This is a genomic window from Butyrivibrio sp. AE2005 (assembly GCF_000686965.1).
In the GTDB taxonomy this organism is placed as follows: domain Bacteria; phylum Bacillota; class Clostridia; order Lachnospirales; family Lachnospiraceae; genus Butyrivibrio; species Butyrivibrio hungatei_A.
The window spans coordinates 115,344-173,014 of the sequence record NZ_JMMD01000006.1; the positions used below are offsets into that span (position 1 = coordinate 115,344).

54 protein-coding genes, 1 tRNA gene and 1 riboswitch (2 of these 56 cut by a window edge) are annotated in these 57,671 nt (G+C 39.0%); of the genes, 30 read left to right on the plus strand and 25 right to left on the minus strand.

Features of this window, described 5'->3' with window-relative positions:
- Positions 1-2,160 carry the 5' portion of a clostripain-related cysteine peptidase gene (locus DL92_RS0107225; protein ID WP_026667301.1) on the minus strand. Its footprint begins 285 nt before the window's first position, so 2,160 of the gene's 2,445 nt are visible here — the first part of the coding sequence; it begins with the start codon at positions 2,158-2,160; the stop codon falls past the left edge of the window.
- Positions 2,161-2,220: 60 nt separating this feature from the next.
- Positions 2,221-2,565 (minus strand): phenylpyruvate tautomerase MIF-related protein, encoded by a 345-nt coding sequence (locus DL92_RS0107230; RefSeq protein ID WP_026513415.1) that lies wholly within the window; start codon positions 2,563-2,565, stop codon positions 2,221-2,223.
- Between the two features lie 253 nt (positions 2,566-2,818).
- Here DL92_RS0107230 and DL92_RS18575 point away from each other — a divergent pair, with 253 nt between their 5' ends.
- Complete coding sequence (locus tag DL92_RS18575) at positions 2,819-3,361, plus strand: DUF8052 family protein (RefSeq protein ID WP_051625256.1); 543 nt, start codon at positions 2,819-2,821, stop codon at positions 3,359-3,361.
- Complete coding sequence (locus DL92_RS0107240; protein WP_026656317.1) at positions 3,358-5,103, plus strand: carbon starvation CstA family protein; 1,746 nt, start codon at positions 3,358-3,360, stop codon at positions 5,101-5,103. Before DL92_RS18575 ends, DL92_RS0107240 begins: the two co-directional genes overlap by 4 nt.
- A gap of 190 nt (positions 5,104-5,293) precedes the next feature.
- On the opposite strand, the gene DL92_RS0107245 is transcribed toward DL92_RS0107240, so the two are convergent.
- From DL92_RS0107245 to rpmH, 18 genes are all read right to left on the minus strand, one after another.
- On the minus strand, positions 5,294-5,914 hold the full coding sequence (locus DL92_RS0107245; RefSeq protein ID WP_034468646.1) for an HAD family hydrolase: 621 nt from the start codon (positions 5,912-5,914) through the stop codon (positions 5,294-5,296).
- 30 nt (positions 5,915-5,944) lie between these two features.
- Complete coding sequence (locus DL92_RS0107250; protein ID WP_026667303.1) at positions 5,945-6,919, minus strand: acyltransferase family protein; 975 nt, start codon at positions 6,917-6,919, stop codon at positions 5,945-5,947.
- 58 nt (positions 6,920-6,977) lie between these two features.
- Positions 6,978-7,454, minus strand: coding sequence for an NUDIX hydrolase (locus DL92_RS0107255; RefSeq protein WP_026667304.1), 477 nt, complete (start codon positions 7,452-7,454; stop codon positions 6,978-6,980).
- Between the two features lie 97 nt (positions 7,455-7,551).
- A tRNA-Arg gene (locus DL92_RS0107260) sits at positions 7,552-7,625 on the minus strand.
- 132 nt (positions 7,626-7,757) lie between these two features.
- The gene (deoD, locus tag DL92_RS0107265) at positions 7,758-8,465 is read right to left on the minus strand and encodes a purine-nucleoside phosphorylase (RefSeq protein WP_026667305.1); all 708 of its coding nucleotides are present in this window, start codon (positions 8,463-8,465) and stop codon (positions 7,758-7,760) included.
- A gap of 20 nt (positions 8,466-8,485) precedes the next feature.
- On the minus strand, positions 8,486-9,376 hold the full coding sequence (locus tag DL92_RS0107270) for a DUF3881 family protein (RefSeq protein ID WP_026513423.1): 891 nt from the start codon (positions 9,374-9,376) through the stop codon (positions 8,486-8,488).
- A 29-nt stretch (positions 9,377-9,405) separates the two neighbouring features.
- A complete protein-coding gene (gene serS, locus DL92_RS0107275; RefSeq protein WP_026667306.1) occupies positions 9,406-10,695 on the minus strand; it encodes a serine--tRNA ligase in 1,290 nt (429 codons plus the stop codon).
- Positions 10,696-10,731: 36 nt separating this feature from the next.
- Complete coding sequence (locus DL92_RS0107280; RefSeq protein ID WP_026656309.1) at positions 10,732-11,253, minus strand: DUF4446 family protein; 522 nt, start codon at positions 11,251-11,253, stop codon at positions 10,732-10,734.
- A gap of 16 nt (positions 11,254-11,269) precedes the next feature.
- Entirely contained in the window at positions 11,270-12,175 is a 906-nt protein-coding gene (locus DL92_RS0107285) for a ParB/RepB/Spo0J family partition protein (RefSeq protein ID WP_026667307.1), read from the minus strand.
- An 18-nt stretch (positions 12,176-12,193) separates the two neighbouring features.
- Positions 12,194-12,970, minus strand: a complete 777-nt coding sequence (locus tag DL92_RS0107290) for a ParA family protein (RefSeq protein ID WP_026667308.1) — start codon at positions 12,968-12,970, stop codon at positions 12,194-12,196.
- 276 nt (positions 12,971-13,246) lie between these two features.
- On the minus strand, positions 13,247-13,984 hold the full coding sequence (rsmG, locus tag DL92_RS0107295) for a 16S rRNA (guanine(527)-N(7))-methyltransferase RsmG (RefSeq protein WP_026667309.1): 738 nt from the start codon (positions 13,982-13,984) through the stop codon (positions 13,247-13,249).
- Entirely contained in the window at positions 13,974-15,902 is a 1,929-nt protein-coding gene (gene mnmG, locus DL92_RS0107300) for a tRNA uridine-5-carboxymethylaminomethyl(34) synthesis enzyme MnmG (RefSeq protein WP_026667310.1), read from the minus strand. Before mnmG ends, rsmG begins: the two co-directional genes overlap by 11 nt.
- Before the next feature lie 3 nt (positions 15,903-15,905).
- Positions 15,906-17,321: a tRNA uridine-5-carboxymethylaminomethyl(34) synthesis GTPase MnmE gene (mnmE, locus tag DL92_RS0107305; RefSeq protein WP_026656303.1), complete on the minus strand. Its 1,416-nt coding sequence runs from the start codon at positions 17,319-17,321 to the stop codon at positions 15,906-15,908.
- 86 nt (positions 17,322-17,407) lie between these two features.
- The gene (gene jag / locus DL92_RS0107310) at positions 17,408-18,175 is read right to left on the minus strand and encodes an RNA-binding cell elongation regulator Jag/EloR (RefSeq protein ID WP_026667311.1); all 768 of its coding nucleotides are present in this window, start codon (positions 18,173-18,175) and stop codon (positions 17,408-17,410) included.
- Positions 18,176-18,213: 38 nt separating this feature from the next.
- A complete protein-coding gene (locus tag DL92_RS0107315; RefSeq protein ID WP_026667312.1) occupies positions 18,214-19,521 on the minus strand; it encodes a YidC/Oxa1 family membrane protein insertase in 1,308 nt (435 codons plus the stop codon).
- A 17-nt stretch (positions 19,522-19,538) separates the two neighbouring features.
- Positions 19,539-19,748 (minus strand): membrane protein insertion efficiency factor YidD, encoded by a 210-nt coding sequence (gene yidD, locus DL92_RS0107320; protein WP_026656300.1) that lies wholly within the window; start codon positions 19,746-19,748, stop codon positions 19,539-19,541.
- Positions 19,745-20,095, minus strand: coding sequence for a ribonuclease P protein component (gene rnpA, locus DL92_RS0107325; protein WP_026656299.1), 351 nt, complete (start codon positions 20,093-20,095; stop codon positions 19,745-19,747). Before rnpA ends, yidD begins: the two co-directional genes overlap by 4 nt.
- 60 nt (positions 20,096-20,155) lie before the next feature.
- Positions 20,156-20,290, minus strand: a complete 135-nt coding sequence (gene rpmH / locus DL92_RS0107330) for a 50S ribosomal protein L34 (protein ID WP_013282343.1) — start codon at positions 20,288-20,290, stop codon at positions 20,156-20,158.
- 528 nt (positions 20,291-20,818) lie between these two features.
- Here rpmH and dnaA point away from each other — a divergent pair.
- The 9 genes from dnaA (at position 20,819) to DL92_RS0107375 (ending at position 32,728) form a co-directional block, all read left to right on the plus strand.
- Positions 20,819-22,219: a chromosomal replication initiator protein DnaA gene (gene dnaA / locus DL92_RS0107335; RefSeq protein WP_026656298.1), complete on the plus strand. Its 1,401-nt coding sequence runs from the start codon at positions 20,819-20,821 to the stop codon at positions 22,217-22,219.
- A gap of 308 nt (positions 22,220-22,527) precedes the next feature.
- Positions 22,528-23,637, plus strand: coding sequence for a DNA polymerase III subunit beta (gene dnaN, locus DL92_RS0107340; protein WP_026656296.1), 1,110 nt, complete (start codon positions 22,528-22,530; stop codon positions 23,635-23,637).
- Between the two features lie 25 nt (positions 23,638-23,662).
- Positions 23,663-23,878 (plus strand): RNA-binding S4 domain-containing protein, encoded by a 216-nt coding sequence (locus DL92_RS0107345; protein ID WP_026656295.1) that lies wholly within the window; start codon positions 23,663-23,665, stop codon positions 23,876-23,878.
- Positions 23,875-24,978, plus strand: a complete 1,104-nt coding sequence (gene recF, locus DL92_RS0107350; protein ID WP_026656294.1) for a DNA replication/repair protein RecF — start codon at positions 23,875-23,877, stop codon at positions 24,976-24,978. Before DL92_RS0107345 ends, recF begins: the two co-directional genes overlap by 4 nt.
- Positions 24,979-24,993: 15 nt before the next feature.
- Entirely contained in the window at positions 24,994-26,931 is a 1,938-nt protein-coding gene (gyrB, locus tag DL92_RS0107355) for a DNA topoisomerase (ATP-hydrolyzing) subunit B (RefSeq protein ID WP_026656293.1), read from the plus strand.
- Between the two features lie 21 nt (positions 26,932-26,952).
- Positions 26,953-29,514, plus strand: a complete 2,562-nt coding sequence (gyrA, locus tag DL92_RS0107360; RefSeq protein ID WP_026667313.1) for a DNA gyrase subunit A — start codon at positions 26,953-26,955, stop codon at positions 29,512-29,514.
- Between the two features lie 24 nt (positions 29,515-29,538).
- Positions 29,539-30,993: a GGDEF domain-containing protein gene (locus DL92_RS0107365; RefSeq protein ID WP_026667314.1), complete on the plus strand. Its 1,455-nt coding sequence runs from the start codon at positions 29,539-29,541 to the stop codon at positions 30,991-30,993.
- A gap of 1 nt (position 30,994) precedes the next feature.
- Positions 30,995-31,756, plus strand: coding sequence for an exodeoxyribonuclease III (locus tag DL92_RS0107370; RefSeq protein ID WP_034462119.1), 762 nt, complete (start codon positions 30,995-30,997; stop codon positions 31,754-31,756).
- Between the two features lie 12 nt (positions 31,757-31,768).
- Complete coding sequence (locus DL92_RS0107375) at positions 31,769-32,728, plus strand: AEC family transporter (RefSeq protein WP_026667315.1); 960 nt, start codon at positions 31,769-31,771, stop codon at positions 32,726-32,728.
- 16 nt (positions 32,729-32,744) lie between these two features.
- Here the strand turns inward: DL92_RS0107375 and DL92_RS18580 are convergent, their stop codons facing one another.
- The gene (locus tag DL92_RS18580; RefSeq protein ID WP_051625258.1) at positions 32,745-33,671 is read right to left on the minus strand and encodes an alpha/beta hydrolase; all 927 of its coding nucleotides are present in this window, start codon (positions 33,669-33,671) and stop codon (positions 32,745-32,747) included.
- A gap of 163 nt (positions 33,672-33,834) precedes the next feature.
- Here DL92_RS18580 and arfA point away from each other — a divergent pair, with 163 nt between their 5' ends.
- The 15 genes from arfA (at position 33,835) to DL92_RS0107455 (ending at position 50,666) form a co-directional block, all read left to right on the plus strand.
- Positions 33,835-35,343, plus strand: coding sequence for an arabinosylfuranosidase ArfA (gene arfA / locus DL92_RS0107385; protein ID WP_026656287.1), 1,509 nt, complete (start codon positions 33,835-33,837; stop codon positions 35,341-35,343).
- A gap of 69 nt (positions 35,344-35,412) precedes the next feature.
- The gene (locus tag DL92_RS0107390) at positions 35,413-36,936 is read left to right on the plus strand and encodes an MBOAT family O-acyltransferase (RefSeq protein WP_026667316.1); all 1,524 of its coding nucleotides are present in this window, start codon (positions 35,413-35,415) and stop codon (positions 36,934-36,936) included.
- 14 nt (positions 36,937-36,950) lie between these two features.
- Positions 36,951-38,045 (plus strand): hypothetical protein, encoded by a 1,095-nt coding sequence (locus DL92_RS18585; protein ID WP_034468651.1) that lies wholly within the window; start codon positions 36,951-36,953, stop codon positions 38,043-38,045.
- A gap of 77 nt (positions 38,046-38,122) precedes the next feature.
- Positions 38,123-39,208, plus strand: a complete 1,086-nt coding sequence (locus DL92_RS0107400) for an undecaprenyldiphospho-muramoylpentapeptide beta-N-acetylglucosaminyltransferase (RefSeq protein ID WP_026656284.1) — start codon at positions 38,123-38,125, stop codon at positions 39,206-39,208.
- A gap of 99 nt (positions 39,209-39,307) precedes the next feature.
- Positions 39,308-41,227, plus strand: a complete 1,920-nt coding sequence (locus DL92_RS0107405; RefSeq protein ID WP_026667317.1) for an EAL domain-containing protein — start codon at positions 39,308-39,310, stop codon at positions 41,225-41,227.
- Positions 41,228-41,304: 77 nt separating this feature from the next.
- Positions 41,305-42,171, plus strand: coding sequence for a MurR/RpiR family transcriptional regulator (locus DL92_RS0107410; RefSeq protein WP_026656282.1), 867 nt, complete (start codon positions 41,305-41,307; stop codon positions 42,169-42,171).
- Between the two features lie 11 nt (positions 42,172-42,182).
- The gene (locus DL92_RS0107415) at positions 42,183-42,662 is read left to right on the plus strand and encodes an S-ribosylhomocysteine lyase (RefSeq protein WP_026656280.1); all 480 of its coding nucleotides are present in this window, start codon (positions 42,183-42,185) and stop codon (positions 42,660-42,662) included.
- 24 nt (positions 42,663-42,686) lie between these two features.
- Positions 42,687-43,382 carry a 5'-methylthioadenosine/adenosylhomocysteine nucleosidase gene (locus DL92_RS0107420; protein WP_026656279.1) on the plus strand — a complete coding sequence of 232 codons (696 nt, stop codon included), beginning with the start codon at positions 42,687-42,689 and terminating at the stop codon, positions 43,380-43,382.
- Positions 43,383-43,575: 193 nt separating this feature from the next.
- On the plus strand, positions 43,576-45,156 hold the full coding sequence (locus DL92_RS0107425; RefSeq protein ID WP_026667318.1) for a glucose-6-phosphate isomerase: 1,581 nt from the start codon (positions 43,576-43,578) through the stop codon (positions 45,154-45,156).
- A gap of 45 nt (positions 45,157-45,201) precedes the next feature.
- Positions 45,202-45,315, plus strand: a riboswitch (FMN riboswitch).
- A 359-nt stretch (positions 45,316-45,674) separates the two neighbouring features.
- Positions 45,675-46,778, plus strand: a complete 1,104-nt coding sequence (gene ribD / locus DL92_RS0107430) for a bifunctional diaminohydroxyphosphoribosylaminopyrimidine deaminase/5-amino-6-(5-phosphoribosylamino)uracil reductase RibD (protein WP_026667319.1) — start codon at positions 45,675-45,677, stop codon at positions 46,776-46,778.
- Entirely contained in the window at positions 46,763-47,404 is a 642-nt protein-coding gene (locus DL92_RS0107435; protein WP_026656276.1) for a riboflavin synthase, read from the plus strand. Before ribD ends, DL92_RS0107435 begins: the two co-directional genes overlap by 16 nt.
- A gap of 14 nt (positions 47,405-47,418) precedes the next feature.
- Positions 47,419-48,615, plus strand: a complete 1,197-nt coding sequence (locus DL92_RS0107440) for a bifunctional 3,4-dihydroxy-2-butanone-4-phosphate synthase/GTP cyclohydrolase II (protein ID WP_026667320.1) — start codon at positions 47,419-47,421, stop codon at positions 48,613-48,615.
- A gap of 147 nt (positions 48,616-48,762) precedes the next feature.
- Entirely contained in the window at positions 48,763-49,227 is a 465-nt protein-coding gene (ribH, locus tag DL92_RS0107445) for a 6,7-dimethyl-8-ribityllumazine synthase (RefSeq protein ID WP_026656274.1), read from the plus strand.
- A gap of 166 nt (positions 49,228-49,393) precedes the next feature.
- Positions 49,394-49,957, plus strand: a complete 564-nt coding sequence (locus DL92_RS18590; protein WP_051625259.1) for a helix-turn-helix domain-containing protein — start codon at positions 49,394-49,396, stop codon at positions 49,955-49,957.
- Positions 49,950-50,666, plus strand: a complete 717-nt coding sequence (locus tag DL92_RS0107455; protein ID WP_026667321.1) for a DUF6036 family nucleotidyltransferase — start codon at positions 49,950-49,952, stop codon at positions 50,664-50,666. Before DL92_RS18590 ends, DL92_RS0107455 begins: the two co-directional genes overlap by 8 nt.
- Positions 50,667-50,783: 117 nt before the next feature.
- Here the strand turns inward: DL92_RS0107455 and DL92_RS0107460 are convergent, their stop codons facing one another.
- The 4 genes from DL92_RS0107460 to DL92_RS0107480 all read right to left on the minus strand — a co-directional run bounded on the left by DL92_RS0107460 (position 50,784) and on the right by DL92_RS0107480 (position 54,182).
- Positions 50,784-51,341, minus strand: a complete 558-nt coding sequence (locus DL92_RS0107460) for a hypothetical protein (RefSeq protein ID WP_034468653.1) — start codon at positions 51,339-51,341, stop codon at positions 50,784-50,786.
- 276 nt (positions 51,342-51,617) lie between these two features.
- Entirely contained in the window at positions 51,618-52,622 is a 1,005-nt protein-coding gene (locus DL92_RS20690; protein WP_081816852.1) for a GNAT family N-acetyltransferase, read from the minus strand.
- A gap of 83 nt (positions 52,623-52,705) precedes the next feature.
- Complete coding sequence (locus DL92_RS0107475; protein WP_034468655.1) at positions 52,706-53,119, minus strand: GNAT family N-acetyltransferase; 414 nt, start codon at positions 53,117-53,119, stop codon at positions 52,706-52,708.
- A 19-nt stretch (positions 53,120-53,138) separates the two neighbouring features.
- Entirely contained in the window at positions 53,139-54,182 is a 1,044-nt protein-coding gene (locus tag DL92_RS0107480) for an ATP-binding protein (RefSeq protein WP_026667323.1), read from the minus strand.
- A 256-nt stretch (positions 54,183-54,438) separates the two neighbouring features.
- On the opposite strand from DL92_RS0107480, the gene DL92_RS0107485 reads away from it, so the two are divergent.
- The 4 genes from DL92_RS0107485 to DL92_RS18610 all read left to right on the plus strand — a co-directional run.
- Complete coding sequence (locus DL92_RS0107485; RefSeq protein ID WP_026667324.1) at positions 54,439-55,308, plus strand: amino acid ABC transporter substrate-binding protein; 870 nt, start codon at positions 54,439-54,441, stop codon at positions 55,306-55,308.
- Positions 55,309-55,332: 24 nt separating this feature from the next.
- On the plus strand, positions 55,333-56,013 hold the full coding sequence (locus tag DL92_RS0107490; protein ID WP_026656263.1) for an amino acid ABC transporter permease: 681 nt from the start codon (positions 55,333-55,335) through the stop codon (positions 56,011-56,013).
- A 12-nt stretch (positions 56,014-56,025) separates the two neighbouring features.
- On the plus strand, positions 56,026-56,781 hold the full coding sequence (locus DL92_RS18605) for an amino acid ABC transporter ATP-binding protein (protein ID WP_034468661.1): 756 nt from the start codon (positions 56,026-56,028) through the stop codon (positions 56,779-56,781).
- A gap of 133 nt (positions 56,782-56,914) precedes the next feature.
- Positions 56,915-57,671: the beginning of a sensor histidine kinase gene (locus DL92_RS18610; protein WP_026656261.1), read on the plus strand. 764 nt of this gene lie beyond the right edge of the window; 757 of the gene's 1,521 nt are visible here — the first part of the coding sequence; the start codon lies at positions 56,915-56,917; the stop codon falls past the right edge of the window.

A 57,671-nucleotide genomic window follows, 5' to 3' on the forward strand; every position in this document is an offset into this window, starting at 1 on the left:
ATACCCGTCTTCATTGTCCGAATCAAACACGAGAATGAGGTTCGCTTTTTGTCCGTTTAAAAGACACGGAACTCTGCCTGTTATTGCATAGCTTTCTTCAGTTGCCTGAACGTCTACCACATAGTAGGCTACAACATTGCCGTCAATTGCAACCCAGGTCTTGTCGTTCTGCGATCTCAAATTTCCACTCTCATCAAAGTCGAAAACATTATCCATTCCAAGGTCTATGTATCCCTCACCGTCATCATAGAACATATTCAGGTCGAGTTCATGTACCATTTTCCACTGGTCTTCTGACAGGCTTATAACGTCTTCTCCTGCAGTATTTTTTGTCCACATAAGAGCGGACTCATCAAACCTGTTAGAAGCAATGTATTTTGCTGCCTTTTCCACATCAAGACTTTTACCGAGGAATGCTGTGTTGGAAGAATTAAGTCCCGACACGCTGCTAAAGTCACTTGAAAGGAAGGTCGTAAGAAGCTGTGTTATCATCTCCGCAGAAGCATCCGAATTTCCGCTTCCGGAAAGCTCTCCAAAAATAGATGGTAAAGGTGTCTGTGAACCACCCGCTGCAACCTGTCCCGCAACCTCCATAGAAGCAAAGTTCTGAATGCACTTTGCATACTCTTTATCCATGCCGATATCTTCATAGGTATTTACCATCGAATCTACCTTATGTGTTTTCTTATAAGGGAAGTAGATGGAAAGCCCGTATGAGTTGGTCATATTTGAGCTTGTTTTGTTGTATTTTATTGCGCTTTTTAAGGTCGCCACAAGTTCTTTTGCATCATCTGTTCCAACCCTGTTTGCAAAGTCCACAAGATCGACCTGATCTATCTTTGAAGAAGCCGCAAATTCTCTCGTGTTTCCTCTCGCATTTGAAACCGTTTTATAGTTGTCACTATTTATCATTTCAGATGTGCTTTTTGAGAAGTCGGCAAGCTCTGTCGGAACTGTCTGCGAAAGCTCCGCAAGATCTGTTATTGAAAGTGTTGTTTTTTGACCCGGACAAGTCTGCGCACATGTGCTTGTAAAAGAGTCGATAATATTCTTTCCGATATTTATCGTCTCCATCGATGTATTTTTTCCAAGTTCTGTAAGCCAGTCTGTGTAGTACCAACCGACTCCCGGTTCTGTCTCTTCGGATGCCACAAGATAATCCGCGTAATTAGACACTACAAGGGCGTTCTCAACAGTCGCCATAAGACATGTGTCAAAGCCGACAAAATCGAACGTCACTCCGCCGTCTTTAAGTGCCTTATTAATTCCTGCCAAAGACATGGCTCCTGCGGTCTGGAATTTTTCATCGTATCCGTATCCACCTGTAGACCCACCGCCGTGGTCCCAAAAAATAAGCTCATATCTGTCCGCAGGAAAGTTCTTTGCAGACCACTTGATATAGTCCGACAAAGTCTCTGCTTTTGTCATAGGTAAGTTACCTACGTTATTCACAAGAGGATTAAGCTTACCATCCTTTATCTGATATATCTGATTTGTGGCATTGGAAATTACATTGTTCTGCCACTGCTTACAGCCGCCTGTATAAACAAGGAGATTTATCTTATCACCAATGTCTGCTTTCATCATCTCCTGAATGTCCCTTGAAGCCATTCCGTTTCGGGACTCAAGATCTGCTCCGCACATGTAGACCATAATCGTGATATTATCCTGTCCGTTCCCCTTAATTACAGTCCTTTTTTCACGTGCTCTGCTGTCCACACTTGTGTTAAGATTTCCTGTGTTTGGAGTGTCACTCCAGGTTGCCGAATTTGCTCCCGATCCTGTGTATGAACCGTAGCCACCAAAAAGCTGGCCAAGAATCGATCCGGCTGCCCCTGAATTTCCGCCCTGTGAAGTCTGTGAATTCTGTGCGGTATTTGCAGGTGTTTGAGTTGCGGGCGATATATCAGTCTGTCCGCCTCCCAACATAGTCGAAAGTCCACCGCCTCCGGCCAGGAACAAAAGCACTATTATCATAAAGAGTGGATTTACCCCTCTCCCTGAGCGCTTCATTCCACCGCCGTTTTCCGACGGTCCGGATCCCGATGAATACCCACTGCTATTACCTACAGGACCGGTTCCGAGTCCCTCGCCTCTTTTGTGTACTCCGGAACCTCCTTCAGTGACATTCTTTTTTCTTCCAACAGGTCTGTTCTCCATTGCTTCCCTCCAGACTTATTTTTCATACAGATTTCGCAGAAAAAAAATGATGTATTATTATCAGAAATTACTTCCATTCCATCCCCACTGATCTGCGGGTGTATATTTTATATAGATATGGTCCGGTTTAATATCGAGCACATCACCAAAGATTTCTGTTATCTTTTCTGTGAGCTTTTCAAACGCATCCGGATTTGCTTTTCCAAATATCATTACTTCAACGAATGCTGTAGGCAGAGAATTGTCTCCTCTAAAGTACAAATGATACCCGTCTTCGAACCCTGTCATAAGCCAGTTCTCACTCTTTCCCGGAATGAGCTCTATTGCTTTTCCAAGTTCTGTCTTTAACTTTGTCTCCTGTTCCTTTGAAATTGTTATGCTTATTTTTGAATTTATAAAAGGCATATTTTGTCTCCCTTCGTCTACTTTCTTTCCCAATTTATTATACATTATATTGCAGATTGGTTTCATATTAGTTTGTCTTTATCAACGCTTCTGCATTATCTTTGTCGTATTTTCAATTATTTTCATTCTGTTTCTTCTATATATTGTTTACTGTAATAAAGTGCATTTTCCTCTTTGCAACACCGCGTCAAAGTGATAAAGTATATATGGTCTTTATTATCAATAAGAAATTTTTACTTGTAAGGTGACTTCAATGGTATCATCCGACGCATATTTGCAAGAACTTCTACGCCGGTATCAGGCAAATTTCGATGTCACAGAAAACTATAAATTTGGTGAAATCCTTTTCCCTGCCTATGCCTTTTTTCATTCGATGAGTGAGAAATATGTTCTTAAAAAAGAAGCTCAGCTTTGGGCTGTCAAAACTTTTGAACATGTTTTTTTTATAAAAGAGAAATCTTTTTCACCGGAAAAAATTGATGAGATAAAAGAGCTGATCATTCAAAAGATAGAACCTGAATTTGTCCGCAAGAATGATAAGTATCCCGAAAAGGATCACATGATCTCTTACATTACTTTTGTTGTGTTATGCGATTCTGCTCCCGATCCTCAGACAAAAAAACTGATTAAGAAATTTCATTTTGATAAGGGATATCTTCTTAACTTCAGAGGTCACAGCGAAGCAAAACTCGCCGTTGCGACCATGGACACCAAGGAGGTCTTTACCAATTACGTCGGCAAAGAGCTAAAATCTCTGCTCTTTGATATATACAAAAAAATGGAGGAATTGTTATGAATGCAGCAGTAATACTTTTAGTAAGCGTTGCGCTTCTTGCTGCCGGATATGTATTTTACGGCAGCTGGCTCGCAAAGCAATGGGGAATTGACCCTTCACAGAAAACACCTGCGCATGAGCTCGAAGATGGTATCGACTATGTTCCTGCCAAAGCACCTGTTCTCATGGGTCACCACTTTTCATCAATCGCCGGAGCAGGCCCTATCAACGGACCTATTCAGGCAGCCGTTTTCGGATGGATTCCCGTTTTATTATGGGTAATCATCGGAGGCATTTTCTTTGGAGGAGTACATGATTTTGGTGCTCTCTTCGCTTCACTTCGTCACAAGGGTCAGTCAATCGGTGAGATCATCGATGATTCAATGGGCAAAAAAGCTAAGAGACTCTTTATCACATTTGGCTACCTTACTCTTCTTTTGGTCGTTGCTGCTTTCAGCTCAATTGTTGCAAGCACATTCGGTGTTACAACATCAACAGGCGCAGCAGTTGAAGGACCTACACTTGCAGCTAATCAGTCAACCGCTATGATATCAATCCTTTTCATCCTTCTTGCGATGGTATTTGGATTCTTCGTTTACAGAAAGAATGCTCCCATCGGAGTTGCTTCTGTTTTCGGATGTCTTGGAATCGTTGCAGTTGTTGCCATCGGACTTAACTTCCATCCTATCGCACTTTCTTACAATGCATGGATGTGGGTTATCGGTGTATATATTTTGATTGCATCTGTTACTCCTGTTTGGATCTTGTTACAGCCAAGAGATTACCTCAGCTCTTTCCTTCTTTACTTCATGATTGGAGCAGGTGTCATCGCAGTTCTTGGAGCTGTTGTTACAGGTAACGGTTCATTCCAGATTCCTGCTATGGGCGATGCAGCTCTTAAGGGAACAGGCGTATTTACAACAGGTACTGCTTTTCCTGCCCTCTTTGTTACAATCGCTTGCGGTGCTATTTCAGGTTTCCACTCACTCGTTTCATCAGGAACAACGGCTAAGCAGCTTGATAATGAAAAAGATGCTAAGCCTGTAGCTTACGGTTCAATGCTTATCGAGTGTGTAGTTGCGGTTATCTCTCTTCTTGCAGTTGGCTTTGTTTGGGCAGCTGCTTCAGACGGAACATACGCAAGCCCTACTCAGGTATTTGCCGGCGGACTTTCAGCAATGATCGGATCATTTGCTCCCGGTGCAAAAGACATTATGTACCAGATGCTCATCCTTGCGGTTTCAGTTTTCTGTCTCACATCTCTTGATACCGCTACTCGTCTTGCAAGATACATGTTCCAGGAATTCTTCCTTGAGCAGGGACAGACAGCAAAGGATGCAACAGGTTACAAGAAGGTTCTTGCAAATCCTTACGTTGCTACAGCAATCACAGTTGTACTCGGTGTTGCACTTGGTATGACAGGTTACACCAAGATTTGGCCATTGTTCGGTGCAGCTAACCAGCTTCTTGCAGCTATCGGTCTCCTTGCAGTTTGCACATGGCTCGGTGCTGTAGGTAAGAACAATAAGATGTTCTACATTCCTATGGTATTCATGCTTGCTGTTACAATCTGCTCACTCATTCAGACAATCACTGCTAAGCTTACAGCTTACACATCAGGATCTGCAGATGTTTGGGCACTTATTCAGGCACTTATCGCTGTGCTTCTCGTAGTACTCTCAGTTGTACTTTCAGTTATTTCTGCAAAGACTCTTCTCAAGCAGAAGTCTGAGAAAAAAAACGATGAAAGCAAAGTAGCTTAATCATTTCTATATCCAGAACAAAGAGTTGCTTTGCAACTCTTTGCGCGCCGATGCGCGCAAGCTTTAGCTTGCATAATTCATCTGCGCATCGGTCGCATCCATAGCGGAGCGTTTTATATCATAGGGAAGCAATTGATATAAAAAAGCATAAGATTTTGCCCATGTTTCAGCAAAATCTTATGCTTATTTTTTATAAAAATCTTTCCTTTAATTCTGACAGACTATTTATCTCTTCATCCGGAATTTCATTTTCTCCGGTTATATTCCAATATTTACCAAATCCTTGTTTTATCCATATCGTTTTCATTCCCAATTCTTTTGCAGGAACTATGTCATTATCAATTCGATCACCGATCATTACCGCATTTTCCGGATTGCAAGAAGCTTTAGACAATGCAATGTTAAAGATTCTTTTATCAGGTTTTTCCACACCTTCTTCTGCTGATGCTATTATTAGATCTATATATTTTTTTATACCGAATTTTTCAAGTCTTTCTGCTGTTCCTAACGATTGATTTGCTATAATACCTATCTTATATTTTAGGCTCAATGCCTTTAAGGTTTCTTCTGTATCCTCGAATAATTCCTCTTCTTCTAAATACCACTTTGAACCTGAGACTTTATATTTCCGTGTTAATTCCAGATCGCCCTTCTTATTATTTTTGTATAAGTCTATTGCCATGTTATATATTTTTTCAAACGGCTCACCGGCAACGTCCGCGATATCCTGTAACCTGTGACAATAAACCTTTTCTTCATTTACCAAAGTAGAACCCACATCAAAAAAGATCCATTCAATATTATTTTTCATCAAGCCTTTTCTCCTGCCTTAGTTATTGTGTTATATAGCTTCTATGAGATAATAACATATTTTATCCATGAGTGTGTTATACACTTTGTTCACATACTTGCTTCCTGTGATCATAAATGTCAGTACTGAAATGCCAAGTGCAACTATGATCTGAATAGGCATCTCTTCTATGCTTATTCCTGCTTTTGTCATGAACCTGTGAGTTGGGATGATCACAAAACTTGAAAGGACATAGATGCAAAGCGTTCGCTGTCCGTATATTGTAATCGGAAATTCTTTATCTGGCATGAGGTTTACTAATGCGAATATGATGACTACGGCTATAATGTAGATTGTTCCCCTCAATATCATTCCGTGAATGTTATCAAGTTTTGTTGCGCTATACGACTGGATAAGTTCATACATCTTCACAGGCATTATGCCTCTGATATTTAAGTATACGGTAACTGCGAAAGCAACAATCAAAATTACCAGACTGTATATCTTAGGAACTTTTCTGATCTTATCTATACTCTCTTTTTTGAATTTGTAACCGAGTATGAAATACGGGAAAAACGATACGGTTCTGGATATTGAAAAAAACCTCTCCGCTTCTCCTATGCATCCGCAATATATTCCCACAATGAATGCCAGTATTACTATTCCTTTTACCCTGTCAAAATATTTTACGGTAACTCTCCAGAAAAAAAGACTCAGCAAATACCAAAATACATATATAGGTTTAAAGAAATTTATTTTGTTGATCGCAGTTCCCTGAGTAAACATCCAGATTGTGTTAAATATAATGAACGGAATAATCGTTGTCTTCAATAATTTCTCCGGCTTTGCATCTGACTTCGAAAAATATCCGGATATAAAAATAAAGAGCGGCATGTGGAATGAATAGATCACCGCCCTTATAAGTCCCAACTTTCCTGTTGTCCCAAACTCCTCAAGTGCATGCCCAAATACTACCAAAGTTATTAGTAGTACTTTCATGTTATCGAATGAATAATCTCTTTTCATATTACAATTCAGTTATCCTCTCTAACTTGTTATACCCATTATACCCTTTTATTTCTCTTTACATAATAAACTGATGAAAGCGAATCGATGCAAATTCTTCAATTGGCATTTTTGAAAGTTCATCTAAACTAACCCATTTGTATGAAGAAGTCTCTCCTTCTTGTAATATAATCTCATCCTTTTGAATATTAGTTATACACATATATACTTCATAAAAAGTTTTATATCCACAATGTTGTACACGCCCTATTCTTGTTAATTTATTTGTAACTACTCCTGTCTCCTCTTTAAGTTCTCTTATTGCACATGCCAGCGAATCTTCTCCTTGAAGAGCTGATCCTCCTGCTGTTAATTCCCACTTTCCACCAAGATGCTTCCTAAAATCTCTTTGCATCATAAGATAAGTTCCATCAGTATGTCTTACGATTATCTCACTTACAAGATGATAATATCCGTCAGGTATTTCTTCATCTCGAATCAATGTTACTCCATCAACCTTATTAAAGTTTTCATCATATGCATCCCAGATTTCCATAACGCCTCCTTTGCTCTCACTTACATTATCTGAATATTATTTTTCTATTTTCTTGTATATGCAAAAAAAGAGAAGCCCGATTAAAAGCTTCTCTTAATGTTCGCGATGCGATTCGAACGCACGACCTTCCGCTTAGGAGGCGGACGCTCTATCCAACTGAGCTACGCAAACATGACCTTTGTATATTAGCACAATCTGAGGCACAATTCAAGGGAAACGCATAACAAAGCGCTTCCCTGAAAATTGTGTTTTGCAATACTTATAAATATTTGTATTTCAAATATTCAATAATCTGATTCACTCTCAAAGCTGGATTGCTGTCTTAAGTGCAATCTCCATCATATCAGTAAATCCTGTCTCTCTCTCTTTTGCAGAAAGTTCTCCTGCCTTGAAGAGATGGTCTGATATTGTAAGGATTGTAAGTGCGTTCTTCTTAGCTTCCGCTGCATTCATGTAAAGAGCAACTGTCTCCATCTCGACTGCGAGTGCCCCCATGTTTTTGTAGAGTTCACTCTCATTGCACTTCTTGTAAAATGCATCTGAAGAAAGTACGTTACCTACATGGAATTTTACATTCTTCTCTCTTGCTATGTTTACTGCTTTCTCCAATAAGTCATAGCTTGCTGTCGGACAGAATGTTCCGGGAAGTCCAAACTGGAATCCGTAGTTGGAATCTGTGTGAGCACCCATTGCGAAGACGATGTCCATTACATTAACATCCTCTTTTAATCCACCGGCACTTCCAACTCTGATGATGTTATCCACATCATAAAAGTTGAAAAGTTCATAAGTGTAGATTCCGATTGAAGGAATTCCCATTCCATGTCCCATTACAGACACTTCTTTTCCCTGATACTTACCTGTAAATCCAAGCATTCCTCTTACTTCATTAAAGCACTTAACGTCTGTGAGGAAATTCTCTGCAATGAATTTTGCTCTGAGTGGATCGCCGGGCATAAGCACGGTCTTTGCGATGTCGCCTTTTTCGGCACTGTTATGAGGTGTAGCCATATCCATTTTCTCCTTCTCTATTAATTTGTTCCGGGAAAATTGATATATCCCTGCATCCAAATGTTACCTTTAAATCTTCTTCCGACTGCCGGTTCGCCAAGCAGATCGGCATCGTTTATACACAAATCGAACTCAAGTCCGTTACAATTAATCCTCATTATGTGTATAACTTCTTTTGTCAGATAGTTCTCCGTCTTATCAACTTTGACTATCTCTCCCAAAACGGAGTAGTGATCACACTCAACTCCGTATGGCATAAAATATGTATCTACCAGACTATACACATCCTGCTTTCTGATTTTTCTTGAAAGCGTTGTGTATATGTCCATGTCGTCAAGAGTCAGTGATTCAATTGCTGCTTCATCACCTCGTCTTGCATTATCTATAAGTTTGTTCCTATAACTGGTTTTCCTTTTGGCCACTTGTATTTGTTGTTCTGTCTTTGCAATCGGCATCATTATCTGACCCTTTATTGACAGCGCAGACAAACTAAGTGTTGTTCCTCTGACAGGAAAGTGATCCTCATTCTCATACTTGATGTAAGGAATTATATTCTGAAGGTAAAAGATAAGTGAAACGCCAACCCTGTTTTCATTACAGATTCCTGCATATGAATACTGGGCTGCATGGCGTTCTATTGTTATATCTTCTTCCGTACTGATCTGCGAAGGGACTAAGTACGGATAGTAATATTCATATATAAACTTATCTTGTTCATCAAATTCCCCACATACCGCGAGTCCTATTTTTTCATTTGCATAGTCATGCATGAACTCTGCAAGAATAACATTATCCTCTATGGACACATATCCTCTTCTTGAAGATTTCTGAATAGAATCGGTAATTAATCCGGTCAACTCATTCCTGTCTTTTATTTTAGAAAAACCGACTGCTCTTAGAAATTTATGCAAGGAATATTTTCACCTTTCTACTGCTGTTATTATTTCTTCTTAGGAATAAGTACTTCTTTTCCTCCCATGTAAGGACGAAGAACTTCAGGAATCTTTACGCTTCCGTCTGCCTGAAGGTTATTCTCAAGGAAAGCAATAAGCATTCTCGGAGGAGCAACTACTGTGTTGTTAAGTGTGTGTGCGAGGTAGTTTCCATCCTTACCTTTGATTCTGATCTTAAGTCTTCTTGCCTGTGCATCTCCAAGGTTAGAACAACTTCCAACTTCGAAGTACTTCTTCTGTCTGGGTGACCATGCCTCTACGTCACATGACTTGCACTTAAGATCTGCAAGATCTCCTGAGCAGCACTCAAGTGTACGTACGGGAATGTCCATTGATCTGAAAAGATCTACTGTATTCTTCCAAAGTTTGTCATACCATTCTTTTGACTCTTCGGGCTTACAGATTACAACCATCTCCTGCTTCTCGAACTGGTGAATTCTGTATACACCTCTCTCCTCAATTCCATGCGCACCTTTTTCTTTTCTGAAACAAGGTGAGTAACTTGTAAGAGGCATAGGAAGTTCTTCCTCGGGAATAATCTGATCAATGAACTTACCGATCATTGAATGCTCACTTGTTCCGATAAGGTAAAGATCTTCTCCCTCAATCTTGTACATCATAGCTTCCATTTCAGGGAAACTCATTACACCTGCAACTACATTTCCATGGATCATGAAAGGAGGTACACAATATGTAAATCCTCTGTCGATCATGAAATCTCTTGCGTATGAAATTACTGCAGAGTGAAGTCTTGCAATATCCCCGAGCAGATAATAGAATCCGTTACCTGCTACTCTTCTTGCAGCATCAAGATCGATTCCGCAGAAGCTCTCCATAATATCAGTATGATAAGGAATCTCGAAATTGGGAACAACGGGTTCACCAAACTTCTCAATCTCAACATTCTCAGAATCATCTTTTCCGATAGGAACAGATTTGTCGATGATCTGAGGAATGATCATCATCTTATTTGTAACTTCTTCATCAAGTTTCTTCTGATTCTCTTCGAGTTCTTCAAGACGCTTTGCTTCTTTTGCAACTTCATCCTTGAGGGCCATTGCTTCTTCTTTTTTACCCTGTGCCATCATTGCACCGATTTCTTTAGAAATCTTATTCTTATGTGCACGGATCTCATCCGCTTCTTGCTGGTTTGTTCTTCTTGCTTCGTCGAGTTTTATAATCTCATCTACTAGAGGAAGTTTCTCATCCTGAAATTTGTTCTTGATGTTCTCTCTTACCACATCAGGGTTTTCACGTAAAAATTTTATGTCGATCATTTTGATCTCCTCCATGTATGTTTATATATTTTATTCTTATCTTCTTACACTTTCGCGTGCACTATCCAATGCCTTCTTTTCCTCATCACTGAGTTCAACATCTGCTATTCCGGCGTTGATAACTTTCGAATATGAATAGTTAAGTCCGTCTGTGCTGTGAACTGAATTCATAAGGAATCCGTTGTCATTTTCATCGAGCATACAAAGTGCGAAGCTGAGCTGTCCACCCATCTGACTAAATGCATCATATTTCTCAAGTCCGATTTTCTGGAAGGTTCTCTGCATTCTTTTGTTGATGTCCTGAATGTCCTTACGGTTTTTATCGTTCTCTGCTCTTATCATTTTGTTTTCGTGAAAAAGATCTACGATTTCATCTTCAAGTGATTTCGCATCTTTTCCTGTCATGAACTTATTAAACTTCTTTGATACTTTACTTATCTTGCATCCTTGTATGATAACAATAAGTAGAAGAATTAATACTAATGCTAAAAGTGCCAAGATAAAAATTGCAGGATCTATGTTTCCAAGACCCAAAAGATTTAATATGTTACTTTCCATTTTATTCTGTCTCCGATTATTCTGTGCATAGTCTGTTTATTATTTTCTCAAGATCGTCGCTGTTATAAAACTCAATCTCAATTTTTCCTGCGCCACTGCCTTTGGAAGTAATATCAACTTTTGTTCCGATTGCCTGCTTACATCTTTCAGATAGATTTGCATAGATTGCATCCAGACTTGAGTTGGTTTCTACTACCTTCTTTGGCTTGGGTGCTTTGCCAAGATTCTTTACAAGTTTCTCAGTTTCTCTAACGCTTAACTTCTCATCAAAAACTTTCTGAGCGAGCATCGTTTGCTCTTCTTCACTTTCAACAGATATAAGTGCTCTGGCATGACCTGTTGTAATAAGTCCGTCGATAACCATCTGTCTTACTTTTTCACAAAGCTTCAAAAGTCGAAGTGAATTGGTAATTGTCACTCTGCTCTTTGATACTTTCTCTGCGACAATATCCTGAGTGTATCCAAATTCATCGATAAGCTTTTTATATGCAAGAGCTTCTTCAATAGGATTTATGTCTTCTCTCTGGATGTTATCAATAAGAGAAATCTCTGCAATTTCATGTTCGCTAAGATCTTTTACTATAACCGGTACTTCTTTTATTCCGGCTTTCTTAGCTGCTCTCCATCTTCTCTCACCACCGACGATTTCATAGTGATCGTTCTTATCTGTTACGATAAGTGGATTGATGATTCCATACTGTTTGATTGATTCAGCTAATTCCAAAAGGCTATCTTCATCAAAAGATTTTCTTGGCTGATTTCTGTTCGGTTCAACCTGAGTAATGTTTACATGAACAACCTGTCCTTCGCTGATGCTCTGTTCTTCAGAGAATGAAACTTCTTTTGTTGTGAAAGATGCCTTTGCAGGTATGATTGAATCAAGTCCTTTTCCTAATCCTCTTTTCACATTCTTAACTGCCATATCTTATGCCCCTCCGCTTTAATCAAATTTTCTGTCGATAACCTCATTTGCAAGAAGTCGATACGCTTCGGCTCCTGCGGACTTTGGTTCATAAACGTTTATAGGTAGACCGTAACTGGGCGCTTCTGCAAGACGAATGTTTCTTGGGATTATTGTCTTATACACATTCTCCTGTATATGTTCCTTTACGTTTTCTACAACCTGGAGTGAAAGATTGGTACGAGAATCAAACATCGTAAAGACAACACCTTCCATATCAAGTTCCGGATTAAGTCTGTCTTTTACAAGATTAACTGTATGTACCAATTGGCTGAGACCTTCAAGTGCATAGTACTCACACTGAATAGGTACAAGAACTGTATTAGCTGTAGTCATTGCATTGACTGTCAGCATACTAAGTGATGGCGGGCAATCTATAATTATGAAATCATAGTCATCCCTTACACCACTTATTGCCTCTCTTAAAATATATTCTTTGTTGTCAGAATCTATCAACTCAATTTCTACTGCAGCAAGATTTACATTCGAAGGAATGATATCAACTCCATCGATTCCCTTTACAACATTTCTGGTTATTACTTCATCAATACTGCACTCACCGATCATTAACTCATAGATGGTGTTATCGATTTCATTCTTATCAATACCAAATCCACTTGTTGTATTTCCCTGAGGATCTGTATCAATAACAAGTACCTTCTTTCCTTTCTCTGCCAAAGCAGATGCTAGATTGATTGATGTGGTAGTCTTTCCGACTCCGCCTTTTTGATTTGCAATTGCGATTATTCTTCCCATTACGCCTCCCATCATCGTGAAACACTAATCTGATTTTACCACATTATTAAAATTATAGAACATAAAAAAAGCACAATCTTTAGAAAATATGATATTATTTTCCAGATTGCGTTTCGTTTACTACATATAAATATGTGTATTTTTTGATGTTTCATGACCAATTTTATGTTTCACGGATTATCACTATATTTTGTATTCTAATGTTTCACGTGAAACAATCAGTTGTGTTCATTTTTCACAACAAAATATGTTTCACGTGAAACATTATTTACTACCTCAAAGAGGATTTTTGGCAGGCGTTCCGGCCTTACGTGGATACTGTTTTGAAGTATGTTCTTTCTTATCAACCACACATATCGTGCGGGATATATCTGTTTCTGGTAAAAAGAACTCCTTACATTCCTTAAGCTTTCCACCAAGAAGATGAATTGCTCCCTTCGCTGCTTCTACTTCTTCAGATCCTTTATCACCTTTGAAAGCAATGAACTCTCCTCCGACCTTTACATAGGGAATACAATATTCTGTAAGAGTAGACATATTAGCTACTGCTCTTGAAACAGCAAAATCAAATTTTTCTCTGAGTGTTCCATTCTTACTCGATGAGAAATCCTCCGCTCTTCCATGGAGTGTTTCAATACTTCCGGATTCATTAAGACCAAGAGTATCTATTACTTCATTTAGAAAGTTGATTCTCTTATTGAGTGAATCGAGTAACGTAACATGAAGATTAGGATAAACAATCTTAAGTGGAATTCCCGGAAGCCCTGCTCCTGTTCCGATGTCGATAAGCGAATACTCTTTATCTTTGAAATCAACAAAAGGAGTACATGAAATACTATCAACAAAGTGAAGCTTACATACATCATCAAAATCTGTTATGGCAGTAAGATTCATAACCTCATTTACCCGAACAAGAATTTCGAAGTATTGATCAAATTGTTCCAGTTGTCTGTCGGTGAGTTCTATTCCGTATGAACGGAAGTCCTCAATCATTTTATTGTATTTATTCCTCATTCTGTTTTCCTCTGTTAAGTGAGTCAAGATAAATGATCAGTACAGAAACATCAGCCGGATTAACTCCACCGATACGTGAAGCCTGTCCGATATTTACAGGTCTAAACTTTTCAAGTTTCTGTCTTGCTTCAAGTCTTAAGCTGCTGACATCATTGTAATCAATATCCGCGGGGATAAGTTTTCTTTCAAGTTTCTTGAACTGTTCAACCTGTCTTTCCTGTCTGTTGATATACCCTTCGTACCTGATGGTAATCTCAACCTGTTCAATGACATCCTTAGGAAGGTCAGGTCTGTCAGGATCAATCTCCGCGATCATATCGTAAGTCATCTCAGGACGACATAATAATTCTGCAAGAGAGACTGCCGTCTTTAAAGGTGTACTTCCACATCTTGTCAGGAAATCCTGAATCTTAGAATTTGCACCGATATTAATACTCTTCAATCTCTCAACTTCTTTTGTAGTAAGTTCAATCTTATTGAGTAACTTATTATATCTTTCATCATCTATAAGACCTACTTCATGACCTTTTCCTCTAAGTCTTATATCTGCATTGTCCTGTCTAAGAAGTAATCTGTACTCTGCTCTTGAAGTCATCATTCTATATGGTTCAAGGTTTTCTTTTGTAACAAGATCATCGACAAGAACTCCGATGTATCCTTCGGATCTGTCTATAGAAAGATAAGGTCTGTTCTCAATCTGCATCGCAGCATTAATTCCGGCGTACAATCCCTGAGCAGCAGCTTCTTCATATCCACTACTTCCGTTGAACTGTCCTGCTGAAAAGAGTCCTCGGATATCCTTAATCTCAAGAGTGGGATGAAGCTGTCCGGGGCAAAGACAATCGTACTCGATTGCATAAGCATTTTTTACAATGCGACAATTTTCAAGACCTGGCACTGTTCTGTACATTGCAATCTGAACATCTTCAGGAAGTGATGAAGACATTCCGTCTATATACATCTCATTGGTAAATGTTCCTTCAGGTTCAACAAACACCTGGTGTCTTTCATGGTCGGGAAACTTTACAACTTTATCTTCAATTGACGGGCAATATCTCGGACCCACCCCTTCAATGATTCCCGCATAAATTGGGGATCTATCGATATTATTACGTATTATTTCATGCGTTTTTTCATTAGTGTATGTAAGCCAACATGATACCTGCTGTCTCTGAACATCAGAAGGATCTGTATCAAATGAAAAAGGAATTACCGGATCATCTCCAAACTGCTCTGTCATCTTGGAATAGTCGATTGTATTTCCATCCATTCTTGCAGGGGTTCCGGTCTTAAATCTCCTGAGTTCGATTCCCGCATCGATGAGTGATTGTGACAAAAGGTTGGAAGGCTGAAGTCCGTTCGGTCCACTGTAAGTAATCGCTTCACCTGTAAGACAACGACTCTTAAGATAAGTTCCCGTACATAAGATAACAGCTTTAGCTTCATAAGTTATTCCTGAAAAAATCTTTACTCCGGTGATGATATGTTTGTAACCTTCAGTCTTTAATTTATCAGAAGGATCAGCGTAAAGAATCTCTGAAACCTCAGCTTGCTTTATTGTAAGATGTTCCTGCTTTTCAAGTACCTCTTTCATCTTCTTGGAATATTCCATTTTGTCAGCCTGACATCTGAGTGAATGTACCGCAGGTCCTTTAGAAGTGTTAAGCATCTTTGACTGCAAAAAAGTCTTATCTATATTTTTTCCCATCTCTCCACCAAGAGCATCTATCTCTCTGACAAGATGTCCCTTGGAAGATCCGCCAATGTGAGGGTTGCACGGCATGAATGCGATGTTGTCCGCACTCATTGTAAAAATTATAGTTTCAAGACCAAGTCTGCTACAAGCAAGTGCCGCCTCACATCCGGCATGTCCTGCTCCAATTATTACAACATCATATTTTTCAGTAAAAACATTCATAAATTATTTTCCCATACAAAATTTTGAAAAGATTTCTTCCACCAGATCATCGCCGACTTCTTCTCCGATGATCTCGCCAAGATAAGCATAAGCATTTGAAAGATCGACTGTATAAAAATCTTCCGAAAGATTTTTTGAAATACTGTCATCAACAAGTTTCAGACTTTCATAAACTTTCTGAAGAAGTTCTTTGTGTCTTAAGTTTGTGATATAGATTTCCTGCTTCGGTAAAATGTCACCATGAAAGAAAAGTTTTGAAAGTGCATCTTTAAGTTCATCGATTCCGTTACCTTTCAACATCGAAGTTTTTATAACGGGTACGTTATCCACATTTGTGAAAAACTTAAACACATTATCTTCATTGATTTTTATGTCATCAGAAAGATCGTTCTTATTAAGAAGAACAATCGTCTTCTTTCCTTCACACAAACTGATGATCTCTTTGTCTTCATCATCAATGTCGCGAGTCGAATCAAGAATATACAAAACCAGATCTGCTTCTTCAATCTTACTCTTTGCTTTATCCACACCCATCTTCTCAATGATGTCATCGGTGTCTCTGATTCCGGCCGTGTCTATAAGATGCAAAACAATATCACCAAGTCTCACGGTCTCTTCAATAATATCACGTGTTGTTCCCGCGATGTCGGTAACGATTGCTCTTTCATCTCCGATAAGAGTATTCAAAAGAGATGATTTTCCTGCGTTAGGCTTTCCAACAATAACAGTCTTTATTCCATCTTTTCTGATCTTACCTTCATCTGCGGTACTAAGAAGTTTCTCAATCTCCGAAGTCAAAGATGAAACTTTGGCTTTAAGTTTTTCAGGGTATCCGGTCAGATCATAGTTTTCCGGATCATCAAGGGCCGACTCAATGAAAGCCATCTCATAAATTATCTGTTCTCTCAAACTCTTAACTTTATCATAGATACTTCCGCGAAGCTGATTTCTGGAACTGTCCAAAGCAAAATTGTTCTGAGCACTTATGATATCCATGATAGCTTCCGCTTTAGTAAGATCGATTCTTCCATTAAGAAATGCTCTCTTTGTGAACTCACCAGGATCAGCAAGACGGCAACCACTTCTTAGAAGTAACTCAATAATCTGATTCATGATGAGAATTCCGCCATGAGTATTAATCTCAATAACGTCTTCTCTTGTAAAACTATGAGGTGCTTTCATAAATGAGATCATAACTTCATCAATGATCTTGTCACCATCACAAATATATCCGAACTTGATCGTATTCGGATCATGCTTTTTTAAAGTCTGTTTCATTTTTGCAGAACGATAAATCTTATCACAGATTGAAACCGCTTCTCTTCCGCTCACTCTTATAACTCCGATTCCGGAATCAGACATTGCGGTTGCAACAGCGCAGATAGTATCGTCATTAAAATTATTAAAAACACCTGACATATTTTGTCTCGCTTCTATTTTAATAAAATTTTCTCTACATATAATAATACCCCTCAAAGTATACAACTTCGAGGGGTAAATGTTTATTATTTCTTTAATGTAACAACTACTCTTCTGAATGGTTCTTCACCTTCGCTGTGAGTAGTAACAAACCTGTCTCCCTGAAGAGCTGAATGAATAATTCTTCTCTCATAAGGATTCATAGGCTCTAAAGCTACTGAATGTCTGGACTTTCTAACCTTATAAGAAATGTTCTTTGCAAGATTTTCGAGAGTAGCTTTTCTTCTCTCTCTGTAATTTTCTGTATCAACCTTAACATGGATGTACTCGGAATAATCTCTGTTAACAACAAGAGAAACAAGGTACTGAACAGAATCAAGTGTCTGTCCTCTCTTACCTATGAGAACTCCCATCTCATCTCCGCTAAGTTCAATCTCAAGAATCTTATCAACCTGATTGAAAGTAGTCTTAACAACAACTTCCATTTTCATTGCATCGAAAACTTCTTTTAAAAACTTATTGGCTTTTTCACAAACCTCATCAGCATTTATATCAGAGCTGACTGTCTTTTCAACTTCTTTTACAGTCTCTTTTACTTTTTCTTTTTTGCTTTTTACTTCCTGCTTGGGTGAAACCTTTGTATCTAATTTGATATCATCAATCTTGATTTCTTCACTCTTCTCTTCTTTAACTCTAGCCTTGATGATTGCAGGCTTAGCATTTATCCCCAAAAAACCTGATGATCCGTTTGAAACTACTTCATAATCAAGTTTATCACTGGTAACGCAAAAAGTTTCGCAAGCTTCTGTAATAGCATCATCAACATTTTTTGCTGTAAACTCTCTATACTCCATTTTTCCCTCCCAAATAGACAGTAACCATAAATCTTCTCTTATTTATTATTCTTTTCGTTGAAATCTTTTACCATATTTGCTTTTGCAAGAAGAGAATCCTTTTTAATCTCTTTTCCGGAGAAACTATCTCTTACCTTCTTAAGCTGATTTTCTCTCTCTTCCATAGAAACAGAATTTGAACTGCTGTTCATGATGTTTCTTGTAGACATGTTTGCATATCTGTTCATCTGAGGAGTAGTTCTCATCTTCTCCTGCTTCTGTTTATACTTTTCAATGTTCTTCTCAATCTGAGCATCGATATCAGTTCTGTCAATGTGCTTATTAATAAGAACTTGCTGTACAGATCTTATAACTGCACCGATAATCCAATAAATACCCATGCCGGCATTAAAGTTAAAGCAAAAGATTGCAGACATCATAGGCATCATAATGTTCATGGTCTTCATTGACTGCTGCATCTGTGCTGCCGGATCATCGGGATCAATCTTACCGTCTGCAGGAACCTGCTGAGGCATGAGCTTTGTGCTTACCCACTGAGTAAAGAATGCAAGGAAAGGAATAAGAATAGCTCCAATAAGTAAAACGAAGTTCTTATCCACAAATGCACTCTTTATCATGTACATAGGTGTATCAGCAATATTCATTCCGAGGAAATTGTTATATCTGTTTAAAAGATTATGTGTATCTAAAACAGAACCACTGATATCCTTAAAGTTATTTGTTATCAAATCCCAGTCAGAAGATGATGCTCTGTTCAAAACATCAATAAGTGTGTTTTCCACATAAGTTGTATCACCTGATGTAAAAAGCTGGTTATTAAACTGGCTGGTAAACATCTTCGCACTTGAAACGTTGTTTCTGATGAAATCAACACCACCATTTGTACTTCTAATCTGCTCAACAAGAGGATAAAATGCTTCTTTAACAGTTCCTACATATGCGGGAATTGAATAAATAACACGATAAAGTGCAAATAAGATAGGCATCTGAACAAGAAGCGGTAAGCAGCTACCTGTCTGTGAAACACCGTATTTAGCGTAAACTTCCTTAGTCTCCTGCTGCATTGCGAGCATAGAGTCGTTATCTTTTTTACCCTTATACTTCTGCTGAATAGCCTTAAGTTCAGGACTCATCTTTGACTGGAGTTTAGAAAACTTCTGCTGTTTGTAAGTCAAAGGAAGAAGAATAAGATTGATAACTATAGTGAATAATATGATTGAAAGACCAAAATTAGGAATACCAATTTTATTAAGTATATTGAATATGGCTGTCATTACATATCCAAGTAACTTAGCAACAGGTCCTACAATACGTCCCTGATAAGGGGTTAAAAGAACTGGTGTCAAAATAAACCTCCTGTACATTACGGAACGGGATCATATCCGCCACTGGAAAAAGGATTACACCTAAGTATTCTCCAGATTGCGAGCAGACTTCCCTTCAATGCCCCATGTTTTTCTATAGCTTCGAGCCCGTACTCCGAACATGTCGGAATATACGGACATTTTGTTCTCTTTAAAGGAGAAATGTACTTTCTGTAAAACTTAATTAAAAAGATAAGTATCTTTTTCATTTTTCACCGCCATTTTTCTTTATGCGGGCCTTCCCTGCCAAGCTTAAAAGAGAATCTTCTATATTATGATAGCTCGCATCTCTTGCACAAGCTCTGGCAACGACTACTATATCCAAACCACTATTGAATACATCTTCGTGTAGCCGGTAAACTTCTCGAACAAGTCTTGCAAATCTGTGCCTTACAACACTGTTCCCAATTTTTTTACTACATGAAATCCCAAGTTTATTAGTTGAACCGTTATTTTTCCACACATAAACAACCAGGTACTTATCGGCATAACTTTTGCCGTTCTTATAAACATTGCGGAAATCATTTGTCTTTTTCATTGAATCTGAAAAAAGCATGTCATTGTCCTTTTTAATTCAGAAAGATGAAAAAAGGTCACAACGTTGTGACCTTTACTATCAAGCAGATAATCTCTTTCTTCCCTTTGCTCTTCTGGCTGCAAGTACTTTTCTGCCGCCCTTAGTAGCCATTCTTGCTCTGAAGCCGTGAACTCTGGCTCTCTGGAGCTTATGAGGCTGGAATGTCATCTTCATATCGTAAACACCTCCTTCTTTACTAATTATACAACGCAATTACATTAAATAATTACGGATTATATCAGTGTGGAAAAAATCTTTATAATTATAATAAATAAAATCAAGGCAGTCAAGCCATAAAAACGCAGAAAAATAGGGCAAATCTTTGAAAAAAATATCAAAAAAATAATTTGCCTATATATTGTGTTGACAAAACTTATCCACAGCAAAATGTTGATTTTGTGGATAACATGTTGATTAATATATACCACGTTATTTTATCCACATATTTCTTAAATTTTGTGGATAAACCGGAGCATAATTTTGTGGTTATTAATCGGAAATCCAGTAACCACGCCATTTATAACGGTAGATAGCTTAAAGTGGAAAAACGACCATTTATCCACAGTGTAAAAATATAATTATGTTTGAAATTTTTTTTCCGGTAGTTATCCACATAATACCCTTGTTTGATATTTAAAGTTTTTTAAGATAAAATAGTAAAAGTCTACAAGTCTATAAATTGCGTAATTGGGGAGTTTTTTCATGTATTCAACAAAAGAAATCACAGATAAATTAAAAAACAATTGGGAAGAAATCAAACGCACTATAAAAAATGAGTTTGGGATTACAGAAATATCCTATAAAACATGGATTGATCCTTTAAGTGTTTACAGTGTTTCGGATAATACTGTAACTATTTTGATTCCTTCCGACAATTCAATGGCTCTTCAGTACATAATCAACCATTACATGGACTTTATTAAAGTTACCATTTCGGAGTTTCTGGAGATTATGGTAGACGTTTCATTCATTTTAAAGAAAGACACTATTAATAATGAAGAAACACATGAAAATAATTCAGAAGATGCTTCTGAAAACAGCTATATATCTAACAATAACTACGAACAATCAAATCTCAATCCAAAATACAGATTTGATACATTCGTCGTAGGTAGTAACAACAAGTTTGCGCACTCCGCATCACTTGCTGTTGCAGAATCTCCGGGAATATCTTACAACCCTCTCTTCCTCTACGGTGGACCGGGACTTGGTAAGACTCACCTTATGCACTCCATTGGTCACTTTGTTATGGAACATAATCGCAAAGCGAAGGTTCTTTATGTAACATCAGAACAGTTCACAAACGAAGTTATCGAATCTATCCGAAGCGGTAAGACAGAAAGCATGTCAAAGCTTCGTGATAAGTATAGAACAGTCGATGTTCTCATGGTCGATGACGTACAGTTTATTATAGGAAAGGAATCAACTCAGGAAGAGTTTTTCCACACATTCAACGAGCTTCATCAGGCCGGAAAACAGATTATTCTTTCATCCGATAAGCCTCCTAAGGAAATGGAAACTCTTGAAGAGAGATTCAGATCCCGTTTCGAAATGGGACTTATCGCCGATATCCAGTCTCCTGACTACGAGACAAGAATGGCTATCCTGCGTAAGAACTCTGAGAACTACGGCAAGAACATTGATGATGAGGTAATCAACTACATTGCTACCAACATCAAGTCAAACATCAGAGAACTTGAAGGTGCATACAACAAGATCATTGCTTATTCAAGACTTAATAATGTAGATGTAACTCTTGAAAATGCCATGGAAGCTCTTAAAGATATCATCTATCCCGATAAGTCAAAGGTCATCACACCTCAGCTTATCATTGATACCGTCTGCGAACAGTACGGCGTAAAGAAAGATGACATACTCTCTAAGAAGAGACAGGCAGAAATTGTTCTTCCACGCCAGATAATAATGTATCTTTGCAGAGAAAACACCGAAGCTTCTCTTGAAGAAATAGGAAAACTTCTCGGAAAGAAAGATCACACAACTGTTATCAGCGGAATCAACAAGATTAAAAAGCTTACCGCAGTTGATGATGATCTCAACAAAAACATGGATATAATAATGAAGAAACTAAATCCTACATTATAAATTGTGGATAACTTTCTGTGGATATCTATGTAGAAAACCTGTTATTAGGATGTTATTTATATGTTATTTGATGTTGATTGAGGGTGGATAATTTTTTTCACCCTCATTTGTCAAAATTAGGCCTGTTTATAACTTTTATCTTTTCAACACCTAATTTTTTGTTTTCAACACCTAAAAATTTGTAAAAAAGCCGCATAGATAGTATAATGGAATAGGTTTTACACTTTTCAACAGCTATTATTAATTCTTTTACTATATTTTTATATATATTTTATACTTTTTAAGTTCTGAAGGGAGTATGTGGTTAAATGAAAGTCGTTTGCTCAAAGTCGAATCTTATTAGTGGATTGCAGATTGTATCGAAAGCAGTTCCTTCTAAGACAACAATGTCTATTCTTGAATGTATATTGGTAGATGCAACAGAAGGAGTTATTAAATTCATCGCCAATGATATGGAGCTTGGTATTCAAACAATAGTTGAAGGTAACATTGAAGAAAGAGGATACATAGCAATCGATGCAAAGATCTTCGTAGATATTGTAAGAAAGCTCCCTGATAATGCAGTAACTATTGAATCAGACAGCTCAAACAAAGTAGTAATCAGTTGTGAAAAGGCAAAGTTCAACCTTATTGGAAGAAAAGGTGATGATTTCACATATCTTCCTTCAATTGAGAAAGTAGACGGAGTATCGGTTTCTCAGTTTACTCTTAGAAATGTAATTCAACAGACAATCTTTTCCATTTCTGAAAATGATGCAAATAAAATGATGGCAGGAGAACTCTTTGAAGTTGACAGAGATACTTTGAAGCTCGTTTCTCTTGACGGTCACAGAATTTCTATCAGAAAAGTAAAGCTTTCTGAAGAGTATTCATACAAGAAAGTTATTGTTCCCGGTAAAGCACTCGGTGAGATCAGTAAGATTCTCGGTGACAGCACTGAGAAGATGGTAAATATCTATTTTACTGACAAACATGTTCTCTTTGAGTTTGATAATACAGTTGTTGTTTCAAGACTTATTGAAGGCGAGTACTTCAGTATTGATCAGATGCTTTCAAGTGACTATGAAACAAAGATGAGCATTAATAGAAAAGAGCTGCTTGATTGTATAGACAGAGCTACGCTTCTTGTAAAAGAGGGCGATAAGAAGCCTGTAATCATATCTATTACCGATACAAACATGGAGTTAAAGATTAAGTCAACCATAGGAAGTATGGATGAAGTGATCGATATTGATAAGCAGGGAAAAGATCTTATGATTGGATTTAATCCCAAGTTCCTTATCGATGCACTTCGCGCAATAGAGGATGAAGTAGTTGATATTTATCTTGTTAATCCTAAAGCACCATGCTTTATTAGGGATAAGGATTCAACTTACACATATCTGGTATTACCTGTTAACTTCACAACAGTTGATTAATACTTACCAAAGGACCTGATTTAAGATGGAAATAGTAAAATTAAGAGAACAAGATGAATTCATAAAACTCGGACAGGCTTTGAAAAAAGCCGGTCTCGAGGGCTCAGGTGTTGATGCCAAAATGGATATACAAGCCGGTCTTGTAAAAGTAAACGGCGAAGTTGAGGTAAGACGCGGTCGTAAGCTATATGACGGAGACAGTTTTGAATATGACGGCGTACAGGTAAAAATAGAAAAATGATAATAAAATCATTGGAATTAGCTGACTTCAGAAATTATGAGAATATAAAGATAAACTTCAGCAGAGGAACTAACATACTGTACGGTGACAATGCGCAGGGCAAGACCAATATTTTGGAGGCAATCTTTGTTTCTGCAACAACAAAGTCACACAAAGGCAGTAAGGACAAGGAAATAATCAGATTCGGTAAAGAAGAAGCACATATCAGAACTATCTTGGAAAAAGATAATGCTGAATACCGCGTTGATATGCATCTTAGGAAGAATAAGTCCAAAGGAATCGCTATTGACGGGCAGAAGATAAAGAGGGCATCTGATCTGATAGGTCGGTTGAATGTTGTTTTTTTCTCACCGGAAGATCTGAGTATAATTAAAAATGGTCCTTCGGAAAGGCGCAGATTCATGGATATGGAGCTGTGTCAGTTGGATCAGATATATCTTAACAGTCTTTCCAAGTACAACAAACTGGTAGTCGAAAGAAATAAGATTCTAAAGGATCTTTTTGAACATCCTGAAAACAGCGTATTACTGGATGTTCAGGATAAGCAATTATTCGAATACGGATCCGTCATAATAAAGACAAGAGAAAAATTCATCAAAGATCTTAATGAAATAATAAGACCTATCCACGAGAAACTAACGGGAGAAAAAGAGACACTGTCTGTTTTTTATGAACCGAATGTAAAACTTGAGGAATTTGAAAGTAAGTTGAAGCAGGCAAGGAAAAAAGATACCTATGCCAAGCAGACAACAGTAGGACCTCATAAAGATGATTTTTCTTTTATGATTAAAAAAATGAATGCGGATGATGCGATAGATATCAGGAAATTCGGCTCACAAGGCCAGCAAAGAACCGCATCCTTATCACTTAAACTGTCAGAAATAGAGATAGTTAAGAGAGCAAAAAAAGAAAACCCGGTACTGCTTCTGGATGATGTTTTGTCAGAACTTGACAGCAACAGACAAAATTACCTTTTGAACACCATAGGAGATATACAGACAATAATAACCTGTACCGGTCTTGATGAGTTTGTTAATAACAGATTTGAAATAGATAAGCTGTTCAAAGTAACCGAAGGAACAGTAAGTAGTGAAAACTAAGGAACGGAGTAGAGCATGAGTAACGAAGAAGTACAGTATGGCGCTGACCAAATTCAGATTTTGGAAGGACTTGAAGCGGTCAGAAAAAGGCCCGGTATGTATATCGGAACTACAGCAAGCAGAGGATTGCACCACCTTGTATACGAGATTGTGGACAATTCTGTAGACGAAGCACTTGCTGGATTTTGTGATCATATCGAAGTAACAATTAACGAAGACAATACTATTATTGTAAAAGATAATGGTAGAGGAATCCCTGTTGATGTAAACCACAAGTCAGGTCTTACCGGCGTTGAGGTTGTATTTACAATACTTCACGCAGGCGGAAAGTTCGGCGGTGGAGGATATAAGGTATCAGGAGGACTTCACGGAGTTGGTGCTTCTGTCGTTAATGCGCTTTCTGAATGGCTTGAAGTTCAGGTTACAAGAGACGGAAAAGTATATGAGCAGAGATACGAAAGAGGAAAAGTTTGTTATCCTCTTAAGGTTGTTGGCGATGCTCCCGAAGGCGTTTCCGGAACAAGAGTATACTTTAAGCCCGACGCTCTTATTTTCAAAGAGACAACAATATATGATTACAACGTTTTGAAGCAGAGACTCAGAGAAATGGCATTCCTTACAAAGGGACTAAAAATTTCTCTTACAGATCTTAGAACTGAAGAAGGCGAAGAGCCTGTAGTTCAGACCTTCCACTATGAGGGTGGTATCAAAGAATTTGTTGAATATCTCAATAAGAGTAAGACAGCTCTTTATGAAGACATTATGTACTTTGAGGGAAATAAGAACAACGTTCAGGTTGAAGTTTCTCTTCAGCATAACGATTCATACACAGAGAGTATTTACACATTCGTAAATAATATCAATACTCCTGAAGGTGGTACACATCTCGAAGGATTTAAGGCAGCACTTACAAAGACCTTTAATGACTATGCAAGGTCAAATAAGATGCTTAAGGACAACGATGATAATCTTACAGGTGAAGATATCAGAGAAGGTCTTACAGCTATCATAAGTGTTAAAATTGAAGATCCTCAGTTTGAGGGACAGACAAAGCAGAAACTTGGTAACTCGGAAGCAAGAGGAGCTGTTGCCGGAATCGTAGGAGAGCAGCTTACATACTTCCTTGAGCAGAATCCAAGTGTTGCAAAGCAGATTCTTGAAAAGGCAATCCTTGCACAGAGAGCAAGAGATGCAGCAAGAAAAGCAAGAGATCTTACAAGACGTAAATCTCCTATTGACGGATTGGGACTTCCCGGAAAGCTTGCCGATTGTTCAGACAAAGATCCCAAGAACTGTGAGATATTCATAGTTGAGGGAGATTCCGCCGGCGGATCTGCTAAGACTGCACGAAGCAGAGCAACACAGGCTATCCTTCCTCTCAGAGGAAAGATTCTCAACGTAGAAAAAGCAAGAGTTGACAGAATATACGGAAATGCAGAGATCAAGTCGATGATCACAGCATTCGGAACAGGTATACATGATGATTTCGACATCAGCAAACTCCGTTATGACAAGATCATTATTATGACCGATGCCGATGTAGACGGTGCGCATATCGCAACACTTATGCTCACATTCCTTTACAGATTTATGCCCGAACTTATCAAAGAAGGACATGTATATCTTGCACAGCCGCCTCTTTATAAGCTTGAGAAGAACAAAAAAGTCTGGTATGCATACAGTGATGAAGAATTGAACAAAATTTTGGCTGATGTCGGAAGAGACCAGAACAACAAGATTCAGCGTTACAAGGGTCTTGGAGAGATGGATCCAGAGCAGCTTTGGGAGACAACAATGGATCCTGAGAGAAGAGTTCTTCTTAGAGTAAATATGGATGAGGAATCCGAATCTGATATAGACGTTACTTTCACAACACTTATGGGTGATAAAGTTGAACCCAGAAGAGAATTTATTGAAAAGAACGCGAAGTTTGTAAAGAACCTGGATATTTAAAGAACGTAAAAAGGAAAAGAAATGGCTGATAATAATAACAATAACAACAACGAACTGTCAGATGACGTTTTTGATAAAGTCACTACTGACAGAATAAAGGAAGTAGATCTTCAGAAGACAATGGAAGCAGACTACATCGATTATGCCATGAGCGTAATCGCATCACGTGCGCTTCCTGACGTAAGAGATGGTCTTAAGCCTGTACAGAGAAGAATTCTGTACTCTATGATCGAACTTAACAACGGTCCCGACAAGCCGCACCGTAAATGTGCGCGTATCGTCGGTGATACAATGGGTAAATACCATCCTCACGGTGACAGCTCTATTTATGGAGCCCTCGTAAATATGGCACAGCCCTGGTCAATGAGATGTTGTCTTGTCGACGGTCACGGAAACTTTGGATCTGTCGACGGTGACGGCGCTGCTGCTATGCGATACACAGAGGCACGTCTTACAAAGATCGCAATGGAGATGACTGCGGATATCGGAAAAGATACCGTAGACTTTACTCCGAACTTCGATGATACAGAAAAAGAACCTGCAGTTCTCCCCAGTAGATATCCTAACCTTCTGGTAAACGGAACAACAGGTATCGCGGTAGGAATGGCAACAAACATTCCTCCTCACAACTTAAGAGAGATAATCGCAGCGGTTGTTAAGATGATCGATAACCGCGTGCTTGAAGACAGAGAAACAGATATCGAGGAAATTCTTTCGATAGTAAAAGCTCCCGACTTCCCTACAGGTGGAATAATCCTTGGAACAAGAGGAGCGGAAGAAGCTTACAGAACAGGTAGAGGAAAAGTAATAGTAAGAGCCGTAACAGATATCGAGCCTATGCAGAACGGCAAGAACAGAATTGTTGTTACAGAGCTTCCTTACCTCGTAAATAAAGCAAACATGATCTCAAAGATCGCTGAGCTTGTTAAGCTTAAAAAGCTCGACGGAATAACAGCACTTCGAGATGAGTCTGACAGAGAAGGTATGCGTGTTGTAATTGAGCTTAGAAACGATGTTAACCCTAACATCATGCTCAATAAGCTTTATAAGCATACACAGATGCAGGATTCATTCGGAATCATCATGCTTGCGCTCGTAAATAACCAGCCTAAGGTTATGAGCATCACAGAGATGCTTAAGCACTACATCGCTCATCAGGAAGATGTAGTAACAAGAAGAACAAAGTATGATCTTAACAAAGCTGAAGAGCGAGATCATATCTTACAGGGATTGCTTATTGCCCTTGATAATATCGATGAAGTAATCAAGATCATAAGAGGCAGCGAGACAGTTGCTCTTGCTAAGGAACAACTCATGGCCCGCTTTGGTCTTACAGATGTTCAGGCTCAGGCAATTGTTGATATGAGACTTCGTACTCTCACAGGTTTGGAGAGAGACAAGCTTGAACAGGAACACGCTGAACTCCTTAAGAAAATCGAGGAATTAAAAGCTATTCTTGCAGACAGAAAGATACTTCTCGGAGTTATCAAGAAAGAGATAACAGAGATTTCCGATAAATACGGTGATGAAAGAAGATCACAGATCGGACATGACGATTCAGATATAGACATGGAAGATCTGATCCCTAATGTAAATACAGTAATTGCAATGACAAATCTCGGATATATAAAGAGAATGTCAATTGATAACTTTAAGGCTCAGAACCGTGGAGGAAAGGGAATCAAGGGAATTACCACAATCGATAATGACTTTGTGGAAGATATCCTTATGACGACCACCCACAATTATGTAATGTTCTTTACCAACACAGGTAGAGTTTACAGACTTAAGGTTTATCAGATTCCTGAGGCATCAAGAACTTCAAGGGGTATGGCAATCGTCAACCTCCTTCAGCTTGCTCCGGGAGAAAAGATTACAGCTATGATTCCTGTTAAGGGCTTTGAAGATGAGGATAAGAGCCTCTTTATGGTAACTAAGAAAGGTACTGTAAAGAAAACTCCTATCACTGACTTCATAAATGTCAGAAAGACAGGACTTGCAGCTATCAATCTTAGAGATGATGATGAACTTATTGAAGTTAAGAGTGTTCAGAAGGGTGCTGAAGTATTCCTTGTAACAAAGAACGGAATGTGTATCCACTTTGATGAGGAAGACGTAAGAGCAACCGGAAGATCATCAATGGGTGTAAGAGGTATGACACTCGACGATACAGATGAGATTGTCGGAATGCAGCTTAATACTCAAGGTGATTCACTTCTCATAGTTTCTGAAAAAGGATATGGAAAGAGAACAGTTCTCAGTGAGTTCAATAACCAGTTCAGAGGCGGAAAAGGTGTAAAGTGCTACAAGATAACCGAGAAGACAGGAGCTGTTATCGGTGTTAAGGCAGTAAATGAAGACAATGAGATCATGATGATCACAAATGCCGGAATCATTATTCAGCTTCGTATGGATGAGATAACTGTCCACGGAAGAGTAACATCCGGAGTTAAGATGATCAATCTTGACAAGGGAGTTACTGTAGCAAAAATTGCCAAAGTTAGAGAAAAAATCTCTGACGGAGATAAAGAACTCGATAATATCGATGAAGTAAACGACGGCGAGATAGACGAAAAGGCTTAATGTATTTCGAGTGATGGGGGAAGTATGAAAATCGGACTTGTAATCTCTGAACTAGAGGACAATGAAGTCAAGAAAATCTGTATAGGTGCTAATAAAGCGGCAGTTGACAAGGGGATAACCCTTGTCATCATGCCGGGTAAATACCTTGTAAATAATGACGATGTTGATGAAAAACATCCATACAGATTTCAGAACACAGCTCTTTTTAAATATGCAACAAAGCTTGGATTTGACGCGGTAGTAATTGATATTGAGCGAATCGGCAAGAATGTTGCCATCTTAAAGAAAGAGGCTCTTTTAAAGACCTTTTTTGAAATTCCTTTTCTGACTCTTACCGAGCAGGAAGGATATGTTGCTTCTAAAAAAATAATGTCCGATCACGGATATCTTGAACAGCAGGGATATCAGGCCATTTGTGATGCAGTGTCATATGCAGAGACAGGAAAGCTTTCAAATGAAGAGCCTTCCTGTGTTTTCTCATTCATAGAAGAGTCAGAAGCAGAGGCTCTTTCTGTAATTTCAGAAATAGGAACAAGACTTTTTAACCGAAAATTCGAGGTAGAAGGTCTTTATAAATCAATGGGACAGATAAATGCAGAGCATGGTGTGAAAAACTGCGGCCTGTTCCTGTATGACAAAAAGATAAGAAATACTTTCAAACATCCGTGGGAATTCCCCGAAAAAATTAGAATGAAGAGTGCGATTGTAGACGGAACCGAAATAGTAACCGGTAACAGCACTGAAATAGATACAGATAAGATATTAGAGGTCTTTGATAACGGTACGCCCAAAGTTCTTGTTGCCGGAAATATCTTTGTCGGCCAGTATCAGCTTGGACTTATGGTAACAGAGTTTAATCCAAGGATACTTATAAATAATTATTTTGACAGCCTTGTTGGAATAGTTACGGTAAGTTCCAGAGTTTCATACCTGGAGACAGAGATTGATAAGACACAAAAAGAACTTCTGGAAGTTCAGGAAGAACTTGCAAGGGACGACTCTGTTCTCGATCATATCGGAGGACAGGATTATCTGACGGGCGGACTTAACAGAAGAGGATTTTTTGCGAAAGCTTACGATTATCTCAAAGAGAATTTTGAAGCAGGAAAATATGCGGTTGTTGCGTATATAAGAATGGATTCTCTTAAGAAAATAAATGATGTATACGGACACAACGAAGGTGATCAGGCAGTAAGAGAAGTTGCAGAGATACTGGATATTGTGTTTAAAGATTGCATACACGGAAGAATTCGTGGTGATGAATTTGCAGCTATTTCGGTATCTTCAGAAGAAGGAATGGCGGAGAATTTCCGCGAGGAAATGTCATCTCAAAACGCAGCGCTTCTTGAAAGATCGAAGAGATATATCAATTACCTTCAGTATTCGGTCTGCGAATTCAGTTATGAAGACAATCTTTCTCTTAGAGAGATGTTAAAAGAAACAGACGAAAGTCTGCAGAGAGTAAAAGGAAATTTCTAACATGGGATTAAAGCTTGTATCATGGAATGTCAACGGACTGAGAGCATGTGTTTCAAAAGGCTGCTTTCAGGAATTTATGGATAACGAAAAACCTGATGTAATCTGCCTTCAAGAGACCAAACTTCAGGAAGGACAAATCAAAATGGATCTTCCCGGATATGAAGAATACTGGAACTATGCGGAGAAAAAGGGTTATTCGGGAACAGCTATTTTTACAAAAGAAAAGCCGATTTCTGTAACTTACGGACTTGGAATTGAAGAGCATGACCACGAAGGAAGAGTCATTACAGCTGAGTATAACGACTACTACCTAGTAACTGTCTATGTTCCTAATGCGAAAGAGGATCTTTCAAGACTTGAATACAGACAGGTTTGGGAAGACGATTTTCTTAAATATATTAAAAAGCTTGAAGAGACAAAGCCTGTAATTTATTGCGGCGACTTAAACGTAGCTCACAAGGAAATCGACCTTAAGAATCCTAAGACAAACAGAGGACATGCGGGCTTTACGGATGAAGAAAGAGCAAAGTTCGATAACGTTCTTGCAGCAGATCTTGTGGATACTTTCAGATATTTTTATCCCGACCTTGAGGGAGCATATTCATGGTGGTCATACAGATTCCATGCAAGAGAGAAGAATGCAGGGTGGCGTATTGACTACTTCGTTGTATCAAAGTCGCTCATGCCTTCCATAGAGGATGCCAAGATTTACAGTAACGCTCTTGGATCGGATCATTGTCCCGTCGGACTTATACTAAAATAAGAGTAATGAATCATGAATAATTTGATCTTTAGTTTAAATGCAACGCTTCCTGTTTTTCTTTTAATGATCTTTGGTTATCTGATGAATAGAATAGGGTTTATAGACGATAAAGCAGCTTCGTGGATGAACAAATTTGTTTTTAAGATTTCGCTTCCCATGCTGCTTTTTGTTGACCTTGCAGATCAGGATTTTAAGGGAACATGGAACGGAAAGTTTGTGCTTTTCTGTTTTATGGCAACAATAATAAGCATCGTAGTAATATTCGGTTTTTCTTTTCTTTGTGTAAAAGAGAAGGGAAAAAGAGGAGAGTTTATCCAGGGAGCGTACAGAAGCAGTGCTGCTCTACTCGGTCTTGCTTTTATTCACAATATCTATGGCGATGCAAGTACAGGAATGGGACCGCTTATGATACTCGGAAGTGTCCCACTTTACAACATCTGCGCAGTTATAATTCTGATGTTCACTGCAGAAAATGAAGGCGAAAGTGACAACAAGAATGAAATGATAAAAAAGACTGCGATTGGAATAGCCAAGAATCCGATCATCATTGGAATAATAATAGGTCTTTTGTGGTCGTTGTTCAGAATACCAAAGCCTGCAATACTTTCGACATTTACAGAAAATATCGCACGACTTGCAACTCCGCTGGGACTTATGTCGATGGGAGCTTCTTTTGAAATAAAAAAAGCGCTTAAGGAAATCAAACCTGCGCTTATTGCTACGTTTATAAAACTATTTGTTCTTGTCGGAATCTTTTTACCGATAGCGGTAAGTATGGGATTTATGGGCGAACAGATTGTTGCGATACTCATAATGCTTGGATCTGCAACAACAGTAAGTTGCTATATCATGGCCAAAAGCATGGGACATGAGGGAGTTTTGAGCAGCAGCATAATCATGATGACTACTTTAGGATGCTCTTTTTCCCTCACATTCTGGCTTTTTGTACTTCGTTCTATAGGAATAATCTGAGCTTGTCAGTATTTCTTTAGAAGTCTGTCTTTGACAGGAAAGATCTTATCTTACCCCAATAATTTGTGGGATCTGTAACTACTCCCTGAATGTGCCCCGATCCAAGGATTATGCAATACATCTTGTCACATTTTGCAGCTTCGTAAAGACGAGAGCACATCTGGGGATCTATCACCGCATCTTCATCACCATGTATGAAAAGTGTGGGAGTCTTTGATTTAGAAACCGCATCAATCGGTCTTACATCGTTAATATCAAATCCCGAGCGAAGATATATTATAAATCTTGCAAGTGCGACTATGATAGGAGCCGGAATGAAGGAGCCTTTCATAGTCTTATATGTTTTTGCAAACTGCTTTCTTAAATTTGAATAAGAACTGTCTGAGATAGCGGCTTTTACATTTTCCGGAAGGTGTTCACCTGTTGTCATAAGGACCGTTGCCGCACCCATAGACATTCCATGAAGAAGGATCGATGCCTGTGGATCTCTTTTTATAATCCAATAAATCCATTCCATTATATCAAGCCTGTCATCAAGGCCATATCCGACATACTTTCCCTCACTCTTTCCAAATCCGCGAAGGTCGGGAAGAAGACAATTTACATCAAGTGAAAGATAGTACTGCGCGTAGATTCCGTTATACTCATGGTTGTCCTTGATTCCGTGAACAAGAATAACGTATCTGTGCGAGTTACTGCTTGCAGGAATGTAGGTAGCGTGAAGCTTAAGACGGTCGATACTGTCTATGTACATATCCTGTTTATCTTTATGATTTCTTACGAACATTCTTCCGGCTGTAACAGCTTTATCATAATCGGGACTTTCGTCGGTATGCTGAACAGGTACGGATGTAAGCTTATAGATATAATTGGTGAGAGCATAAGCGCCACCAAGAAATGCAGAGAAAATGCCGAATTTAAGAACTGAATTTTTTTTGCTCATTTAAAGAATACCTCGTGTGTAAAGTTTTAAGGGCATCATCATTTAAGCCTCTCCAATATATATTATCATTTTTTTTACGGATAGAAGCATTTTTTGGTTTTCTTTTTGCAAAGAATGGAATATTATATTTATATAAATATAAACTATTTTAGGAGAATGTAAAATGAAAAAAGAAAACAAAGTAACATTGTGCATAGATAAAAGTTTTACCGTAGGAAAGGTGGACAAAAGAATCTACGGCTCTTTTATCGAGCATCTCGGAAGAGCGGTCTATGAAGGAATCTATCAGCCGGACAGCCAATTTGCTGATGAGAACGGATTTAGAAAAGACGTTATTGAGCTGGTAAAAGAGATCGATGTACCTGTAGTAAGATATCCCGGGGGAAATTTTGTCTCAGCGTTTAGATGGGAAGACAGCGTAGGACCTGTAGATGAGAGACCTGCGAGACTTGAGCCTGCATGGGGAGTAATCGAGAGCAACAGATTCGGACTTGATGAGTTCATGAACTGGTGTAAAAAAGTGGGTTCAGAGCCCATGTATGCGATAAACCTCGGAACAAGAGGAATCGAAGATGCCAAGAATGTTGTTGAATACTGCAACATTGAGAAAGGCACATATTACAGTGACCTCAGAATCAAGCACGGAGTTAAGGATCCATACAAGATAAAGCTCTGGTGCCTTGGAAATGAAATGGATGGACCTTGGCAGATTGGACATATGACACCTGAAGAGTACGGACTTAAGGCAGGACGTGCGGGACATCTTATGAAGATGATCGATCCTGAGATTGAGTGCGTAGTATGCGGATCTTCAGGAATCGGAATGCCTAAATTCGGCGAGTGGGAGAGAGTCGTTCTTGAAAACAGTTATGACAATGTAGATTACATCTCACTTCACACATATTATGACAATGAAGAGGACAATACTCCCAACTTCCTTGCAAGCAGCGTATCTATGGATAAGTTCATTGAGAGCGTCGTCAGCATCTGTGACTGCGTAAAGGCTACAAAGAGATCCGATAAGACAATAAATCTTTCATTTGATGAATGGAACGTATGGTATCACTCAAAGAAAAAAGATGCAGAGCTTGAGAAGTGGACTGAGCATCCACATCAGCTTGAAGAAGATTACAACCTTGAAGATGCTCTTCTTGTAGGTTCAATGATGATCACATTGTTAAGACACGCAGACAGAGTAAAGATTGCTTGTCTTGCACAGCTTGTAAACGTTCTCAGCCCTATAACAACAACCGATAACGGCGTGTTTAAGCACACAATCTTCTATCCATTCATGCAGGCAAGCAGATACGGAAGAGGCGAGGTTCTTAATACAATTGTTAAGGTGCCTGCTTATGAGTCAAAGCACGGAGATGCTCCCTATGTTGATTCTGTAGTAGTAAGTGATGAGGAAAACGGCGCACTTACTATATTTGCCGTAAACAAGGACCTTGAGGATGACTTTGACCTTACCTGCGACTTAAGACAGTTTGCGGACTACAAAGTTGTAGAACACAGCGTACTTACTCACAAAGATGTTAAGGCAGGAAATACAGAAAACAATCCTGATGAAGTAAAGCCTTCAGATAACACAAATGCAGCAACAAACGAGAATGGAGTGCTTAAGACAACACTTCCCGCAAGAAGCTGGAACGTTATAAGACTTAAAGTTTGATCAGAAATTATAAAAATTTCTTTCACAATATGGTATACTCTCTATGATGTAAGAAAACGGAGAGTATTAATGGGTTTTAATTCATTTACGTTTATATTGGTATTTCTTCCGATACTGATGATCGGTTGGCATACACTTAATAAATTACAGAAATATACGGTGGCAGACGTATTACTTATCATCATGTCATTGTATTTTTACTACACTTTCGGTGTGGATTTCCTGATCATTCTTTTTGTAAGTATTGGCGTTAACTATGCACTAAGTGCGCTTGTAAGCAAGATAGATTCAAGAAATACCGGAAATATATTTTTTTACAAAAAGCTCATAAAGGTAATAGGAGTGCTATTTAATTTAGGACTCCTATTCTACTTTAAATATCTTGGCTTTTTCGCCGACAATCTCAACGCAGTTTTAAAAACGGGACTGACAGTTGATAAGATAATCATGCCCATAGGAATCAGCTTTTTTACCTTTGGGCAGATTTCTTATATTGTTGACAGGGCAAATGGTGAAGCACCACACTACAATTTCATCGAATATGCGCTCTACACTGTCTATTTCCCGAAGCTTATACAGGGACCTATCGCATTCCATAAGGAGATGATTGACCAGTTCAGGGATAAGTCACTTAGGACCTACGATTCCATGAAATTCGCAGGTGGACTTATGTCTTTTGTAATAGGTCTTTCAAAAAAAGTAATTTTGGCGGATGTTCTCTCAAGAGTAGTAAACTACGGCTTTGAGCAGACATATTATCTTGATACTCTGACTGTTACGGCAGTTATGCTTGCCTATACTTTCCAGATTTACTTCGACTTTTCCGGATATTGCGACATGGCAAACGGTATCAGTCTAATGCTTGGATACAGGCTTCCTACAAACTTCAATTCACCTTATAAGGCAGCGTCCGCAAAAGAGTTGTGGCAGAGATGGCATATGACTTTGTCGCGCTTTTTTATCAAATATGTCTACATACCTCTTGGTGGTAGCAGAAAAGGAAGATACCGCACGATAGTAAATGTCCTCATAGTCTTTATTTTGAGCGGACTCTGGCACGGAGCAGGCTGGACATATGTTTGCTGGGGACTTATGCAGGGACTTTTGGTAGTATGGGATGATCTTGGAATAGTAAGTACCGAGAAAGAAGGAAAATTCCTTTTTAGAAAAGAACCGTTACTCGTAATTCCCAAGGCACTTGGAAGAGTAATGACATTTATAGCTTTTGTGGCTTCGCTTATATTCTTCAGATCGGAATCTGTGGAAAAAGCACTGGCAATGTTTAAAAGACTGTTCTTCTTTACTTATCCGGGATTCCTTACAAGAACTGCCGCAAACCTTGATATCGCGGAAAACTACGTTTTCAGACAGTTCCTGTCTCAACTTGGCGGAATAGATGAAAATATGATTTATATGATCACTATGTTGGTATATCTTGCGGTAAGCGGATTTATCATCACGAGAAAGAACACGGAAGAAATAATAGAAACAACAACATTTGATAAAAAGACGCTTATTGGAATCACAGTTCTTTTCCTGTGGTCGTTCGTATCATTGTCGGCAGTAAGTACGTTTATTTATTTTCAGTTTTGATTTTTTTAGAGAATATGGAAAAAGAAAACAGTTCAAAAAAGTTTATAAAAAGATTCCTTGTGGCTGTACTTGCAGTGGCCGTGCTTATCGCGGGTGTTGTTGTATTTTTTGACCCGTTCTATCATTACCACAAGCCCTGGTGCGGTCTTAAGGCGGTTCTAAATGACAAGGAATACCAGTGCGTGGGAACACTTAGGAATTTTGATTACAACGCGCTTTTGGTGGGATCTTCTGTAATGGAGAACAACGACAATGCCTGGTATGATGATGCTTACGGTGTTAAGTCGATAAAGGCAATAAGATCATACGGCGCAACGGCAGATCTTTGTTATTTATTGGATATTGCATATGAGAATCATGACCTTGACTATGTCTTTTATAACATAGATCCGTCGTCGCTTGTCGCAGATGCAGAGACAACCTTTGAAGCAGCGGGGTGTCCGATGTATCTCTATGATAAGAACCCTATAAATGATGTGAATTATCTGTTTAATAAGGACGTGTTGTTCGAAAAGATACCGTATCAGGTTGCAAACTCATTTATGGGAGACTACGACGAGGGACTTTCCTATAACTGGGCGAAGTGGAAAACTTTTGGAGCCGATCAGACTCTTTCGATCTACTTCCGGCAAAAGAATGTAGTTCCAATGCTTGATAAAGATGTGCATAAAGATAAAGTGTTGAAAAATATTGAACTACTTACAAAGCAAGTAAGAGAGCACCCTGATACAAAGTTCGTTTTCTTCTATCCCGCATATTCAATGCTTTGGTGGGACGGAGCCGTTAGGACAGGCGAAAGAGACGCATTTATCCAAAGCGAGAAGATGATGACAGAGGAACTTTTAAAATATGACAATGCGAAAGTTTTCTGTTTCCAGGGCGAAGAAGAAATAGTGACAAACCTTGATAACTACATGGATTCGATACATTTTTCTCCTGACATAAATAAGTTCATGCTCGATAAGATCATTGATGGGCAGAACGAGCTTACTGAGAGCAATTACAAGGAAAAACTTGATGAAGTAAAGGCATTATCTGAAAAGATAGTTAAAAAAATAATGCCGGAATATGAAGCAGAAGACCGTTTTGTATATGATATGACAGAATAATATATAGTTTATTTGCAAAAAAAATGGTATACTATCTGCACAGTGTTAAGAATTTTTTTACGGAAGAAGGAATAATCGTGAGTGATTCTGTTACAAAAAAAATCGTACTTACAGGAGGCGGAAGCGCAGGACATGTTACACCTAACATCGCGCTGATCCCCGCATTAAGAAAAGCCGGATATGATATCTATTACATTGGTTCATATAGCGGAATAGAAAAGAAACTGATAGAGGACTACAACGTACCGTATTTCGGAATAGCAACAGGAAAGCTCAGACGATACTTCGATCCGAAGAACTTTACGGATCCCTTCAGAGTATTAAAGGGATTTGCAGAAGCAAAGAAAATATTAAAAAAGATACAGCCTGACATAGTTTTTTCTAAGGGAGGCTTTGTAAGTGTGCCGGTAGTAAGAGCTGCAGGCGCGCTTAAGATACCTTATATCGTGCATGAATCCGATATGACCCCCGGACTTGCCAACAAACTCAGCATTGCAGGTGCCAACAAGATTTGCTGTAACTTCCCTGAGACAATGAGGCTTCTCCCTGCGGAGAAGGCAGTGCTCACAGGAACGCCCATAAGAGACGAGCTTGGAATGGGTGATGCCGCTGAAGGTAAGAAATTATGCGGCTTTGAAGATGATAAGCCGGTACTTATGGTAATCGGCGGAAGTTTGGGAGCACAATCCGTAAACGAAACAGTCAGATATGCTCTTCCAAGATTATTACCGAACTTCAATATTGTTCATATCTGCGGAAAAGAGAAAATGGATAACTTAAAGCTTACTCTTCCCGGATACAAGCAGTTTGAATATGTAAAGAATGAGCTTAAAGACATTTTTGCGATGGCAGATATTGTTGTATCAAGAGCCGGTGCAAACTCAATCTGCGAGCTTCTTGCGCTCAAAAAGCCAAATATACTGATACCTCTTTCAACCAAATCAAGCAGAGGTGACCAGATGCTAAACGCAAGGTCATTTGAACAGCAGGGATTCTCAATTGTTATTGACAATGACGACCTCGATGAAGATATACTTGTTGAATCAATAGAAGATCTTTACGAGAACCGTGAGAAATATATAGAAAACATGAGGAACAGTAATCTTCACAGTGCGACTGACACTATAGTCGGTCTTATAGACAATGAATTAAAAATTCAATAGCTGAAATTTTTTATCAAATCTTAATAGGGACTTTATTTGTATTTACATCATAAGGGTTATCATTATATGGTAGAGTATTTTCGAGTTTGAGGTGCGAATATGATAGATATCACATCTTATGTTAATGGATACAGTCCGGTAGGCGATATTATTGTCATGGCGGTAATCATCGTTATGGCAATTCTTATTCGTGTTACTTATATCAGGCAGAGTTCTGAATTTAAGATGTTTAAGGTGATATTGCTGTGTACGCTCATTGCGGCAATTTCAAATCTTGTATTTCGCCAGAATATGGGTAAACTTGGAGATTATCCTGTATTTTTACTCTACATTGAAAAATACATTACTCATTTTTCTGTTCTTTTCGCGCTTGCACTTTATCTTATATATATAAAGAATCAAATGAAACTCCCTGAATCAACGGGGCGGATGATTGACTTTATTTCAATCGCGGTTTTTACTGTCTTTGCATCTGTAGATCTGCTTGGAATGATGTTTGGGTTTGGATTTAGTATCATCGATTATGAGAATATTCAGCCCGGACAATATATCCCGGCATGCGGTTATCTTCTTTTCGCATTTCTTATACTTTGCATATTGATACGTTTTGGTAAGCATATGTATAGGCCTGTAGTAATAGCCCTATATGCTTCTATCTTCATGTCTTTTGTGATCACTTGCATTCAGCAGAAACACGATCAAAAATCATTTACTATATCAACACTGATTTTCCCTGCAATAGCAATAATGTATCTTATGCATTCCAACCCGTACAATCTTGAGACGGGCTCGCTTCATGCAGATTCACTTATTGAAAACATTGAGAATGCATTAAAGAAAAAGGATGATCTTCTTATTATTTTCCTCCATATTACTGAAGGCGACCGTAAGGGATATAAGTTTCCTAAAGAAATGAGAGATACGATCAGAGAAGTAAGCACATATATGTTTAAAGGAGCCAAACTATTTCAGGTTGCAGAAGGAAAAATAGCGCTCTCTGTTCGGCTTGCCATAAACTCGGATTATTCTAAGGGAATAGACAATATCATCAGCACATTTAATGAACAATACGCAATCTATAAGAAGGATTACAAGATGGTGATCATTCGTACCATGGATGAGCTTGATAAGGCTGATGACTACATACAGATGATAGATTATGTAGAAAACAGGATGCTTCAAAATGAAATTCATTATGTCAATGATGAGGATGTTGAAAGATATAAGAGCCACAAATACATAGTTGAACAGCTTGCTGATATCAACAGTAGAAAAGATTTAAGAGATCCTCGCGTACTTGTGTATTGCCAGCCTGTATATAACATAGAAACAGGAAAGTTTGATACCGCAGAAGCTCTTATGAGACTGAGGCTTGAGAAAATTGGAATGGTATTTCCGGACAGATTCATTCCCATTGCAGAGAAACACCATTATATCCATATTCTCAGTCTTATCATCTTTTCAAAGACCTGTAACGAGATAAGAAGACAGCTTGATGATGGATATTTCATCAAGAGAATATCAGTCAATTTCTCTATACTTGATTTTAAGGAAAAAGATTTTTGTGAGAACATAACCAAGATAGTACGTGACGCGGGAATCCCGTTTGATAAGGTGGCAATTGAGATTACAGAGAGTCAGAATGAAAAAGACTTCATGGCTCTAAAAGAAAAACTCTTTGAACTTAGGGATAGCGGAATAACCTTCTATCTTGATGATTTTGGAACCGGCTACTCCAATATGGAAAGAATCATGGAGCTTCCTTTTGACATAATCAAATTCGACCGTTCGCTTGTAATTGCAAGCGGATCCGATAATAAGTCAAAGACCATGGTAACACACATGGCGCACATGTTTAATGACATGAAATATGATGTTCTCTACGAAGGTGTAGAGGATGATAATGACCAGAACAGATGTAAAGAGATGTATGCAAGATACCTTCAGGGTTATAAGTACTCCAAACCCATTCCTATAGAGCAACTTTCCGAGTTTTTGGAGAGAGAAAATTTTGAATGAGTTTGTGAAAATTTATTTCAATATATCCTTAATTACGTTATACTTAAAAGGTGCAATTATTAATGGAGGCATTCTGTATGAATATTGTCAGCGAGAGAATAAAGAGTTGTTATAACGCACTTCCTTCATCGGAGAAGAAAGTTGCGGATTATATTCTCGAGAGGAAGGATGATCTTTTTCAATATCCTATAAAAGATCTTGCACGTTTGTCCGGAACTACGCAGGCGGCATGGACGCGCTTTGCACAGGCTATTGGTTATGACGGTCTTAAAGACCTTAAGAATGCTTACTATACGGAAGCAAATTCTTCTCTTACAGTAGCTGATAAAGGACCGAAGATTTCATTTAAGGATGTCAATGAGTATACATCGCTTCAATCGATTGCAGATAACATCTGCGCTACAAGCGTTCAGGCAGTACAGACTACGTACAGGCTTTTTGACGCAGGAACATTTAATGATGCAGTAGATAAGATAATAAATGCCAAGCAGATACAGATATTTGGCGTAGGTACGGCAGGACTTGCCGCATACGATCTTTATTGCAAATTACTCAGAATTCATTATAATGTTGTATTTAATCAGGATCAGCATCTTAGCCTGATGACCGTTTCGCAGATAGGACCTGCGGACGTTGCTATATTTTTTAGCGATAATGCCAGAAACAAGCAGATCATGCAGCTTTTCACAGCCGCAAAGGATGCGGGAGCAACGACCATTGCCATAACAAAGCTTGGCAATAACGCGCTTACGACCAGATGTGACTATGTTCTTTTTGCGACCTCACCTGAGATTGATAAAAAGAGCGGAATAACAAGCTCAAGATTTGCACAGCTTTTCCTGGTAGATACGTTGTACACCGCGATAGCAAATCGCGACTATGATAAAATAGAGAAGTATCTCGCATTGTCATACGAGATATTTTCAGAACCACAGTGGGAGTGAGGAGAACAGTAATGGAAAAAATAGCTAGTTTTACAGTCAACCACCTTGATCTTGAACCGGGAATCTATGTTTCGAGAAAAGATAAAGTTGGACAGGAGACAATAACAACATTCGATCTTAGAATGACAGCACCCAATAAAGAGCCTGTTATGAACACAGCGGAAGTTCATACAATGGAGCATCTTGGAGCAACATTTTTAAGAAACGACGAAGAGTACAAGGACAGAACAATTTACTTTGGACCTATGGGTTGCAGAACAGGTTTTTACGTAGTTCTTGCAGGAGACCTTGATTCAAAAGATATCGTTCCTCTTGTCACAAGAATGTTCGAGTTTATGCGCGATTTCAAGGGAGAAGTTCCCGGAGCAAGCGCAAGAGATTGCGGAAATTATCTTGATATGAACCTTGGAATGGCAAACTTCCTTGCAAAGAGATATCTTGATAACACACTTTATAACATCACGGATAAGCACCTTGTTTATCCCGAATAATTAAGACAGAAAGAGAAAAAATATATGAAAATTGGAATTATTGGTGCCATGGAGGTTGAAGTTGCAACCTTAAAGAGCAACATGACAGTGAAAAATACCGTAAAAAAAGCTTCCATGGAGTTTTACGAAGGAACAATCGGAAACACTGAAGTAGTTGTAGTAAGAAGCGGAATCGGTAAAGTAAACGCAGGAATCTGCGTACAGATCCTTATCGACCTGTTTAACGTAACACACGTGATCAACACAGGAATCGCAGGATCGCTTAACGCAGATATAAATATCGGAGATATAGTTCTTTCAACAGATGCTTGCTATCACGATGTTGATGTCACAGTATTCGGATACAAGAAGGGCGAGATTCCCCAGATCGGCGCAGCTACATTCGAAGCAGACAAAGAGCTCAGAGAAAAGGCAAAGGCATCAATCAAGAAGGCAGCTCCCGATATCGGAGTTTTCGAAGGAAGAGTTTGCAGCGGAGACCAGTTTATCAGTAGCGCCGAAGTTAAGGACGCCATAATCAAAGAACACGGCGGACTTTGCACAGAGATGGAAGGTGCAGCAATCGCACAGGCAAGCTACCTTAACAACACTCCTTTTCTTATCATCAGGGCAATTTCAGATAAGGCTGACGGAGGCGCAGAAGTTGATTATCCCACATTCGAAGCTAAGGCAGCAAAAGACTGCGCAGCTATCGTAATGGAGATAATCGCAGAGCTCTAAGAAATTGCAGATTTAATCAGCTTTTTTCTGACAGCTTATAGATTAAAACATATAAATGACTTGGATTTATGAGAAAATCGCTCATGATCCAAGTCATTTTTTTCTGTAATCGCTTGATTAGGAAAAATATCTTTGATAAACTTTAGACGAATGGCGAAACCCAATTTCACGCGCCAAACAGGAGGATTTTATAATGGTTAGTTGGAACAATCTTGATACAATTAAATCCTATAACGATCTTGAAGGTATCAAACACGTTAATTTAGTTGAAGCTATGTCCGGGGAGAACGGAGCTAAGAGAGTTAAAGAGTACTCTGTTCCTATGGCAGCCGGCCTTGCATACAACTACGCAGCCAAGGAAGTTGATGATGATATTATCAATGCTCTTGATGCGCTTGCAAAAGAGACACAGCTTATCGAGAAGTTTGAGGCGCTTTATAACGGTGAAGTTATTAACACCGGGGAAAAGAGAATGGTTCTCCACCAGCTTACAAGGGGACAGCTTGGAAACAAGGTAGAAGCTGACGGAGTTGATAAAAGGGAATTCTATGTAAAAGAACAGAAGAGAATCGCAGATTTTGCAAATAAAGTTCACTCAGGTGAGATTGCAAACGCAAAGGGAGAGAAGTTCACAACTGTTGTACAGATCGGTATCGGCGGAAGTGATCTTGGTCCTCGCGCTATGTATCTTGCACTTGAGAACTGGGCACACAGAACAGGCAACTTCAAGATGGAAGCAAAATTCATCAGCAACGTAGATCCTGATGATGCATCTGCTGTACTTAACAGCATTGATGTTGCTCATTCAATCTTTATCCTGGTTTCAAAATCAGGAACAACACTTGAAACACTTACAAACGAGTCTTTCGTTACAGATGCGCTTAAGAAGGCAGGACTTGATCCTTCCAAGCACATGATCGCAGTTACATCAGAGACATCTCCTCTTGCAAAGAGCGAGAACTACCTTGAAGCATTCTTCATGGATGACTTCATCGGCGGACGTTACTCTTCAACATCAGGCGTTGGCGGAGCAGTGCTCTCACTTGCTTTCGGACCTGACGTGTTTGCGCAGTTCCTTGACGGTGCTGCAGAAGAGGACAAGCTTTCTGCAAATGCAGATCTTAAGAAAAACCCTGCTATGCTCGATGCACTTATCGGAGTTTATGAGCGCAACGTACTTGGTTACTCAAGCACAGCGGTTCTTCCTTACTCACAGGGACTTAGCCGTTTCCCCGCTCACCTTCAGCAGCTTGACATGGAGTCAAACGGAAAGAGCGTAAACCGTTTCGGTGAGCCTATCAACTATGTAACAGGCCCTATCATCTTCGGTGAGCCCGGAACAAACGGACAGCACTCATTCTACCAGCTCCTTCACCAGGGAACAGACATCATTCCTCTTCAGTTCATCGGCTTTAAGAACAGCCAGCTTCAGAATGATGTTGATATTCAGGGAAGCACAAGCCAGCAGAAGCTCTGCGCTAACGTAGCAGCTCAGATCGTTGCATTTGCATGTGGAAAAAAAGATGATAACCTCAACAAGAACTTCAAGGGCGGACGTCCTTCAAGTATCATCATCGGTGATGAGCTCAATCCTAAGTCACTCGGTGCACTTCTTGCTCACTTTGAGAACAAGGTTATGTTCCAGGGATTTGTATGGAACATCAACAGCTTCGATCAGGAAGGTGTTCAGCTTGGTAAGGTACTTGCAAAGAGAGTTCTTGCACACGAGACAGAAGGCGCTCTTACTGAGTATGCAAAGCTTTTGAACATTTGATCATTGACATGACGAATTAATCTGCTTACAATAGCAGTAACTTAATAAAAACTTCAGGGCAGGGTGAAAGTCCCTACCGGTGGTATAGCCCACGAGCCGCAAGGCAGAATCGGTGTGATTCCGATGCCGACAGTATAGTCTGGATGGAAGAAGTATGCAGAGCACTTAGCGATAAGTGAGATAAGAAATCTTTGATTTCTGTGATCGAACTTAGTTCCGGCGAGGCATTTATGCCGAGAGCAGAACATCATTAAGCAAAGCTCAGTTGAATAAAAAGCTTATAAGCACCCTGAACAAATTAAATTGTTCAGGGTGTTTTTTTGAGCAGAGCACTTAGCGAGGTATTAACGAGCTTAGTGCGAGCCATGGGGATGTACTTAATGAGCTTTTTTCGAATTTAGTACATATCCCATACAGCAGTAGTTTATTTTAAGCCCTGAACATTTTTTGTTCAGGGCTCATTTTTTTTCCAGAGCACTTAGAAGTTTTAGTACATATACCACAACAGAGGTCAACAAATGAATGATGAATTATATATGAAAAGAGCCATCGAGCTCGCAAAAAAAGGCACCGGTTTTGTTAATCCAAATCCGCTTGTAGGAGCTGTCATAGTAAAAGACGGCGTAATTATAGGTGAAGGATATCATGAAAAATTCGGAGAACTTCACGCAGAGAGAAACGCACTTAAAAACTGCAGTGAGTCTCCCGAAGGTGCAACCATATATGTGACACTTGAGCCGTGTTGTCATCACGGAAAGACACCACCTTGTACCGAGGCAATCATAGAAAACGGCATAAAGAGAGTTGTCGTGGGCGCACTTGATGTAAATCCACTTGTTGCGGGAAAAGGGGTACAGATACTTCGTAATCACGGAATAGAAGTTGTAACGGGAGTTCTTGCAGACGAGTGTACAGCATTAAACAAAGTCTTTAATAAATATATTTTGAAAAAGCGCCCTTACGTAGTCATGAAATATGCGATGACAGCAGATGGCAAGATTGCGACAGACACAGGCAAATCAAAGTGGATAACCTGTGAAGAATCAAGGAAAGAAGTACATGTCTTGAGAAACAGACTAATGGGAATAATGGTCGGAGTATCTACCGTTATTGCCGACGATCCGATGCTAAACTGCCGTCTTGATACGCCGCACAGAGATCCCGTCAGGATAATCTGCGATACGAACCTAAGGACACCGCTTGATTCAAAGGTTGTCCGGACAGCAGATACAAATAAGACAATAATAGCTACCGCTTCAGAAGATAAAGAGAAACTTTCCCAATATGAGAAAAAGGGCTGCAAGATAGTAAATGTCCCGATGAACTCTAAGGGAATAGATCTAAACATCCTGATGGAAAAACTTGGAGACCTTGGTATTGACGGAATACTCCTTGAAGGCGGCGGAACACTTAATAACAGCGCGCTTAGAGCACACATAGTTGATGAAGTTTACACATATATGGCACCTAAGATATTCGGAGGAATGGGAAAGAGTCCTGTAACAGGCATTTTTATAGATGAACCGGATGAGGCAATAGAACTTAATGTCACCGATATCTCCCGAATCGGAGATGATCTGCTTATAGAAAGCGAGGTTAAGTATAAATGTTTACCGGAATAATTGAGGAAATGGGGACAGTCAAGAGTATATCTAAAGGCTCTAAGGAAAGCACCCTGTGCATATCGTGTAAAAAGGTTTTGGAAGATGTAAATATCGGTGACAGTATCGCGGTAAACGGCATCTGCCTTACGGTTGTAACTTATACCGACAGCTCTTTTACCTGCGATGTTATGAATGAAACCTTTTCAAGATCGAGCCTTATGAAACTAAGAACGGGAAGTCCCGTAAATCTTGAAAGAGCCATGAGTGCTCAAGGGAGATTTGGCGGTCATATGGTTTCGGGACACATAGACGGAACCGGCAAGATAGCTTCGATAAAAAATGACGGAAATGCTGTCTGGTTCGAGATAAAGGCATCTGCCGGCATTATTGATGGAATTGTTGAAAAAGGTTCGATAGCAATAGACGGCATAAGCCTTACGGTTGCAAAGATGAGCGCATCATCTTTCAGCGTCTCGATCATTCCTCACACTTTAAAAGAAACAGTTTTGGGTGTTAGAAAAGTTGGGGACGAAGTCAATTTAGAAACAGACATTATTGGAAAGTACATAAAAAAATTTTGCGAGATAAATAAAGATAACGGAAGTATCACGAAAGAATTTCTTTTACAGAACGGGTTTTATTAAGGAGGATAGCAGAAATGGATAAGCAGCTTTTAGAGAAGGCACTTTCCGATTTGAGAGAAGGAAAAGTAATTGTAGTTGCTGATGATGAGAAAAGAGAGAATGAGGGGGATCTTATATGTGCGTCTGAGAATGTGACGGGTGAAGCCGTAAACTTTATGGCAAAGTACGGACGCGGGCTTATCTGCATGCCGATAAGCGAAGAAATTGCAAACAGGCTCTGCCTTAATCCTATGGTCAATAACAACACGGATAACCATGAGACGGCATTTACGGTTTCAATCGATCACAAGAACACAACGACGGGAATATCCGCAGATGAGAGAGCAATGACTGCAAGGATGTGTGCATCTGATGATTGTGATCCGTATGATTTAAGAAGGCCGGGACATCTTTTTCCCCTTGTTGCCAAAAGTGGTGGTGTTATAGAAAGACAGGGGCATACGGAAGCAACAGTGGATCTTCTTAAACTCGCAGGGCTTAAGGAATGCGGACTGTGCTGCGAGATTATGAAGGATGACGGCTCAATGATGCGCGAGGGCGATCTTAAGGAGTTTGCAAAAGAGCATGACCTTACGTACATAACGGTTGCCGATATCGCTGAGTACAGAAAGATTTACGATAACCTTGTAGAGTGTGTTTCAATCGCAAACATGCCGACTAAATACGGAAAATTCATGGCTCATTGCTACATTAACAAGATAAACGGTGAGCATCACGTGGCGCTTGTTATGGGAGATATCTCAGACGGAGAAGATGTTCTTTGCAGAGTGCATTCCGAGTGCCTTACGGGGGATGTCTTTGGTTCGATGCGATGTGACTGCGGACAGCAGCTTGATAAGGCGATGAAGATGATCGCTGAAGAGGGACGCGGAGTTCTTTTGTACATGCGTCAGGAAGGACGCGGAATCGGGCTTGTAAATAAGCTCAGAGCCTACAAATTGCAGGATGAGGGAGCAGATACCCTTGATGCAAACCTTGCGCTTGGATTCCCCGGAGATATGCGTGAATACTACACAGGAGCACAGATACTCAGAAAACTTGGAATTAGGTCACTTAATCTTTTGACCAACAATCCTGATAAGGTATATCAGCTTGAAGACTACGGAATTGAGATAGCAAATCGTGTTCCTATCGAGATAGAAGCCAATCCTTATGATAAATTTTATCTTCAGACAAAGAAAATCCGAATGGGGCATATCCTGAAGGTGTGACCGATTCGGAAATAGCGATTATATTGAGATTTTAATAAATGGGACCACAATGAACTCAGGGGCTAACATAGTTTTTGCAATTGATAGAGTTTAGTCCCTGACAACATTTAAATACAAATTCATAAATATTGATAAGGAGAAAAATATATGAGAGTTTATGAAGGAAATCTGGTATCGGAGAAAATTAAAGTAGGCATTGTAGTAGCAAGATTCAATGAATTTATCACGTCAAAGCTTCTTGGTGGTGCCGTAGATGCGCTTAAAAGAGAGAACGTAAATGATGATGACATTGAAGTTGCATGGGTTCCCGGCGCATTTGAGATTCCTCTTATCGCTGACAAGATGGCAAAGAGCGGCAAGTATGATGCAGTTATCTGCCTCGGCGCCGTTATCAGAGGATCGACATCACACTATGATTACGTTTGCGCGGAAGTTTCAAAAGGAGTTGCGCAGGTTAGCTTAAACAGCGGTATTCCCGTTATGTTCGGTGTCCTCACAACAGACAATATCGAACAGGCAATCGAAAGAGCCGGCACAAAAGCAGGAAACAAGGGCTTTGAATGCGCACAGGGCGCTATTGAGATGGTTAATCTTATCAGAAATTTGGGGTAAAAAGATATACGCGAGAAAATCCGGGATGTAAAAGTCTCGGATTTTTTTGTTTTATCATATATACGTTGACGTATATAATTAATGTTGACTGCTATATACGTTAGCGTATATAATTTGGACAAGAGATATATACGACAACGTATATAATGAGTGCGAGGTAGAAGATATGCTTATAGACGAGTATATAAAAAATAAGAAAATTTCTTTATACAAGTTGGCAGAATTATCCGGAGTATCATATCCGACAGTATATAATTTGGTGAATGGCAAATCTGATATAAATAATTGTGCCTTGGGCAAAGTTTTGCCAATAGCAAAAGCGTTGGATTTATCAGTGGAAGATTTAGTCTTTTTATGCAATCAGAAATATACATTCACATTATTCAAGAGTGAACAATGCCATTTGGTGAATCGTATGGGCCAGGTCGAGTATGTTATTGAGGTTCTGGAAGATAAGAAGATAGATCACTTTTGGAGATTATGTTGCTACGCTGAGGCAATGTATATGGTTGCCATGGTTGATTATCTCAGCAGATTAAATGATATTCCCAAATGTACAAACTACAACTACATCAGAAGTCAAAAATTAAAAGAAAAGATTTATCCTATTGATGCGGTTATAGAAAAAAAGTTGACCAATAAAAATTCGCTTCTGAAAAAAATGGAAAAAGATGCTATTCCTGAATTTTTAGCATTCAATATTGTCGAGGGAGATGTGATACATGGCTGATAATGATATCTTTTATTCAAAAGAAAATTTGGATAATTATCTTAAACAAGTAGGTAAAGTGTTTAGAAAGCTTAATGGAAAATATACTGATGCGGAAATTATATTGATAGGTGGAGCAGCAATTGTATCAAGATTTGGTTTCCGTAATTCAACAACAGATATAGATGCATTTATAAGAGCATCTTCTGTTATGAAAGATGCCATAAATATTGTTGGTGATGAAAATGGATTAAAAAGCGGTTGGCTCAATGATGATTTTAAAAAGACTCGCTCATATTCTGATAAGATACCGCAATATTCAATTCCATATAAAACCTTTTCAAATATTCTTCATGTCAGAACTATGCCCGGACCATATATTATTGCAATGAAATTAGCTTCACTGCGTCCTTATAAATATGACAGGTCTGATATTATTGGGGTCATCTCAGAAGAAAAAATAAGTAAAGAGGATATCATTACCGCAGTGGAAAATCTATACGGAAGTATCGATTCTTTACAGCATTCTAAAGAGGCAGTGGCTTTTTTAGATGAAATCTATAGTTCCATAGATTTAAAAAATCTCTATGATGAGGAACGAAGTAGCGAGAGGAAAAACTTTCAGCTCCTCAAAAACGCGGAAGCATATGGAGAACAGTTATCTTCTGATAATTTGTCAGAGGTACTGGAAAGGGCAAAGAAGATAGCATCTGAGAGAAAGCAAAAATAATAATACTCGTATTACGTTGTGTTTTTCTCATATCAATATCATCCATAACTAGCTTGAATCAGGGTACAGATATCCCCAAGACAGGTCAATATCAAACCGAAACTTTTCATTATCCCATCATTCTTTATCTATAGTGCATGAATTAATAAATTCATCTTTTACAGCTTCGCTTTCACTGTCACCGTCTGTATAAGTTATTGTAATATCAAATGCTGCATCATCTGTTACGATTTCACGGAAATAAGTGCGTGTGCCTGCTACATCAAGTATTGAATTATAAAAATAATCATCACCTATCTCTGACTCGAAATCAGCTCCTACAGAACTATCATACTGTTTCTTTAAGAATTCTTCTTTGTTCTCAGCTTCAACCGGCACATTTGCCCAGACGTACTCAGCTACCTCAATCTCCATGCCAAGACTTTCATTCTTATATGTATGAGTATAGCCGCCTGCAGCATTACCTTTCTCATAACCTTCGGGATGTACCGAAGCATCCTCAAATCCCTCCGGAATCACATATTTAAGTCCATGTACAGTCACAAACTCAACTCCTGCCTCTGCAGGCTGCTCCTCAATAACAAGGATATTGCCATCCTCCGGCGATGTTTTTGAACATCCCGCAAGAAGTACTGTTCCCGTAAGCACAATAATAAACAATATATTTCTTCTCATAAAATAATTACCCACTAACATTTTTTTGCATGTATTTCTTGCACATCATTTCTTTCGAGAAGAAAGAAGCAAAATGATAAATATTATTATCAAAAAAGCATAAAACCCATATTGAAGTAGCATCATTACAGTTGCTACCAAAAGACAAGATATCCCAACCCAAAATAATCCCATATCATTACTCCAATAACTTAAACTTTCATTTAATGGTTTTGATGATAGAATTATCTCACTTAAGTTGTCCCATAATCCTCTCAGAATTTTTTTTGCTCTGGCTCAAATTTTAATCTTAAATTTTTCCAGATAGACCTTATCTTCATCCAAGAAAACGGTCTCTATATATTCGCCTCCGTTAGAAAGAATAGTTTTTTTACTTGATTCATTTTCAGGAAGACAACTGACAATGATTTCTTCAAAACCAAAGCTCGAAAGAAAATCTACTGCTTTAGCAAGCATTTTTTTTGCATAACCCTTTCTTCTTTCTGATGGGCGAACAGAATATCCAACATGTCCTGTATAATTCTTCATTCTCTCAGTGAGAACGTTGTGAACCTGCATGCAGCCAACCATTTTCATATCAGACTTTCTTATGGCCAGAAGCACATTTCCCCAGGCTCCACGCTCATCTGCTTCCCTTCTGGGATTAGCCCATTCAATGCAATGATCAACATATTCTTTTATATTTGGCATTCTTTTCATAGAAAAACATCCGTCAAAAGAAGAATCAGCATCAAGCATTTCCTGTCTATATGCCGCTATTTCTTTTTCAAAATTCATGGAAGGTTCAACAAAAAGAAGTTCTTCATCCGGTAGATTTTCGCCCGGAATATATTCAACGCTGAATTTCTCACATATTATTTTGGACTCTTGATTAAAAGGCATATCTGTCTCATCAAGACATTCTTTGAAAAAATTTGTGTGAACATTGCGCCAATACTCTAGCGACCTATTGCCTTCGCCTTCTGCATAAGCATGGAAGGGCGGTACATCGCCAAAAGGTCTGATATAGACGTCATAGTCTCTGATTACGCAAACGGCTTCATCCTTGCTGTTCAGGATTACACTGTAATCTCCGACTTTTGGAATTTCATCCGTAATATCCTTCATGACATATTCATCATATGAACTTGCAGTTCCAAACTTCTTTCCCTGTAAAACCAATTCTGCAAGCTTATCAGTATCACTTTCTTCTATACCTCCAAAGCCCCATGCTTCGTAAGGTGTGTTTATATCAACATTCTTTTTTGAGCAAAACTCTGCCCATAATTCTTTTTCTGTCATTATGCTATCCTCGTGTTGTTAGTATGTAGAAATGTCAAAAAACAATGTTCAGCTGACTTTATTTAATGTAAGTCATATTGCATCTATATTTTCTTTATCATGATCATTTCCATAGGTTGCTCATATCCCGGAATATCTACGATAAATCCGCCACAATCCTTGTAACCAAGCTTGCGATAAAAATGTTGTGCATCCTCATCGACCTGAGTAGATGTCATGATCATTCCGTAGCCTTGTGATTTCATATCCTGTTCCCAGTATTCAATCATCTGCTTTCCGTAGCCTTTACTGCGATAAGTAGAATCAATAAAGAGCATTGTGCAAAACGGCGTATTGTCCCAGAAAAGGTTATATCTAAGCACACCGATAACCTTTTCATCTTCAACATAAACATACCCCTGCTTGCATGCTACCTTTTCATCAAATACCGCTTCAGGTAGATGCTTATCGAGGGAGTACCATGATTCTTTATCTTTGAGTTCAACGAGTCTTATCATAGTTATCCTCCGGAAAAAATTATCTCAATTCATTTTTTACGAATACATCAAATCTGGGCAAAGTAAGTTTTATCATTCCTCTGCCTGAAACATCGATAAGTCCTTTATCTCTAAGCCTTTCCCTGTACTGTGAGAACTCGTTTTTCTTTTGCTTGGTTAGTTCAAGCAGTTCGGAAACAGGCATGACATCTTTTTTCACTATAAATGACATAAACCATTTGTCCTTTTCGGACAGCTCTGACCACATCTTCTTATAAACATAGTGACTAAGTGCTTCATCAAATTTTATAAGTACAGATTCGGTTAATTCATGATTTTTTTCTTCCCAGATGTATTTACCCAAGGCTTGATAAGCAAAGGGATAGCCCTTTGTAATAAGTGCCATATCCATTGCTTTTTCTCTATCGATTCCGAATACCTTTGAATACTTCGCAGCAATTAAAGTAAGGTTAAGCGGCTCCATCTCATATTGCGGTGTTCTGTATAAAAAAGTGAGATTCTTTGCGTTTTTCAAATTGCTGATGTTTTCATAAAGGCCTGCCATCAGTAGGAAAATAGGCAGTTCTTCTCTTATAAGAATCTGAAAGCTGCTCGCAAATTCTTTCATATAGGCGGTGTTTGACACCTCATCGACAGTTACTAGAACTTTTTTCTTTTTCTTTCGAACTTCTTTCAGCATTATCTCGAGCGCGGATTCAATGTCTGCAACAGGAGATTTGGTCTTGATATTAAGGCCAATTCCGAACTTCGAAAGATTAAGATTTGCATCAACAAATTTTGTCACGAATTCTCTGCTGTCATATAGCTTGCCTACTAAGCTTTCGAGCATATTTCTCTCGGCGTTAAGCCTTATTACGATCCAGTCCTCTGACGCGGAAATCTTTTTCTCAATTGCGGTCATGGTTACAGTCTTACCACTTCCTCTGGTTCCTGTGAGCATGAAGCAAGTATTCTGCGAATCTTCGTCAGTCATCTCCTGAACAATCTCATCGATTATCAGCTCTCTGCTTATATACTGACTGGGGACTTTTCCAAAATTTATAACAAAAGGATTTCGTTCCATGTGTGGCTCCTTTCTATATACATTTATATACTTTGTGAATGCTTATATACTTCTATATACTTTTTATTAAATTATATACTTTTATATACTTTGCATCAAATACTCATAGCAGTGAATGATTCATACCATATCCCGCGATAATGAATCCTTATTGCTAGAGATAAAATGTATTGAATTTTCAACAGGCGCCTCCGATGATACTATGATTCCATCCCAAGCGGACAGAGAATTACAGAAGTATAGGAGAAAAGATATTATGAAAAAGTTAGCAGCAGCACTATTAACAGTCAGTGTTTTTGGAACAATACTTACAGGATGCGGAAATGCGGAGGTGGCAGAAGCTGAGGCAAATACAGCAGGAGAAGCATCAGCGGAGGCAGGAAGCGAAGCAGGACAGGCTAAAGAAGCGGGAGCAAAGACAACCTACGAGACAGCAAAAGAAAACGGATATATCACATTTGCAACAGAAGGAACTTACGCACCGTATTCATTCCATGATGAAAGTGATAAGCTCACAGGTTTTGATATCGAAGTTGCACAGGCTATAGCAGACAAGCTCGGCCTTGAAGCAAAGTTTACAGAGACTCAGTGGGACGGAATCATAGCAGGTCTTGATGCAGGAAAGTATGATGCCATCGCAAACCAGGTTTCAATCACAGATGAGAGAAAAGAGAAATATCTTTTCTCAGATCCATATACATATGTATACGGCGTTGTAATCGTAAACGGTGACAACACAGATATAAACAGCTTTGAAGAACTCAAGGGAAAAGATGTTGCACTTACAGTTACAAGTAACTGGGCAGAACTTGCAGAGAGCTACGGTGGCAAGATTGTTTCAACAAACGGATTTTCAGAGTCAATCCAGCTTGTTATTCAGGGACGTGCGGATGCGACAGTAAATGACAACGTTACTTTCCTTGATTACAAGGCAAACCAGCCTGATGCAAATGCAAAGGTTGTAGCAACTTCCGATGAAGCAACAGAGTCTGCAATCCTTATCAGAAAAGATGACAGCGATCTTCAGGAAGCAGTTAACACAGCACTTAAAGAGCTTCGCGATGACGGAACACTTAAGAGCATTTCAGAGAAGTACTTCGGAGAGGATATAACAGTTGCACACTGACAGTGCAAAAAGACGGTGAATACTATGAGCGCAAGATTACTAAAAATAATAGCGGACGCACTTCCGAAAATTCTGCTAAGCGGGATTACAGTTACAGTTCCGCTGACACTCATTTCTTTTGCAATCGGAATGATACTGGCAATTGTAGTGGCAGTGGTACGAGTGCTGAAAATAAAAGTACTCTCTGAATTCTTTAGATTTTATGTGTGGGTATTCAGAGGAACGCCGCTACTTGTACAATTGTTTATCATCTTTTACGGATTGCCGGGAGTAGGGCTCAATATTCCCGCACTTCCGTCAGCTATCATAGCATTTTCGTTAAACGTGGGAGCATACGCTTCCGAGACGATACGAGGAGCGATAATCTCTGTGCCGAAGAGCCAGACAGAAGGAGCGATTGCATGCGGACTGACATCATGGCAGGCGATATACCATATAGTCCTTCCGCAAGCGATAAAGGCATGCATCCCCGCTCTTTTCAACACTTTTATCTCGTTGGTAAAAGACACATCACTTGCAGCAAACATCACGATAACCGAGATGTTTATGAAGACACAGAGAATCGTTGCCACAACCTATGAGCCGCTTGCTCTTTACATAGAGGTTGCGCTCATATATCTATTGTTTAGTACGGGACTTACATATTTGCAGAAATATGCGGAAAAGAAGCTAAGCTATAACTCGCGAAAAGTGCAGACCGCATAAGGAGAAAATAAGATGATAAAGCTACAGGGATTGCACAAGTCATATGGAGCAAAAACTATATTAAGCGGAATAGACCTTGAAGTTAATAAAGGAGAGACAGTAACGATAATCGGACCTTCGGGCGCAGGAAAATCCACAGCCCTAAGGTGCATCAATCTCCTTGAAACTCCCGATAAAGGGACGCTTACAATCGGGGAAAAGAGCTACGACCTTGCAAAACTAACGAGCAAAGAAATCCTTGAGATCAGACAGTCGACAGCAATGGTCTTCCAGAATTTCAGCCTTTTTGAAAACAAGACTGCGCTCCAGAATATAACGCTTCCGCTCATCAAGGCAAAAAAGATAAATAAGTATGAAGCGGAAAAGATTGCTATTGAGAATCTTGATCAGGTAGGTCTGCTTGAATGGAAAGACCACTACCCTTCACAGCTTTCCGGAGGCCAGCAGCAAAGAGTCGGAATAGCGCGTGCACTTGCACTTAAGCCTGAAGTCATTCTTTTTGATGAACCGACAAGCGCGCTCGATCCCGAGAAAGTACAGGATGTTCTCGAGATAATAAAAAGAATCTCAAAAGAGCAGCACATAACTTCCGTCATCGTTACCCATGAGCTTGAATTTGCTCTCGATGTTGCGGACAAGATTATGTTCCTTGCAGACGGAAGAGTTGTTGAGGAAGGAACGGCAAAAGAAGTACTCAAAAACCCAAAGGATGATAGGACGATAAAGTTCCTCGGACATTTTGCGGATAAGCTTGAATATGTGATATAAGATGTAAAAATATGGATATTTTCAAAAAACTTATTATCGGTTTTGTGAAAATATCTATATTTTTTTACAATTATCTTCAATATGCACACTTGTTTACAAAATATGGTATACTAAAAATAAGTAGGGGGTTATTATGCGATTCCGTACGAAACTCATTATCACTTCAGTGGTGATTGTTATATTTCCTCTTTTCCTTGCATTTGGAATGTTCTTAATGGGTGGAAGGTATATTGTGCGTAAACAACAGGCTGCCCAGGAACATTCAGGGTCTGTCGATTACAATATGGTTTCAAATCCAATCGAAGCATTTGCAATGGGAACGGATAGATTAATAAATGATATAGAAGAGGAGAGACTTGTTCACCCTTTTATTTTGGAAAACCCGGAAGTACTTCAGAATATTAATGAGAAAGTAGCCTCTTTGTATTCATATATAATCGTGAAAAGAGGAGATGCTAATTTTTATGTTGCTGATGAAAATGCAGAAGCCGCTGAGAGCGTAATAGATGAGCTCAGTTATGGAAGTAGTGTTAACAGCATATATGTATTACCGGAGTCCAAATTATTTGTAAGACAGTATAATTTTATTTTTTCAACAGGGGAACCCGGAAGTCTTTATATCATTTCAGGAATAAAAGCGGAATTCCCCAAATCACTTATTATATACATGACCGTGTCGATAGTAATTATACTTTTACTTACGAGTATCTTGCTTACGACATGGATAGGAAGAAGCTTTTTCAAACCAATTGATGAGCTTAATATTGCAATGCAGCACATCAAGGACGGTAACTTTGATTATATACTTCCGACGGATGTCAAAGAAAAGGGCGAGATAGGCGCTATCTACAGAAACTACGAGGACATGCGCCTTAGGCTTAAGGAATCTG

Coding starts and splice junctions, on each gene's coding strand:
- DL92_RS0107230 (WP_026513415.1), bottom strand. CDS start 2,565: ATGCCTTTTATAAATTCAAAAATAAGCATAACAATTTCAAAGGAACAG.
- DL92_RS18575 (WP_051625256.1), top strand. CDS start 2,819: ATGGTATCATCCGACGCATATTTGCAAGAACTTCTACGCCGGTATCAG.
- DL92_RS0107240 (WP_026656317.1), top strand. CDS start 3,358: ATGAATGCAGCAGTAATACTTTTAGTAAGCGTTGCGCTTCTTGCTGCC.
- DL92_RS0107245 (WP_034468646.1), bottom strand. CDS start 5,914: ATGAAAAATAATATTGAATGGATCTTTTTTGATGTGGGTTCTACTTTG.
- DL92_RS0107250 (WP_026667303.1), bottom strand. CDS start 6,919: ATGAAAAGAGATTATTCATTCGATAACATGAAAGTACTACTAATAACT.
- DL92_RS0107255 (WP_026667304.1), bottom strand. CDS start 7,454: ATGGAAATCTGGGATGCATATGATGAAAACTTTAATAAGGTTGATGGA.
- deoD (WP_026667305.1), bottom strand. CDS start 8,465: ATGGCTACACCTCATAACAGTGCCGAAAAAGGCGACATCGCAAAGACC.
- serS (WP_026667306.1), bottom strand. CDS start 10,695: ATGATCGACATAAAATTTTTACGTGAAAACCCTGATGTGGTAAGAGAG.
- DL92_RS0107280 (WP_026656309.1), bottom strand. CDS start 11,253: ATGGAAAGTAACATATTAAATCTTTTGGGTCTTGGAAACATAGATCCT.
- DL92_RS0107285 (WP_026667307.1), bottom strand. CDS start 12,175: ATGGCAGTTAAGAATGTGAAAAGAGGATTAGGAAAAGGACTTGATTCA.
- DL92_RS0107290 (WP_026667308.1), bottom strand. CDS start 12,970: ATGGGAAGAATAATCGCAATTGCAAATCAAAAAGGCGGAGTCGGAAAG.
- rsmG (WP_026667309.1), bottom strand. CDS start 13,984: ATGAGGAATAAATACAATAAAATGATTGAGGACTTCCGTTCATACGGA.
- mnmG (WP_026667310.1), bottom strand. CDS start 15,902: ATGAATGTTTTTACTGAAAAATATGATGTTGTAATAATTGGAGCAGGA.
- mnmE (WP_026656303.1), bottom strand. CDS start 17,321: ATGTCAGGTGTTTTTAATAATTTTAATGACGATACTATCTGCGCTGTT.
- jag (WP_026667311.1), bottom strand. CDS start 18,175: ATGGAGTATAGAGAGTTTACAGCAAAAAATGTTGATGATGCTATTACA.
- yidD (WP_026656300.1), bottom strand. CDS start 19,748: ATGAAAAAGATACTTATCTTTTTAATTAAGTTTTACAGAAAGTACATT.
- rnpA (WP_026656299.1), bottom strand. CDS start 20,095: ATGCTTTTTTCAGATTCAATGAAAAAGACAAATGATTTCCGCAATGTT.
- rpmH (WP_013282343.1), bottom strand. CDS start 20,290: ATGAAGATGACATTCCAGCCTCATAAGCTCCAGAGAGCCAGAGTTCAC.
- dnaA (WP_026656298.1), top strand. CDS start 20,819: ATGTATTCAACAAAAGAAATCACAGATAAATTAAAAAACAATTGGGAA.
- dnaN (WP_026656296.1), top strand. CDS start 22,528: ATGAAAGTCGTTTGCTCAAAGTCGAATCTTATTAGTGGATTGCAGATT.
- DL92_RS0107345 (WP_026656295.1), top strand. CDS start 23,663: ATGGAAATAGTAAAATTAAGAGAACAAGATGAATTCATAAAACTCGGA.
- recF (WP_026656294.1), top strand. CDS start 23,875: ATGATAATAAAATCATTGGAATTAGCTGACTTCAGAAATTATGAGAAT.
- gyrB (WP_026656293.1), top strand. CDS start 24,994: ATGAGTAACGAAGAAGTACAGTATGGCGCTGACCAAATTCAGATTTTG.
- gyrA (WP_026667313.1), top strand. CDS start 26,953: ATGGCTGATAATAATAACAATAACAACAACGAACTGTCAGATGACGTT.
- DL92_RS0107365 (WP_026667314.1), top strand. CDS start 29,539: ATGAAAATCGGACTTGTAATCTCTGAACTAGAGGACAATGAAGTCAAG.
- DL92_RS0107370 (WP_034462119.1), top strand. CDS start 30,995: ATGGGATTAAAGCTTGTATCATGGAATGTCAACGGACTGAGAGCATGT.
- DL92_RS0107375 (WP_026667315.1), top strand. CDS start 31,769: ATGAATAATTTGATCTTTAGTTTAAATGCAACGCTTCCTGTTTTTCTT.
- DL92_RS18580 (WP_051625258.1), bottom strand. CDS start 33,671: ATGAGCAAAAAAAATTCAGTTCTTAAATTCGGCATTTTCTCTGCATTT.
- arfA (WP_026656287.1), top strand. CDS start 33,835: ATGAAAAAAGAAAACAAAGTAACATTGTGCATAGATAAAAGTTTTACC.
- DL92_RS0107390 (WP_026667316.1), top strand. CDS start 35,413: ATGGGTTTTAATTCATTTACGTTTATATTGGTATTTCTTCCGATACTG.
- DL92_RS18585 (WP_034468651.1), top strand. CDS start 36,951: ATGGAAAAAGAAAACAGTTCAAAAAAGTTTATAAAAAGATTCCTTGTG.
- DL92_RS0107405 (WP_026667317.1), top strand. CDS start 39,308: ATGATAGATATCACATCTTATGTTAATGGATACAGTCCGGTAGGCGAT.
- DL92_RS0107410 (WP_026656282.1), top strand. CDS start 41,305: ATGAATATTGTCAGCGAGAGAATAAAGAGTTGTTATAACGCACTTCCT.
- DL92_RS0107415 (WP_026656280.1), top strand. CDS start 42,183: ATGGAAAAAATAGCTAGTTTTACAGTCAACCACCTTGATCTTGAACCG.
- DL92_RS0107420 (WP_026656279.1), top strand. CDS start 42,687: ATGAAAATTGGAATTATTGGTGCCATGGAGGTTGAAGTTGCAACCTTA.
- DL92_RS0107425 (WP_026667318.1), top strand. CDS start 43,576: ATGGTTAGTTGGAACAATCTTGATACAATTAAATCCTATAACGATCTT.
- ribD (WP_026667319.1), top strand. CDS start 45,675: ATGAATGATGAATTATATATGAAAAGAGCCATCGAGCTCGCAAAAAAA.
- DL92_RS0107435 (WP_026656276.1), top strand. CDS start 46,763: ATGTTTACCGGAATAATTGAGGAAATGGGGACAGTCAAGAGTATATCT.
- DL92_RS0107440 (WP_026667320.1), top strand. CDS start 47,419: ATGGATAAGCAGCTTTTAGAGAAGGCACTTTCCGATTTGAGAGAAGGA.
- ribH (WP_026656274.1), top strand. CDS start 48,763: ATGAGAGTTTATGAAGGAAATCTGGTATCGGAGAAAATTAAAGTAGGC.
- DL92_RS18590 (WP_051625259.1), top strand. CDS start 49,394: ATGCTTATAGACGAGTATATAAAAAATAAGAAAATTTCTTTATACAAG.
- DL92_RS0107455 (WP_026667321.1), top strand. CDS start 49,950: ATGGCTGATAATGATATCTTTTATTCAAAAGAAAATTTGGATAATTAT.
- DL92_RS0107460 (WP_034468653.1), bottom strand. CDS start 51,341: ATGAGAAGAAATATATTGTTTATTATTGTGCTTACGGGAACAGTACTT.
- DL92_RS20690 (WP_081816852.1), bottom strand. CDS start 52,622: ATGACAGAAAAAGAATTATGGGCAGAGTTTTGCTCAAAAAAGAATGTT.
- DL92_RS0107475 (WP_034468655.1), bottom strand. CDS start 53,119: ATGATAAGACTCGTTGAACTCAAAGATAAAGAATCATGGTACTCCCTC.
- DL92_RS0107480 (WP_026667323.1), bottom strand. CDS start 54,182: ATGGAACGAAATCCTTTTGTTATAAATTTTGGAAAAGTCCCCAGTCAG.
- DL92_RS0107485 (WP_026667324.1), top strand. CDS start 54,439: ATGAAAAAGTTAGCAGCAGCACTATTAACAGTCAGTGTTTTTGGAACA.
- DL92_RS0107490 (WP_026656263.1), top strand. CDS start 55,333: ATGAGCGCAAGATTACTAAAAATAATAGCGGACGCACTTCCGAAAATT.
- DL92_RS18605 (WP_034468661.1), top strand. CDS start 56,026: ATGATAAAGCTACAGGGATTGCACAAGTCATATGGAGCAAAAACTATA.